This is a genomic window from Halorubrum sp. C191 (genome assembly GCF_002727095.1).
Lineage (GTDB): Archaea > Halobacteriota > Halobacteria > Halobacteriales > Haloferacaceae > Halorubrum > Halorubrum ezzemoulense.
Window position 1 is genome coordinate 1 of record NZ_NHNZ01000124.1, and the last position, 55564, is coordinate 55564.

General features: G+C 69.1%; 53 protein-coding genes and 3 tRNA genes (1 of these 56 cut by a window edge). 23 read left to right on the top strand and 33 right to left on the bottom strand.

Annotated features, from left to right (window positions below):
- The 7 genes from Z052_RS12070 to rnz form a co-directional block, all read right to left on the bottom strand.
- Positions 1–272, bottom strand: a 272-nt coding sequence (locus Z052_RS12070; protein WP_303646229.1) for a biotin/lipoyl-containing protein, incomplete at its 3' end; no start/stop codon positions are given.
- An 87-nt stretch (positions 273–359) separates the two neighbouring features.
- A complete protein-coding gene (locus Z052_RS12075; RefSeq protein WP_007345778.1) occupies positions 360–1346 on the bottom strand; it encodes an alpha-ketoacid dehydrogenase subunit beta in 987 nt (328 codons plus the stop codon).
- Complete coding sequence (pdhA, locus tag Z052_RS12080; RefSeq protein WP_049932323.1) at positions 1347–2450, bottom strand: pyruvate dehydrogenase (acetyl-transferring) E1 component subunit alpha; 1104 nt, start codon at positions 2448–2450, stop codon at positions 1347–1349.
- 350 nt (positions 2451–2800) lie between these two features.
- The gene (locus Z052_RS12085; protein WP_049932250.1) at positions 2801–3205 is read right to left on the bottom strand and encodes a CopG family transcriptional regulator; all 405 of its coding nucleotides are present in this window, start codon (positions 3203–3205) and stop codon (positions 2801–2803) included.
- 124 nt (positions 3206–3329) lie between these two features.
- A complete protein-coding gene (locus Z052_RS12090) occupies positions 3330–3962 on the bottom strand; it encodes an RPA family protein (protein WP_086219920.1) in 633 nt (210 codons plus the stop codon).
- Position 3963: 1 nt separating this feature from the next.
- Complete coding sequence (locus Z052_RS12095; protein WP_049932247.1) at positions 3964–4890, bottom strand: replication factor A; 927 nt, start codon at positions 4888–4890, stop codon at positions 3964–3966.
- Between the two features lie 304 nt (positions 4891–5194).
- Positions 5195–6127, bottom strand: coding sequence for a ribonuclease Z (gene rnz, locus Z052_RS12100; RefSeq protein WP_094520565.1), 933 nt, complete (start codon positions 6125–6127; stop codon positions 5195–5197).
- A 117-nt stretch (positions 6128–6244) separates the two neighbouring features.
- Between rnz and Z052_RS12105 the strand changes: the two genes are divergently transcribed.
- Both Z052_RS12105 and Z052_RS12110 read left to right on the top strand, forming a co-directional pair.
- Positions 6245–6523, top strand: a complete 279-nt coding sequence (locus Z052_RS12105) for a hypothetical protein (protein WP_049932243.1) — start codon at positions 6245–6247, stop codon at positions 6521–6523.
- Positions 6524–6719: 196 nt separating this feature from the next.
- Entirely contained in the window at positions 6720–8666 is a 1947-nt protein-coding gene (locus tag Z052_RS12110) for an ABC transporter ATP-binding protein (protein WP_094495602.1), read from the top strand.
- Between the two features lie 46 nt (positions 8667–8712).
- Here Z052_RS12110 and Z052_RS12115 read toward each other — a convergent pair whose 3' ends face one another.
- The gene (locus Z052_RS12115) at positions 8713–9024 is read right to left on the bottom strand and encodes a hypothetical protein (protein ID WP_094520566.1); all 312 of its coding nucleotides are present in this window, start codon (positions 9022–9024) and stop codon (positions 8713–8715) included.
- A 176-nt stretch (positions 9025–9200) separates the two neighbouring features.
- Between Z052_RS12115 and Z052_RS12120 the strand changes: the two genes are divergently transcribed.
- On the top strand, positions 9201–9980 hold the full coding sequence (locus Z052_RS12120) for a creatininase family protein (protein WP_086215299.1): 780 nt from the start codon (positions 9201–9203) through the stop codon (positions 9978–9980).
- A 20-nt stretch (positions 9981–10000) separates the two neighbouring features.
- On the opposite strand, the gene Z052_RS12125 is transcribed toward Z052_RS12120, so the two are convergent.
- The 3 genes from Z052_RS12125 to Z052_RS12135 form a co-directional block, all read right to left on the bottom strand.
- Entirely contained in the window at positions 10001–10399 is a 399-nt protein-coding gene (locus tag Z052_RS12125) for a DUF5790 family protein (RefSeq protein WP_049932236.1), read from the bottom strand.
- A gap of 124 nt (positions 10400–10523) precedes the next feature.
- On the bottom strand, positions 10524–10751 hold the full coding sequence (locus Z052_RS12130; RefSeq protein ID WP_086215298.1) for a hypothetical protein: 228 nt from the start codon (positions 10749–10751) through the stop codon (positions 10524–10526).
- A 64-nt stretch (positions 10752–10815) separates the two neighbouring features.
- Positions 10816–11631, bottom strand: coding sequence for an aldo/keto reductase (locus Z052_RS12135; RefSeq protein WP_094495605.1), 816 nt, complete (start codon positions 11629–11631; stop codon positions 10816–10818).
- A gap of 198 nt (positions 11632–11829) precedes the next feature.
- On the opposite strand from Z052_RS12135, the gene Z052_RS12140 reads away from it, so the two are divergent.
- Together Z052_RS12140 and Z052_RS12145 are read left to right on the top strand one after the other, a co-directional pair.
- Positions 11830–13506 (top strand): methyl-accepting chemotaxis protein, encoded by a 1677-nt coding sequence (locus tag Z052_RS12140; RefSeq protein WP_094520568.1) that lies wholly within the window; start codon positions 11830–11832, stop codon positions 13504–13506.
- A gap of 1 nt (position 13507) precedes the next feature.
- Positions 13508–14257 carry a bacteriorhodopsin gene (locus Z052_RS12145; protein ID WP_049932230.1) on the top strand — a complete coding sequence of 250 codons (750 nt, stop codon included), beginning with the start codon at positions 13508–13510 and terminating at the stop codon, positions 14255–14257.
- A 19-nt stretch (positions 14258–14276) separates the two neighbouring features.
- Here the strand turns inward: Z052_RS12145 and Z052_RS12150 are convergent, their stop codons facing one another.
- On the bottom strand, positions 14277–15335 hold the full coding sequence (locus tag Z052_RS12150) for an Lrp/AsnC family transcriptional regulator (protein WP_094520569.1): 1059 nt from the start codon (positions 15333–15335) through the stop codon (positions 14277–14279).
- 90 nt (positions 15336–15425) lie between these two features.
- On the opposite strand from Z052_RS12150, the gene Z052_RS20550 reads away from it, so the two are divergent.
- Together Z052_RS20550 and Z052_RS12160 are read left to right on the top strand one after the other, a co-directional pair.
- A complete protein-coding gene (locus tag Z052_RS20550; protein WP_199058274.1) occupies positions 15426–15608 on the top strand; it encodes a hypothetical protein in 183 nt (60 codons plus the stop codon).
- Positions 15609–15893: 285 nt separating this feature from the next.
- Complete coding sequence (locus Z052_RS12160; protein ID WP_094520570.1) at positions 15894–16985, top strand: anthranilate phosphoribosyltransferase; 1092 nt, start codon at positions 15894–15896, stop codon at positions 16983–16985.
- An 18-nt stretch (positions 16986–17003) separates the two neighbouring features.
- Here Z052_RS12160 and Z052_RS12165 read toward each other — a convergent pair whose 3' ends face one another.
- From Z052_RS12165 to Z052_RS12175, 3 genes are all read right to left on the bottom strand, one after another.
- Entirely contained in the window at positions 17004–17843 is an 840-nt protein-coding gene (locus tag Z052_RS12165) for an NAD+ synthase (RefSeq protein ID WP_049932225.1), read from the bottom strand.
- A gap of 104 nt (positions 17844–17947) precedes the next feature.
- Positions 17948–18595, bottom strand: a complete 648-nt coding sequence (locus tag Z052_RS12170) for an NUDIX hydrolase (protein WP_094495609.1) — start codon at positions 18593–18595, stop codon at positions 17948–17950.
- A complete protein-coding gene (locus Z052_RS12175; protein WP_094520571.1) occupies positions 18592–18975 on the bottom strand; it encodes a hypothetical protein in 384 nt (127 codons plus the stop codon). Before Z052_RS12175 ends, Z052_RS12170 begins: the two co-directional genes overlap by 4 nt.
- Before the next feature lie 165 nt (positions 18976–19140).
- On the opposite strand from Z052_RS12175, the gene Z052_RS12180 reads away from it, so the two are divergent.
- The 3 genes from Z052_RS12180 to Z052_RS12190 all read left to right on the top strand — a co-directional run bounded on the left by Z052_RS12180 (position 19141) and on the right by Z052_RS12190 (position 22026).
- Positions 19141–20097, top strand: coding sequence for a DUF5787 family protein (locus Z052_RS12180; RefSeq protein ID WP_094520572.1), 957 nt, complete (start codon positions 19141–19143; stop codon positions 20095–20097).
- Positions 20098–20131: 34 nt separating this feature from the next.
- Complete coding sequence (locus Z052_RS12185; RefSeq protein WP_086215291.1) at positions 20132–20539, top strand: cyclic nucleotide-binding/CBS domain-containing protein; 408 nt, start codon at positions 20132–20134, stop codon at positions 20537–20539.
- A gap of 122 nt (positions 20540–20661) precedes the next feature.
- Positions 20662–22026, top strand: coding sequence for an LLM class flavin-dependent oxidoreductase (locus Z052_RS12190; protein ID WP_094520573.1), 1365 nt, complete (start codon positions 20662–20664; stop codon positions 22024–22026).
- A gap of 391 nt (positions 22027–22417) precedes the next feature.
- On the opposite strand, the gene Z052_RS12195 is transcribed toward Z052_RS12190, so the two are convergent.
- A complete protein-coding gene (locus Z052_RS12195; RefSeq protein ID WP_049932211.1) occupies positions 22418–22891 on the bottom strand; it encodes a deoxyuridine 5'-triphosphate nucleotidohydrolase in 474 nt (157 codons plus the stop codon).
- A gap of 275 nt (positions 22892–23166) precedes the next feature.
- Between Z052_RS12195 and Z052_RS12200 the strand changes: the two genes are divergently transcribed.
- Positions 23167–25152, top strand: a complete 1986-nt coding sequence (locus Z052_RS12200; RefSeq protein ID WP_094520574.1) for an aconitate hydratase — start codon at positions 23167–23169, stop codon at positions 25150–25152.
- A gap of 134 nt (positions 25153–25286) precedes the next feature.
- On the opposite strand, the gene Z052_RS12205 is transcribed toward Z052_RS12200, so the two are convergent.
- From Z052_RS12205 to Z052_RS12240, 8 genes are all read right to left on the bottom strand, one after another.
- Positions 25287–25940 carry a 30S ribosomal protein S7 gene (locus tag Z052_RS12205; RefSeq protein WP_049932207.1) on the bottom strand — a complete coding sequence of 218 codons (654 nt, stop codon included), beginning with the start codon at positions 25938–25940 and terminating at the stop codon, positions 25287–25289.
- Positions 25937–26365: a 30S ribosomal protein S12 gene (locus tag Z052_RS12210; protein ID WP_006111505.1), complete on the bottom strand. Its 429-nt coding sequence runs from the start codon at positions 26363–26365 to the stop codon at positions 25937–25939. Before Z052_RS12210 ends, Z052_RS12205 begins: the two co-directional genes overlap by 4 nt.
- 234 nt (positions 26366–26599) lie before the next feature.
- Positions 26600–27019, bottom strand: a complete 420-nt coding sequence (locus tag Z052_RS12215; protein ID WP_049932204.1) for a NusA-like transcription termination signal-binding factor — start codon at positions 27017–27019, stop codon at positions 26600–26602.
- The gene (rpoA2, locus tag Z052_RS12220; protein WP_049932202.1) at positions 27019–28233 is read right to left on the bottom strand and encodes a DNA-directed RNA polymerase subunit A''; all 1215 of its coding nucleotides are present in this window, start codon (positions 28231–28233) and stop codon (positions 27019–27021) included. Before rpoA2 ends, Z052_RS12215 begins: the two co-directional genes overlap by 1 nt.
- Positions 28226–31153, bottom strand: coding sequence for a DNA-directed RNA polymerase subunit A' (locus Z052_RS12225; RefSeq protein WP_094520575.1), 2928 nt, complete (start codon positions 31151–31153; stop codon positions 28226–28228). Before Z052_RS12225 ends, rpoA2 begins: the two co-directional genes overlap by 8 nt.
- A gap of 6 nt (positions 31154–31159) precedes the next feature.
- A complete protein-coding gene (rpoB, locus tag Z052_RS12230) occupies positions 31160–32989 on the bottom strand; it encodes a DNA-directed RNA polymerase subunit B (protein ID WP_004599095.1) in 1830 nt (609 codons plus the stop codon).
- A gap of 2 nt (positions 32990–32991) precedes the next feature.
- Positions 32992–34557, bottom strand: a complete 1566-nt coding sequence (locus Z052_RS12235; RefSeq protein WP_006111499.1) for a DNA-directed RNA polymerase subunit B'' — start codon at positions 34555–34557, stop codon at positions 32992–32994.
- Positions 34554–34784 (bottom strand): DNA-directed RNA polymerase subunit H, encoded by a 231-nt coding sequence (locus Z052_RS12240; RefSeq protein WP_004599097.1) that lies wholly within the window; start codon positions 34782–34784, stop codon positions 34554–34556. Before Z052_RS12240 ends, Z052_RS12235 begins: the two co-directional genes overlap by 4 nt.
- Positions 34785–35023: 239 nt before the next feature.
- Between Z052_RS12240 and Z052_RS12245 the strand changes: the two genes are divergently transcribed.
- Positions 35024–35096: transfer RNA gene (locus Z052_RS12245), tRNA-Asp, on the top strand.
- Positions 35097–35126: 30 nt separating this feature from the next.
- Positions 35127–35199: transfer RNA gene (locus Z052_RS12250), tRNA-Asp, on the top strand.
- A gap of 212 nt (positions 35200–35411) precedes the next feature.
- On the opposite strand, the gene Z052_RS12255 is transcribed toward Z052_RS12250, so the two are convergent.
- The 3 genes from Z052_RS12255 to Z052_RS12265 form a co-directional block, all read right to left on the bottom strand.
- A complete protein-coding gene (locus Z052_RS12255; protein ID WP_099289058.1) occupies positions 35412–36416 on the bottom strand; it encodes a histone deacetylase in 1005 nt (334 codons plus the stop codon).
- Positions 36417–36848, bottom strand: a complete 432-nt coding sequence (locus Z052_RS12260) for a histone family protein (protein WP_049932198.1) — start codon at positions 36846–36848, stop codon at positions 36417–36419.
- A gap of 89 nt (positions 36849–36937) precedes the next feature.
- Entirely contained in the window at positions 36938–38428 is a 1491-nt protein-coding gene (locus Z052_RS12265; RefSeq protein WP_176455048.1) for a single-stranded DNA binding protein, read from the bottom strand.
- 246 nt (positions 38429–38674) lie between these two features.
- Here Z052_RS12265 and Z052_RS12270 point away from each other — a divergent pair.
- A tRNA-Arg gene (locus Z052_RS12270) sits at positions 38675–38747 on the top strand.
- A 336-nt stretch (positions 38748–39083) separates the two neighbouring features.
- On the opposite strand, the gene Z052_RS12275 is transcribed toward Z052_RS12270, so the two are convergent.
- Positions 39084–40919, bottom strand: coding sequence for a cation:proton antiporter (locus Z052_RS12275; protein ID WP_094520578.1), 1836 nt, complete (start codon positions 40917–40919; stop codon positions 39084–39086).
- A 152-nt stretch (positions 40920–41071) separates the two neighbouring features.
- Between Z052_RS12275 and Z052_RS20235 the strand changes: the two genes are divergently transcribed.
- The 3 genes from Z052_RS20235 (at position 41072) to Z052_RS12285 (ending at position 42445) form a co-directional block, all read left to right on the top strand.
- Complete coding sequence (locus Z052_RS20235; protein ID WP_155120041.1) at positions 41072–41215, top strand: hypothetical protein; 144 nt, start codon at positions 41072–41074, stop codon at positions 41213–41215.
- A gap of 193 nt (positions 41216–41408) precedes the next feature.
- Positions 41409–41657, top strand: coding sequence for a hypothetical protein (locus Z052_RS12280; protein ID WP_241897935.1), 249 nt, complete (start codon positions 41409–41411; stop codon positions 41655–41657).
- A 107-nt stretch (positions 41658–41764) separates the two neighbouring features.
- Entirely contained in the window at positions 41765–42445 is a 681-nt protein-coding gene (locus tag Z052_RS12285; RefSeq protein WP_099289059.1) for a hypothetical protein, read from the top strand.
- Positions 42446–42483: 38 nt separating this feature from the next.
- Here the strand turns inward: Z052_RS12285 and azf are convergent, their stop codons facing one another.
- The 4 genes from azf to Z052_RS12305 all read right to left on the bottom strand — a co-directional run bounded on the left by azf (position 42484) and on the right by Z052_RS12305 (position 47367).
- Complete coding sequence (azf, locus tag Z052_RS12290; RefSeq protein WP_049932190.1) at positions 42484–43377, bottom strand: NAD-dependent glucose-6-phosphate dehydrogenase Azf; 894 nt, start codon at positions 43375–43377, stop codon at positions 42484–42486.
- Positions 43378–43497: 120 nt separating this feature from the next.
- A complete protein-coding gene (gene sepF, locus Z052_RS12295) occupies positions 43498–43848 on the bottom strand; it encodes a cell division protein SepF (protein WP_049932189.1) in 351 nt (116 codons plus the stop codon).
- Positions 43849–43917: 69 nt separating this feature from the next.
- The gene (gene mutS, locus Z052_RS12300; RefSeq protein WP_099289060.1) at positions 43918–46728 is read right to left on the bottom strand and encodes a DNA mismatch repair protein MutS; all 2811 of its coding nucleotides are present in this window, start codon (positions 46726–46728) and stop codon (positions 43918–43920) included.
- 84 nt (positions 46729–46812) lie between these two features.
- Positions 46813–47367, bottom strand: coding sequence for a hypothetical protein (locus Z052_RS12305; protein WP_049932185.1), 555 nt, complete (start codon positions 47365–47367; stop codon positions 46813–46815).
- 269 nt (positions 47368–47636) lie between these two features.
- On the opposite strand from Z052_RS12305, the gene Z052_RS12310 reads away from it, so the two are divergent.
- Positions 47637–48500, top strand: coding sequence for a hypothetical protein (locus tag Z052_RS12310; RefSeq protein WP_099289061.1), 864 nt, complete (start codon positions 47637–47639; stop codon positions 48498–48500).
- Between the two features lie 53 nt (positions 48501–48553).
- On the opposite strand, the gene Z052_RS12315 is transcribed toward Z052_RS12310, so the two are convergent.
- Positions 48554–49084 (bottom strand): hypothetical protein, encoded by a 531-nt coding sequence (locus Z052_RS12315; RefSeq protein WP_099289062.1) that lies wholly within the window; start codon positions 49082–49084, stop codon positions 48554–48556.
- A 393-nt stretch (positions 49085–49477) separates the two neighbouring features.
- Here Z052_RS12315 and Z052_RS12320 point away from each other — a divergent pair, with 393 nt between their 5' ends.
- The 5 genes from Z052_RS12320 to Z052_RS12340 all read left to right on the top strand — a co-directional run.
- On the top strand, positions 49478–51139 hold the full coding sequence (locus Z052_RS12320) for a SipW-dependent-type signal peptide and vWA domain-containing protein (RefSeq protein ID WP_099289063.1): 1662 nt from the start codon (positions 49478–49480) through the stop codon (positions 51137–51139).
- Positions 51140–51267: 128 nt separating this feature from the next.
- Positions 51268–52104 (top strand): SipW-dependent-type signal peptide-containing protein, encoded by an 837-nt coding sequence (locus tag Z052_RS12325; protein ID WP_099289064.1) that lies wholly within the window; start codon positions 51268–51270, stop codon positions 52102–52104.
- Between the two features lie 119 nt (positions 52105–52223).
- Positions 52224–53912 carry a VWA domain-containing protein gene (locus tag Z052_RS12330; RefSeq protein ID WP_099289065.1) on the top strand — a complete coding sequence of 563 codons (1689 nt, stop codon included), beginning with the start codon at positions 52224–52226 and terminating at the stop codon, positions 53910–53912.
- Positions 53913–54129: 217 nt separating this feature from the next.
- The gene (locus Z052_RS12335; protein ID WP_099289066.1) at positions 54130–54915 is read left to right on the top strand and encodes a hypothetical protein; all 786 of its coding nucleotides are present in this window, start codon (positions 54130–54132) and stop codon (positions 54913–54915) included.
- Positions 54912–55564 carry the 5' portion of a hypothetical protein gene (locus Z052_RS12340; RefSeq protein WP_099289067.1) on the top strand. Its footprint extends 460 nt past the window's final position, so only the first 653 of its 1113 coding nucleotides appear in the window; the start codon lies at positions 54912–54914; its stop codon lies beyond the right edge, outside the window. The genes Z052_RS12335 and Z052_RS12340 overlap by 4 nt, the downstream gene beginning before the upstream one ends.

The following is a 55564-nucleotide window of genomic DNA, read 5'->3' on the forward strand; positions in this document are numbered from 1 at the left end:
GCGTCGTCGCCGGCGGCCGCCTCGCCGTCCTCGTCGACGCGGAACGAGATGATCACGTCGCCGACGGGGACCATCTCCCCCTCCTCGGCGAACAGCTCCTCGACGACGCCGTCGTAGCTCGACGGCACCTCGACGAGCGCCTTGTCGGTCTCGACCTCGGCGACGGGCTGGTCCTCCTCGACGCGGTCGCCGGGCGCGACCAGCCAGCTGACGAGTTCGCCCTCCGCGACGCCCTCGCCGACGTCGGGCAGTTTGAACTCCTCGACCGTCATTCGTCGCCCCCCTCGGCGGTCGGGCGTCTCCCCTCTGCCGTCGTGCGCCGGTCCTCGGCGTTCATGGGTGTACCTCTGCCGGACATCTTAAAATTCGACCGCCTCCAAGATTCCGTCCTCGATGCGGGCGGCGGACGGGAGGTAGTAGTCCTCCAGCGCGTACAGCGGGTACGGCACGTCGAAGCCGGTGACGCGGCCGATCGGCGCCTCCTGGTACAGCAGCGCCTCCTCCTGAAGGATCGCCGTGATCTCGCCCGCGAGCCCGCCGGTCTTGGGGGCCTCGTGAACGACGACCGCGCGACCGGTCTTCTCGAACGCCTCGACGACCGCCTCGCGGTCGAGCGGGGAAATCGTGCGGAGGTCGACGACCTCGCACTCGATCCCCTCCTCCCCGAGCGTCTCGGCGGCCTCCAGCGTGGGGCGAGTCATCGCGCCGTAGGTGAAGACGGCCACGTCGTCGCCCTCGCGGCGCGTGGCCGCCTCGCCGATGGGGACCGTGTACGGCTCCTCGGGGACCTCCTCGCGGAACGCCCGGTAGATCAGCTTCGGTTCGAGGAATATCACCGGGTCGGGGTCGCGGATCGACGCCGCGAGCAGCCCCTTCGCCTCGTACGGCGTGGAGGGGATGACGACCTTCAGCCCGGCCTCGTGGGCGTAGAACGCCTCCTTCGACTCGGAGTGGTGTTCGGGCGCGCGGATCCCGCCGCCGTAGGGGGCACGTAGCGTCATGGGGAGCGTGAACCGCCCGCGGCTGCGGGTCCGGAACCGCGCCATGTGCGAGACGATCTGGTCGAAGCCGGGGTACATGAACCCGGAGAACTGGATCTCCGGGACCGGTCGCATCCCCATGGCGGCCATCCCGACCGCGGTGCCGACGATGCCCGACTCGGCCAGCGGCGTGTCGATCACCCGGTCGCCGCCGAACTCGTCGAACAGGCCCTCGGTCGCGCGGAAGACGCCGCCGTTCTTCCCGACGTCTTGCCCCATCACGACGACGTCGTCGTCCTCGCGCAGTTCGGTGTGTAGTCCGTCTCGTATCGCCTGTACCAGCGTGAGGTTCTGTGTCTCGGTCATTTACTCCTCCAGGAACGCCGCGTCGCCGCGCTCGTCGCGCAGGGCGGCGAACTCCTCGTACTGCCGCTCCAGCTCGGGCGGAAGCTCCGCGTACGCGTGTTCGAACAGCTCGCGCGGGTCGGGGCGCGCCATCGATTCAGCCTCGTCTATCGCGTCCGCGACCCGGGCCTCGACCGTCGACTCGATCTCCGCGACGCGCTCGTCGTCGAGGACCCCTTCGTCCCGGAGGTACGACTCCAGCCGGTCGATGGGGTCCTTCCGCTTCCAGCGCTCGACCTCGTCGTCGTCGCGGTAGACGGTCGGGTCGTCGGCGGTCGTGTGCGCGCCGAACCGGTACTGGACCGCCTCGATCAGCGTCGGCCGCGGCCGGTCGGTCTCGGGGTCGCGGGCCTTCTCTAAGGCCGCTTCCGTGACGCTGTACACCGCCAGCGGGTCCATGCCGTCGACCTGAACGCCGTCGATCCCGTACGCCTCCGCCTTCTGCGCCAGGGTCGCGCTCCGGGTCTGGCGCTCTCGCGGAACGGAGATCGCCCACTGGTTGTTGTTACAGAAGAAGACGGTCGGCGTGTCGAACACGCCGGCGAAGTTGATTCCCTCGTGGAAGTCGCCCTCGCTCGTCGCGCCGTCGCCGAAGTAGCAGACGAACGCGTCGTCCTCGCCGCGGAGCTTCGAGGCCCACGCGGCGCCCGTCGCGTGGGGGATCTGCGACGCGATGGGGACGGCGACCGGGAAGACGTTGACGTCCGTCGGCGCGTTGTTGCCGTCCTCGTGACCCATCCAGTAGAGCAGGGTCTGTTTCAGCGGGAGCCCGTGGACGAGGGCGGCGCCGTGTTCGCGGTACGACGGGACCATCCAGTCGTCGTCGTCGAGCGCGAACGCCGAGCCGATCTGGGCCCCCTCCTGGCCGGAGAGCGGGGGGTACGTCCCCATCCGCCCCTGTCGCTGGAGGCTCACCGCGCGGCCGTCGAAGTGACGCGCCAGCCGCATGTGCCTGTACATGTCGACGAGCGATTCGTCGTCGAGGTCCGGCACGTCGCCGACGACCTCGCCGTCCTCGTCGAGGACGCGAACCGTATCGTCGTACGCCCTATCGAACACGTTCACGGTCGAACCCACCTTCGCATGTAGGATCCCTTCACCGCCCGGGTAATATCGTTTTCGTAAATAATTTAGTATACTCAGAAATAGCGGCGTCGCTCTGAGAGACCGTCCATCAGACGGGTCGAGAATCGGACGTTTCTGAACAAACTCGGAGCATCACGGCAATATTTTCGCCAACATGGGCGGTTCAGCGGTTAGTAACGGACGAACAGGAAGGTTTTCGTCCGCGCGTCCGACCGTCATCGAAGTACGGTCCGAACGTCGCGGACGGTCGGAGCGGACGGCGCCGTAGCTCAACGGTGGACGGGTCTCTCCCGGATCGACGGAGCGGTGGAAATGGAAGGAATCGGCGGCTACCCGAGGCGGAAAGCGGGTTCGTCCGGCTCGCCGTCGAGGTCTTCGAGCTGGATTACGTCGTCGTCCTCGTCCTCGAGCTGCTCCCGGAGGTGATTGACGTACCGCTTGTGCTCTTCGAGCTGCTCCCGGAGGTGTTCGGCCTCGAGTTCCAGCCGCTCGTGCTCGCGGACGAAGCTCTTCGGAACCTCGACTTTCGGGGGAAACGGCTCGCCGTCGTCGCCCGCGTCGGCCAGTTCCGACTCCGGGACGACCCGGACCTGGCCGTCGTGGGCAACGAGCGCGTCCACGTAGTCTCGGAACACCGCCGACAGCGAGATGTCCCGCTCCTCGGCGATGTCGCGAAGGGCCTCGAACGCGTCCTCGTTGACGCGGAACGAGATGGTCTTGTTCTTGTTGCCCATCGCCCGAAACGTGGGCGCGCGGATCACTTAATGGTTTGTCAGACAGTCGCAAGAAACGGCGAAAAGTGAGTCGTTACGGGGTGACGCGCCCGATCGGTTCGTCGAGGCGGTCGGCCGTCGCCGGTCAGGGCTCGGGCGTCTCGGCCGGGTCCGGCTCGTCGCCGGCGTCGCCGGCGAGCTCGTCGCCGCTCTCGTCGAGGTCCTCTAACGCCGACAGCGCGGCGGCCTTGTACGTCTCGGGGTCGAGGTCGTACTCCTCGCGGGCCATTCGCGCGTACTCGTTGCCCTCGTCGTCGAACGCGGCGACGCGCTCGACGGTACGGCGGGCGGTCTCCGCGACCCAGCGGTCGCGGGTGGCGGCGTCGACCTCGGTGATCGACTCGGGGCGGACGGACACTCGGACCGTGCCGTCGTCGGTCTCGTAGGTCCGGGGTTTCCCCACGACTGCGACGTAGGCCGGGGGCTCCAGGTCCCGGAGTTTGGAAGCGGCCTCGGGCTGGTACTGGCCGGCGTACACGAAGAACGTGCCCGTCGGGTCGACGATGCGACCACGCCAGTACTCGCTGTCCTCGCCGACGTCCTCCTTCTCGGTGAGGGTGCCGACGAAGAACACGCGGTTCGAGGACTCGCCCGTCGGCAGCAGCGCGTAGACGGGGGCCCGCTCGTCGTCGGACTCGGTGAACGTGTAGCCGGCGTCGTTGAACTCGCTCGCGAACACGCGCCGGGCGACCTCTCGGGTGGGGGCTGACTGGCTCATTTCAAATCGACCTCGCTTCGATCAGCGCGCTTTCAACGTCGACGGTGCCGGGGTCCTCCATCTCGTCGACCAGGACGTACCGCCCGAAGGTCGGGCCGGTGACGCGGTAGTAGCGCCCGAGCACGTCCTCGCCCATCTCCTCGGCGACGACGGTAGTGTCGAGCGCGTCCATCGCCATGTCCTTGGCCTCCTCGAGGGTCATGCCGGTGAGATCCTCGGTGGCCTCGCGGTCGAAGATGACCTCGGTGACGGTCTCGCCGTCGTCGAGGACGCCCTTGATCCGCAGGTCGAACTCGCCCTCGACCTGACCGTGCTCGGAGCAGCGCCCGTTCTGGAGGACGCGCGTACAGTCCTCCTCGGGGCAGCGCTTGATCAGCCCGGAGCCGGACTGGATGTCGACCAGCGCGCCCTCGACGGTGTCGGCGTTGTCGCCGACCTCGATCGCTTCGTCGATCTCGGTGATACCGGTCGTCCGGTTGAGCTTCACCGAGTAGCTCCCCTCGTACTCGTCGGTGACGACGTTCGAGAGCTCGTACGCCTGTCCCTCCGTCAGCTCGGGGAGGTCGGAGGTCTCGAAGGCGACAAACTTGATCGTGCCCGACTCGTCGCCGAGGAGCCCGACCTGCGAGATGGAGTCGCTGCGGGGCTCCCACAGGTCGACCAGCTCGACGCGCAGGTCCACCCACTGCTCGTCCTCGTCGATGTCGTTGACGAGGACCTCCTCGCTGCCGCCGCGGCCGAGCTCGTCGCGCTCCATCCCGGCGTCTTCGAGGTAGCTGTTAGTGACGCTCCGGCTCGCCTCGTCGAGCGGCACGCGGTACTCGTCGACCAGCGTCGTCAGGCGCTCCTCGACGTCGTCGGGGTCGACGTCCGTGTGGTCCGAGAACTGTTCCGCTATCGCTTCCGCTTCCTGTCGCAGTTCGCTCATGGGGTGTCTCCGCCTCCGGTCTTGTTTCACTGGGAGGCGTACGGCCGTTGGTTACTCACCGTATTAAAACGCCCGTGACCGCGGTGAAAGTGAACGTTTCCGTCGAGAGCGCGCTTCTCTCCGGATTTCTCCGGATCGGCGCCGGACTGACCGCGGATCAGATGCTCGGAAGACACCGGTGCGGCGGCGGCCGCGTCAGACGCGCGTCAGCCGTGCGCGGGCGCCGTTTCGAGTGGAACCGTCCCACGGTTTGCGGTAGCACGGAGGGGGACGAGCCGAACGGAGGAACGGGTGTTCGGGACCCTCACTCGTCGGCGTCGGGGAACGGCACCTCGATCAGGTCGCCGTCGTCGGGGAGCAGGCACTCGCCGTCGAACGCCTCGCGGGCGTCGCGGTGGATCGGGCGCGGGTCGGCGGCGTAGCGCGAGGAGATGTGGACCAAGGCGAGCCGCTTCGCGTCCGCGCGGTCGGCGATCGACCCCGCCTCGCCGCCGGTCGAGTGGGCCGTGTCGCGGGCGCGGTCGGCCATGTCGTCGGCGAAGGTGGCGTCGTGGATGAGCAGGTCGGCGTCCGCGGCCGCTTCGACCGTCGACTCGCGCGGGCGCGTGTCCGCGGTGTAGACAAGCTTCCGGCCCGGACGCGGCGGGCCGACGACCTGCTCCGGCTCGACGACCGTGCTGTCCTCGGCCTCGACCGGCTCGCCCCCGTGGAGGCGGCCGAACTTCGGCCCGACGGGGACGCCGAGCTCCTCCGCCTTCGGGCGGTCGAACCGGCCGGGGCGATCGTCCTCCGCTAGGACGTACCCCTGCGAGACGGTGCGGTGTTCCGTCTCGAACGCGCGGATCTCGTACTCGTCGGTCTCGTGGGCGACCTCGCCGGGAGCGACCGGCTCGATCCGGATCGGGAAGGCGGGGTCGTGGCCGGCCGCGTGGACCAGGTCGTGGAGGTGCCCGCCGGTCCCCGGCGGGCAGTGGATCGCCAGCGGGTCGGTGCGGTCGTTGAATCCGAGCGTCTGGACGAGGCCGGGGATGCCGAGGACGTGGTCGCCGTGGAGGTGCGAGACGAACACGCGGTCGACGGCGAACCCGGTGCCGCTGCGCATCATCTCGCGCTGCGTGCCCTCGCCGCAGTCGAAGAGGAAGCGGTCGCCCTCGCGGTTGACGAAGACGGCGCTGGCCGCGCGCTCGACGGTGGGAACGGCGCCGCCCGTCCCGAGGAACGTGACGCGAAGAGACATGGCGACTCATCGGGTCGGCGGTTGTAAACCGGTGTCGATGCGGGGGAGGAGGGCGCCGGATCGGGCGGGCGGCCGATCGGTCGACACCCACATGAGTCCGGCCACCCGAGAGCGACCATGCGAGAGCCGATCGCCGCCTTGGTCAGACAGGAGGGGTGGCGCGCGGAGGGCGCGGCCGCCCGCGTCCACTACGAGGGGGGCCGGGACCGGTACGCGGTGGAGTTTTACGCCGAGACGGGCCACGTCCTCTACTGGTCCGTCCCGACCGACGAAGACGAGGAGGGAACGGCGACGCCGGTCCCGCGGGACGGGGTGCCGGACCCGCTCCGGCGACGTGTGCGCGACGACCTCGACGAGGCCGGGATCGACACCGCCGTCGAGCGGCGCGAGCTCTGAGCCCGGCGCGCGGTCGGCGTGACCGAGGTCGCCGCGCGCGCCGGACTGACCGTCGGGTCGACCGCTGCGCCGACGCCGGTGACCGCGGTGGTTCCGGGAGAGATCACCCGATCGAACGGGTGTTACCGGCGTTTTCTGCCGACGTATTTCGGTTCGAAGGAAACCTATTTGCCCGCCTACCTGATACGAACTCGTGATGAGTGGCGTCGAATGGGAGGACGACGATCCCTTCGAGGAGCAGCGGGACAAGATAGAGAATCCGATGAAGCGGCTGTTCGTCGAGTACGGCCGCGACTACGTCCCGCAGGTGACCGTTGGGGTGTTCGCGAGCGTCTTCGCGCGGCTGCTCGACCTGCTCCCGCCGCTGATGCTCGGGATCGCCATCGACGCCGTGTTCTACGAGGACGCCCTGTTCAGCGAGCAGATCCCGCTCGTCGTCCTCCCCGACGCGTGGCTGCCGACGGGACAGACCGCGCAGTTCTGGTTCACCATCGCCGTCATCGGGGGCGCGTTCGGGATCGGGGCCGGGTTCCACTGGATCCGGAACTGGGGGTTCAACGCCTTCGCCCAGAACATCCAGCACGACGTCCGGACGGACACCTACGACAAGATGCAGCGGCTCAACATGGAGTTCTTCTCCGACAAGCAGACCGGGGAGATGATGTCGATCCTCTCGAACGACGTGAACCGGCTCGAACGGTTCCTCAACGACGGAATGAACTCCCTGTTCCGCCTGTCGGTGATGGTCGTCGGCATCGGCGTCCTCCTCTTCTGGATCAACTGGCAGCTCGCCTTAGTCGCGCTGCTGCCGGTGCCGATCATCGGCGGGTTCACCTACCTGTTCATCAGGATCATCCAGCCGAAGTACGCCGAGGTCCGCTCGTCGGTCGGGAAGATGAACTCCCGGCTGGAGAACAACCTCGGCGGCATCCAGGTGATCAAGTCGTCGAACACGGAGCCGTACGAGTCCGACCGCGTCGACGACGTGTCGATGGACTACTTCGACGCCAACTGGGACGCGATCACGACCCGGATCAAGTTCTTCCCGGGGCTCCGCGTGCTCGCCGGAGTCGGCTTCGTGGTGACGTTCATCATCGGCGGCCTCTGGGTGTTCCAGGAGACGCCGCCGGGACCGTTCACCGGCGAGCTCTCGGTGGGGATGTTCGTCGTCTTCATCCTCTACACCCAGCGGTTCATTTGGCCGATGGCGCAGTTCGGGCAGATCATCAACATGTACCAGCGCGCCCGCGCCTCCTCCGCGCGGATCTTCGGGCTGATGGACGAGCCGTCGCGGCTCGCCGAGGACCCGGGCGCGGAGGACCTGACGGTCGGCGACGGCGACGTGGTGTACGACGACGTCTCCTTCGGCTACGACGACGAGACGATCGTCGAGGACGTCGACTTCGCCGTCGAGGGCGGCGAGACGCTCGCGCTGGTCGGCCCGACCGGCGCGGGGAAGTCGACCGTGCTCAAGCTGCTCCTCCGGATGTACGACGTCGACGAGGGGTCGATCGAGATCGACGGACAGGACGTCCGCGACGTGACGCTCAAGTCGCTCCGTCGCTCGATCGGCTACGTCGGGCAGTCCTCGTACCTGTTCTACGGGACGGTCCGCGAGAACATCACCTACGGTACCTTCGACGCCACCGACGAGGAGGTCCGCGAGGCCGCCGAGGCCGCCGAGGCGCACGAGTTCATCCAGAACCTCCCCGACGGCTACGACACCATGGTCGGCGAGCGCGGCGTGAAGCTCTCCGGCGGGCAGCGCCAGCGCGTCACCATCGCGCGGGCGGTGCTCAAGGACCCGGACATCCTCATCCTCGACGAGGCGACCTCGGACGTCGACACGGAGACGGAGATGCTGATCCAGCGCTCGCTCGACCGGCTCACCGAGGAGCGGACGACGTTCGCGATCGCCCACCGGCTCTCGACGATCAAGGACGCAGACACGATCCTCGTGTTGGAGGGCGGGCAGATCGCCGAGCGGGGGACGCACGACGAGCTGCTCGACAACGACGGGCTGTACGCGCACCTCTGGGGCGTTCAGGCGGGCGAGATCGACGAGCTCCCGCAGGAGTTCATCGACCGCGCGCAGGAGCGCACGGCGCGGATAGTCGAAGAGGCCGATACCGACGACGACTGATCGGGGCCGCGCGCCGAGCGGAACGGGGCGGGGCTCGACCGAAGAGTCACCGCGGAAGCCGCGTCCACTCGTCGGCGGCCGCCTCCGGGGACGCGTCGGCGTGCCCGAGCGCATCGAGAACGGCCTCGCGGACCTCCGACGGATCCCGAAACTGCGTCTCCTCGCGCCCTTCGAGCAGCCCGTCGAGCCGCGCCGTCCTCGCCGGCGTCTCCAACGTCGCGGCGCCGTACTGCTCTATCAGCTCCGCCGCGGTCACCGGATAGCGGTGTTCGCGGAGCGCCCGCTTCAGCGGGCCGAACGTCACGGCCGGAGCCGAGTCGTGTGCCCCCGTATCGTGATCCGCGTTGTCACCGCTCATGGAGCCGCGATCCGCGGGAAGCGTCATAATACCCCGGGAGCGGCCGCGGGGCGAGCGCCCATGTCTCGCGAGCGGTCGACCGCCCCTGCGCCGCGGCGACCACCAGACGCCGACGGTGACCACTCGGCATCGGCGATGACCGCCGGCTATACGACGCCGGCCACCGAGGCGTCGGTATGCGCCTCAGCGAGGTCACGTGGACCGACGTTCGCGACGCCGACGTCGACGTCGCGTTCCTCCCGGTCGGCAGCACGGAACAGCACGGGCCGCACGCCCCGCTCGGCACCGACGCGCTGAACGCCGTCGCGGTCGCAGAGGCGAGCGCGGACGCCTACGAGGAGACGGGAACGGACGACGAGGGGTCGGGCGGCGAGCCGGGAGCGGACCGCGGGGAGGTCGCGGTCGCGCCGCCGATCCCGGTCGGCGTCGCGGAGGAGCACCGCGCCTTCGACGGGACGATGTGGGTTTCCCCGGAGACGTTCCGGGCGTACGTCCGGGAGTCCGCGGAGTCGCTGGTCTCGCACGGGGTCGACCGCGTCGTGTTCGTCAACGGGCACGGGGGGAACGTCGAGGCGCTGGCGGAGGTCGCCCGCCGCTTCTCGCGCGACGACGCCCACGCGGGGTACGGGGTGGCGTTCACGTGGTTCGAGTCGGTCGGCGACCACGCGAGCGACATGGGTCACGCTGGCCCGCTGGAGACGGCGCTGCTGCGCGCGACGAATCCGGACTTGGTCCGCGAGGAGCGGGTCGACGATGCGAGCGCGGGCGCCGCCGACCGGTGGGGCGAGTGGGTGTCTGGGGTGAACCTCGCGCACGACTCTGCTGAGTTCACCGACAACGGCGTCGTCGGCGACCCGCGGGAGGGCGACGCCGAGCGGGGCGCGGTCCTGCTCGACCGCGCGAGCGCGGCGCTCGCGGCGCTGGCGGAAGCGGTCGCTGACCGGAAGTCGACGTAGGGCGCGGCCGGAGCGGAGGGTTACTCCTCGTCCGCCGCGTCCTGAAGCGCCCCGCGGATCGCGGGGACGGTGCCGGTGAGGGAGGCGACCTCGTCGGCGGCGCTCTCGATGTCGCCGACGAGCGATTCGAGCTCCTCGATCTCCGCTTTCAGGTCGGCGGCGTCCTCGAAGGCGTCGGCGCGCTCGCCGAGGACGTACGCCTTCTTCGCCGAGCGGACGCTGTCGACGGCGTCGCCGGCGTCGAGCGCGGATTTCAGTCCGTTGAGCGCGCCGAGGACGTTGTCCGCGTCCGTCTCCCACACCGCGTCCGGGTCCGGGAGTTCCTCGCGCGCCGCGGCGAGGTGATCTTCGACCTCCGCGCGGGTCTCCGCGGCCGCCTCGCCGAACAAGTCGTCGTCATCGAACGTGGACTGGCCCATACCGGACCCGTCTCGCCCGCGCCTTTTAAAAACGCGCCCGAAAGCGGAAGTGAAACCGACGGAGAGGACGGGTCGGGTGCCGGATCGGGCGGGTCTCGCGTTCAGTTTCGGTCGGCCGGCGGGCTCAGATGCGAACGAGCAGCTCGACGGCGATCAGCGTCACGAGGAGGGCGAGAAGGCCAGCGAGGACCGCGAGCGTCCGGAGCTGATCGAGCACCGCGTCCGTCCCGGGCGTCGCCGCGAGGAGGGCGGGACGGTCGCGGAGACCGGACTCGCCGTCCGGGTCCGAGTCGGCGCTCGGGGAGCCGCCGGCGGGCGGGCCGGCGTCGGTCCGCGAGTTCGGGTCCGGCACGGGCGGGGGTTCGATCCGGATCCTCGTTAAACCGACTATGAGGCCACAATACCGGTATTGAGCGTTACGGAGATCGGTCTCGGTTCCACGACGCCTCCTCGAAGTCGACGATCCGCTCGCGGCGGTCGAGCGCGTCGATCCGGGCGAGTTCCTCGTCCGTCAGGTCGATCTCGCGGGCCGCCCAGTTGTCCTCGACGTGGCCGAAGTCGGCCGCCTTCGGGATCGGCGCGACGCGCTCCTTCGAGAGCAGCCACGCGAGGCTCACCTGGGCCGGGGTCGCGTCGTGGGCCGCGGCTATCTCTCGGAGGGCGTCGACCTCGGCGACGCGGTTGCGCGCGATCGGCGAGTAGGCGACGAGCCAGTGGTCGTGTTCGACGGCGTACTCGCGGAGCCGCTCCTGTTGAAGCAGGGGGTGACACTCCACCTGGTGGGCGAACACGTCGTGGTCGAGGCGGTCGAGCGCCTCGTCGAGTTCGTCGGGCTCGAAGTTCGAGAGCCCGATCCGATCTATCACCCCGTCGTCGACGAGGTCGTCGAGCGCGGGCAGCGTCTCCGCGGGCTCGTAGGTGTTGATCGGCCAGTGGACGTACAGCAGGTCGATCGAGTCGACACCAAGCCGGTCGCGGCTGGCGCGGGCGGTCTCGACCGCGTCGTCGTACGAGAGGTTGTCCGTCGAGAGCTTCGTCGCGACGAACAGGTCCTCGCGGTCGCGGTCGCTCCGGTCGATCCCGTCGCCGACCGAGGCCTCGTTGTCGTACCCCTGGGCGGTGTCGACGTGGCGGTAGCCGGTCTCGATCGCGTGGGCGACGCCGGCCGCGCACTCCTCGCCGGCGGCCAGCTTGTACGTCCCGTATCCGAGTCTGTCGAAGGCGGTCACCATGCGCGTCCGTGCGGGCGGCGACGCCCTCAACGTACCGGTCCCGGCGGATCGGGGTGTCAGGCCCGGCGGCCTCGCGTACGTGCTCGCTTTCTGCTCGCCGAGCCGCCGGTACCGCCCGACTCGACCGCGAGCAGAGTATCACTGGTAATATTCGGGGAGGAGTTATTATGACGATAGGATCTCTGCCGTTCGGTATACATGCAAGAGGGATCGGCCTCGGGCGTCCGATCGAGCTACGGTGCGAAGCTCGCTCTGTCGCTGATCGGGGTCATGGCGGTCTCAGTTTCGTACGGAGTCATCGTCTATCTACGCGCGGAGGGGACCGGCACCGCGGGCGCCGAAGTGCGCTCCGGACTGATCGGGATGACGCTGTTGACGGTGATCGGGCTCGCGCTCATCGGCGTCACCGTCGGCTCGAACACGGTCATCTCCCTGCGGCAACTGACTGACAAGGCCGAGCGGATGGCCGAGGGAGAGCTCGACGTGCGGCTCGACACCGGGCGAACCGACGAGATCGGGCGGCTGTTCCACGCGTTCGACGAGATGCGCGGTTCGCTGCGCTCGGAGATCTCCGACGCCGAAGCGGCCCGCGAGGAGGCGGAACGAGCGCGACGGGAGGCCGACACGCGCGCCGAGACGGTCGAACACAAGGCGACCGAGTACGAGTCCGCCATGCGCGCGCTCGCCGACGGCGACCTGACGCGCCGGGTCGACCCCGAGAGCGACAACGAGGCGATGGCGCGGGTGGGCGCCGCGTTCAACGAGATGGCCGACGAGCTGGAGGGGACGGTCGCGTCCGTCGCGACCGTCGCCGAGGACACCGCCGACGTGGCCGGGACCGTCGACGACCGCACGGAGGACCTGCGGGCGACGACAGGGACCGTGAGCGAGGCGGTTGAGGAGATCGCCGAGGGCGCGCGCACCCAGCGCGACGACCTGCGGGCGGCGACCGACGAGGCCGAGAACCTCGCGTCCTCGGCCGAGGAGGTCGCCTCCACCGTCACCGACGTGGCGGAGACCGCGGAACACGCGGCGGAGGTCGGCGACGAGGGTCGCGAGGCCGCCGAGGAGGCGCTCGCGGAGATGGACGCGGTCGAGGAGACGACCGCGGAGACGACCGCGGAGGTCGAGGCGCTCGCCGCGGAGGTCGAGGAGATCGGCGAGGTGGTCGACACCATCTCGGAGATCGCCGAGCAGACGAACCTGCTCGCGCTGAACGCCTCCATCGAGGCGGCCCGCTCCGGGGCCGACGGCGCCGGCTTCGCGGTCGTCGCCGAGGAGGTGAAGGCGCTGGCCGAGGAGACCCAGGAGTCGGCGAGCGAGATCGAGGCCCGGATCCGCTCCGTCCAGGAGCGCGCGGAGACGGGCGCCGACGCGATGGCGCGCACGGAACAGCGGATCTCGGCCGGCGTCGACACGGTCGAGACCTCGATCGACGCCCTCGAACGCCTCGCGGAGGCCTCCGAGCGCACCGACGCGAGCATGACCGAGATCACCCGGACGACGGAGACGCAGGCCGACTCCGTCGACGCGGTGGTCGGCCACGTCGAGGACGTCTCCGCGATCAGCGCGCAGACGGCCAGCGCGGCCGGCGACGTCACCGGTGCGGTCGACGAGCAGGAGCGGACTCTCGGGGCGGTCGAGACCGCGGCCGGGTCGCTCTCCGACCGGGCGCTCGCGCTGCGCGACGCGGTCGACGACTTCGAGTTCGCGGCCGGCGACGGTCTCGGCGCCGCGGGCGACGGGACGGGCCGCGGCGCGGCGGCCGACGGCGCCACCGCCGTCCCCGACGGGGGAGGCGACGGCGACGGGAGCGAGTTTGACTTCTCGCGCGGCGGGGGCGACGACGCGCCCGCCGGGGAGGGGGTGAACTGAGATGCTCGTCGACACCACCGTCTGGGCGTGGATCGGCGCGCTCGCGATGGGCGCCGGAACGGTTCCCCCGCTGTGGGCGTGGCTCTCCGGATCGTCGGCGACCGACGAGTCGCACGGCGTCTACTACGGGACCCTCGCCGGCGTCACCGGCGTCGCGGCGCTCGCGTACCTCGCGATGGCGCTCGGCGTCGGCACGCTGTCGACGGCGGCCGGCGAGCTGGAGGTCGTCCGGTACGTCGACTGGCTCGTGACCACGCCGCTCATACTCCTCTACCTCGGGCTGCTCGCCCGCCCGTCCCGACGGGTGCTCACCGGGCTGATCGGCGTCGACGTGGTGGTCATCGCCGGCGGGGTCACCGCCGCCGCCACCGGCGGAGCGGTGTCGTGGGCCGCCTTCGCCGTCGGCGGAGCCGCGTACCTCGCGCTCGTCTACGGGCTGCTCGTCGCGCTCCCGCGGTCGGCATCGGCGGAGGGCGACCGGGTCCGCGCCGTCTTCGGCACGCTGCGGAACATCACCGTGGTGCTGTGGACGCTGTACCCGGTCGTGTGGCTGCTCGCGCCCACCGGTTTCGGCCTGCTGACGCCCGCGACGGAGATGCTCGTGTTCGTCTACCTCGACATCGTCTCGAAGGTCGGCTTCGTCGTCATCGCGGTCGCGGGCGCGGACGCGCTCGACCGCCTCGGCGCCGGTGAGTTCGCCGCCGCCGACTCGGCGGCAGAAGAGCGGACGGCCGCCCTCGGCGACGACTGAGCCGCGGAGATTTTTTGCGTTACCCGTCGTCCGCGACGAGGTCCTCGTAGCGCGCGCCGGTCTGTTTCAGCGTCTCGGTCGAGTAGAGTCGCTCGTGGTCGAACGGGAGGTGGTCGGTCGCCAGCTCGTCGATCTTCGCGTCGACCGCCTCCGCCTCCCGACCGTGGATCATCGTGAACAGGTTGTACTCCCACTCCTGGTCGGGGCGACGCGGGCGGTGGTAACAGAGCGTGACGTACGGAAGGCTGCCGACCGCCTCGCCGCGCTCGTCGAGCTCCTCGTCCGGCACGTCCCAGACCACCATACAGTTGTTCGTGAAGCCGGTGACGACGTGGTTGACGACGCAACCGATCCGCTTGATACAGCCGTCGGCGAGGAGGCGCTCGACCGCCACGAGCACGTCGTCGACGGGCGCGTCGATCTCGTTCGCCACGTCGGCATAGGGGGTCGCGGACAGCGGGAAGCCGTCCTGGATCGCCAAGAGGAGGTCCGCTTCGAGCGGGCTCAGGTCGCCGCGCGCGTCCTCGGAGATGCGGGTGGCGGAGACGTCGGTGTGGTCGAGCGACTCCCGCGCGAACCGGTCGGCGTTGACTACGGGGAACTCAAGGTCGATGTAGTAGTCCGTGAGCATCGGGAGCGCGAGCACCTCGCAGCCGGTTTGCTCCTCGATCTCCGCGAGGATCTCGTCGCGCTTCTCGCGGGAGCCCGCGGTGACGACGAACCACTGGTTCCACTCGTGGTCGCGGCGGTAGTTGTGGTTCACCTGCCGGTACCCGTTGATCACCTCGGCGACCTCGTCGAACCGGTCGTCCGGCGCGCGCACCGCCGCGAGCGTCGACGAGCCGATGACCGGTGGGTTGAGGACCGCGCCGAACCGGCGGAACACGCCGCGCTCGCGGAGGTCGCGGACGCGGTCGAGGAGGTCGTCGGCGTCGACCGCGACGCCCGTCTCGGCCGCGATCTCGCGGGCGACCCGCTCGAACGGACGGCGTTCGACGGGGAAGCCGCTCTGGTACTCGTCGATGAGGGCCGCGTCGACCGCGTCGAGGTCGGCCCGCCAGTCGGCGTCCAAACTCATTGGAAACGCTTAGGGCGGAGTGTACGTACGGGTTTCGGAGGGCGCCGATCGTCAGGGCGACACCACGTTCGGGGCGGAGCGTCGGTCGGGGTGGAGCGTCGGTCGTCGGCGGGGGCCTCGCCGGGCGTCGGCGCGAACGCCCGGGCGCTCTTCTCCAACTGCGCCGTCGAGCAGCCGCCGACGGTCGCGGCCTGTTCGAGCGTCAGCGTGCGGGACCGATACAGCGTGAGCGCGGTGGCGACGGATTTGGACGTCATCGGGTACGATCGCTAACTATCTGGACAATCATATAACTCTAACGCTATTTTGACTCTGATACGGCATACTTACAGAGCAAGTTTAGCGCTTATTCACATATATTCTTACAGAACAAGACATTCGTTCATTTGTACTGTGTGGGTGAGTACCACAGATCGGGCGAGAGCGGTCGCGCCGTCCCGGCTCATCGCTCGCGCGCGGTGTTGCCGCGTCGAGTCGGAGGGCGGAGGCGGTCCCTCTCGTTCCCGCGGTGCGGGAGTCGAACGGGGGACTTTTCGTGCGAGAAGCCTAACGGAGCGTATGGCTCAGGCGACTCAGGAGTTCGGCGACTGGCCCCTCAAGCGGCTGATGACCGAGGTCTGCGGCTCCGGCCACAAGTCGGCCGACGACCTGACGCGCGCGCAGGCGACCGAGGCGTTCGAGCGCATCCTCGCGGGCGAGCCCGACCCGACGACGCTCGGGGCGTTCTGGCTCTCGAACCGCTGGAAGCGGAACACGGCCGAGGAGCTCGGCGCGTACGTCGACGTGATGTGCGACCGCGTCGAGTACGCCGAACCCGACGCCGACCCCGTCGACTGCGGCGCGAACTACGACGGGAAGGGACGGACGGCGATCCTCGGCGTCGCGGCGGGCGCGGTCGCGGCCGCCGCGGGCACTCCCGTCGTCGTCCACTCGGGCGACCGCGTGCCCACGCAGAAGCAGGACGCGTACAAACACGTCCTCGACGAGCTCGGCGTCCACACGGAGCTGACCCCCGCTGACTCAGCCGACATGGTCGACGAGACCGGCTTCGGCTTCTACTACCAGCCCGCGTTCAACCCCGCCATCGACGACCTGTTCGACCGGCGCGACCAGATGGGCGTCCGGTCGTTCGTCAACACCGTCGAGACGCTGGCGAACCCCGCCGGCGCGTCCGTCCACCTCGGCTCCTTCTACCACCTCGCGTTCGCGAAGAAGGTGGTCGACACGTTCGTCGAAAGCGAGTTCCACGACCTCGACCGCGTCCTGATGTTCCAGGGCATGGAGGGGTACGACGACGTACGCCCCGGCTACACCAAGGTCGCCGAGTGGGACGCGTCGGGCGACGACGGCGAGGGCAGCGAGGGCGCGTCCTTCGACGACTTCGAGATCGAGACCGCGGAGTACGGGATGGACCTCGAGGAAGACGACCTCGCGGTCGACGACGTCGCGGCCGACTCCGCCGCGATCACCGAGGAGGTGCTGGCGGGCGAGCGAGACGGCGCCTTCGCGGACGCGGTCGCGGTCAACGCCGCGCTTCGGATCTACGCCGGCGGCGACGCCGACTCCATCGAGGAGGGTCTCGACGCCGCCCGCGAGGCCATCGACGACGGCTCCGCGCACGACGTGCTCGAAGCGATGCGGGAGTTCTGAAGGGGCGCGACGCGGGCGTTACAGTTCGCGGGCGGGCGCCGGGGGCATCGCCCGCTTGTGGGCGCTGCGCTCGTGGAGGTCGACCACGCGGTCGACGGCCTCTTCGGGCACGTCGAGTTCGCTGACCGTCGCCGACCGCGAGAGTCCGCCGTCGACGTGGACCGCGAGGATGGCGTCGACGGTGTCGTAGTCGAGCCCCATCTCCTCGGCGTCGGTCTGGCCCTCCCACATCCCCGCGGTCGGCTCCTGCATCACGAGGTCGCGGGGGACGCCGACGTGGGCGGCCAGCTGGCGCACCTGCTGTTTGTAGAGGTTGCCGATGGGGTTACAGTCGACCGCCTGGTCGCCGTACTTCGTGTAGTAGCCGGTCATCGCCTCGGCGCGGTTCCCGGTGCCGAGGACGACCCGGTTCTCGGCGTTAGCGACGAAGTAGTTCAACACGGCGCGGGTGCGGACGTAGACGTTCCCGGCCGCCATCTGGTCCGTCGCGGCCTCCGGGACTGCGTCGAAGAAGGCCTCCGCGATCGGCTGGATCTCGATCACGTCGTACTCGACGCCGAGGTCGTGGGCGACGCGCTCCGCGTCGCTCATCACGTCCGCGTCGTTCACCGCCGAGGGCATCGTGAGGCCGTGGAGGCCGTCCTCGCCGAGCGCCTCGACCGCGAGGTGGGCGGTGAGCGTCGAGTCGATACCGCCCGAGAGGCCGAGGACCGCACCCTCGGCGCCCGCGTCGTCGACGACGTCGCGGATGAACGAGACGATGCGCTCGCGGGTCGCCGCAAGTTCGTCGTCCGAGAGGCGGAGGTCGAGCGGGGGGTCGTCCGACAGCAACACCGACTGCTCCGATGCGTGGCTCATACGTCTATTGAGGGGCCGCAGCGATTAATACCTCCGCGTTGGCCCCGTGAACTGGACGCGTGTCGGGTTCTGTCCGGTCGCCGGCGGACGCCCGGAGGGGTCGCCTACAACAGCCCCTCGCGCTCGGCGAGCAGGAGCCCTTCGAGCGTCGCGTCGTTCGTCGGGGGCTCCCGGGCGATGTCCAGCGCCTCGTCGACCGGGACCGCTCGCGGCGCGAGGAACTCGTTGCTGTCGTGGTCGACGTCGACCGGCTCCAACCCTTCGGCGAACACGTAGCCGCGCGTGTGGCGCAACACGCCCGTCGAACACCACACCTCCTGGAGCAGCGACGTCGAGGACGGCGCAAAGCCGGTCTCCTCGGCGAGTTCGCGCGCACCGGCCTCGGTGTAGGACTCGCCGGACTCGACGATTCCGGCCGGGAGCTCCAGCTGCGTGTTCCGCACGGTGGGCCGGTACTGCTCGACGAACAGCACCCGGTCGTCGGCGACCGCGACGATCACCGTCGCGGGCGACAGCTCCGCCCAGTAGTACTTCTTCGCCGTGCCGTCGGGCTGCTCGACGCGGTCGTAACCGCCGACGAACCACCCCTCGTCGTACTCGACGACGACCTCCTCCACCGGCCACTCGGGCTCGCCCGGCAGCGAGTGGTTGCGCCCGTCGGAGAACGCGGGGAGCTCGCGGAGGTCGGCGGCCGGCGCGTCGGCGCCGGCGGGTCCCTCGTCCGCGCCGGGCGCCCCGTCTTCGTCCGTCACGGGCGGACCACCTCGGCGTGGTACACCTCGCCGCCGCGGCGCACCCGCACGCCGGTCTCGGTCGAGGCGTTCGGCACCTGTTGGGTGAGCGCGTCGACCTCGTCGAACGGGGTGTGGGTGAACCACTCCTTCATCCCGTACGGCCCGGCCTGGTAGCCGTCGGAGCGCCCGTCAGGGCTCTCTATCGCACCGATCAGGTACGGGTACCGGCGGTCGGAGACGTTGTTCACGTCGGCGGCGGTGCCGTTCGTCTCGATCGGCTCGACGCTGAGGTAGTAGGGGTCGCCGCTCCCGAGGTAGCTCGGGAGCGCGCCGAGCGCGAGCAGCGCGACGACGACGAGAACGATGGCGATGAGGAGGTTCCGGGTGACCCGGCGCATGGTCGCCGTAGGGTCCCGCGGGGAATACCGGTTTCGGCCGACCGGACCGCGGTCGGCGGGACGCGACCGCGTGGGTGACGACTCGCGGTGACGCGACCGCGACGGCGGCGACTCACGGCGAGAGGGCGGCGACGCGTTTTAGCCCGAGGCCGCCTTGTTCGCGGTATGGAGTACCGGTTCGAGCTGGCGTTGTGCGCCGCGCTCGAATCGCCTGACCGGGTCGTCGCCCGCCAGCTCGGGGCGGGCGTCGAGACGCCCGGCGCGCGCATCGTCGATGTCTGTCTGCTGTCGCCGGGACCCGGCTTCGACGACCGCGCCGCGATCAGCGCCGAGCGGATCCCCGGTCCGGCCGTCGAGGCCGCGGTCGGCCCGGGCGAGGCCGTCCCCGTCGCCGACGCCTTTGACCTCCCGCCGGACCGGGCCGCAGCCGTCGTCGACCGCGCGGTCGAGGTCGGCTACCTCGAACGCGAGCGGCGGAACGGCCGGGAGGTCGTCCGCGCGACCGCGCGCTACCCGGACGACTGGGTGGGCGAGCTCGTCGCCGTCGAGAACAAGCCCGACCTCGGGACGCCGGGCGACCTGGAGGCGCAGCTCCGGTACGACGCCGCGCTCGGACTCTTCGACGAGGTGGTCCTCGCCACCGCCTCGTACGTCACCCGCGCGCACCTCAATCGGATCCCGGACGCGGTCGGCGTCTGGCGGTTCGACCCGGAGACGGGCGAGCGCGAGGTCGTCCGCGAGCCGACGCCGCTCGACCCGGCGGCGCCGGGCGTCGAGATCCGCGACGAGCGGCCCTCCCGCACGGACGTGGCGCTCGTCGGCCCCGAGGCGAAGGCCCGCAAGCGGCGGCGGGTCGCCGAGCGCGCCTACGGGAAGGGGTGGCGCCCCGACCCGCCGGCGTGCGCGCACGGCGAGACGACCGCCGACGGGCGACCGCGCTGCGCGCACTTCGACCGCGTCGTCGACCCCGGCCGCGAGTGCGGAGGCGGGTGTCCCGCGTTCGAGGCGGCCGACCGGCCGGCGGCCGAGCGCGACGGCCTCCGCGACGAACGGACGGCGTGGGTCGCGGCTCCCGAGGGGGACGGCCCGCGCCGTCAGTCCGGGCTCTCACGGTATCTGTGAGAACGCTTATACGGCGAGGGCGGGTCTCTCCGGTATGGACGAGATCGAAGACGTCTTCGTCGCGCGACTGATGTCGACGGACCTCCACACGGTGACGCCGGACACGTTGGTCGAGGACGCGGCCGCGGTGCTGCTCGAAAACGACATCAGCTCCGTGCTGGTCGTCGACGACGACGGCGACCTCGTCGGGATCCTCACCTCGACGGACTTCGTCGACATCGTCGCCAAGAGCCAACCGAAAGCCGAGACGACCGTCGAGCGGTACATGACGCGCGACCCGATCACCACCGGCGCGCAAGACGACGTGTCGGCGGTCGCCGCGACGATGCTGGAACGCGGGTTCCACCACGTCCCGGTCGTCGACGGGAAGACCCCCATCGGCATCATCACCACCTCCGACTTCGCCGCGTACGTCTCCTCGCCGGAGTCGGTCTCCGCGTAGGGCCCGCGGGTCGGCGTCCGGTCGGCGGTCGCTCCGCGCGTCTCCGTCGCGAGGCGTCCGCGACCGCGACAAGTGACGCCACTTCCTGTGGCCGTATTACCCCGGAACGCGTACGGTGGTCCGTGTCCGATCACCTACACCTCAACCTCTTCACCATGACCTCGGTGGAGCACGTCTCGCCCGGGTCGTGGCGGTACCCCGGCGACCGGTCGGCGGACTACGCCGACCGCGAGTACTGGACCGAGGTCGCGCGCACCGCCGAGCGCGGCGGCTTCGACGCGGTGTTCTTCGCCGACGTGCGCGGAATCTACGACGTGTACGGCGACGACCGCGAGACGGCCGTCGAGCGGGCGGTCCAGACGCCAGCGAACGACCCGCAGCTGGTCGTGCCCGCGATGGCGGAGGTCACGGACGACCTCGGCTTCGCGGTGACGCGCTCGACGACGTACACCCACCCCTACCAGCTGGCGCGGGAGTTCTCGACGCTCGATCACCTCACCGACGGCCGGGTGGCGATCAACGTCGTCACCTCGTACCTGGAGTCGGCCGCGGCGAACCTCGGCCTCGACGATCGGATGGACAAGGAGACGCGCTACGACCGCGCCGACGAGTTCCTCGACGTCTGCTACGAGCTGTGGGAGGAGTCGTGGGAAGACGACGCGGTCGAGGCCGACCGCGAGGCCGGGCGGTACAGCGACCCGGAGAAGGTCCACGCGATCGATTACGAGGGCGATCACTTCTCTGTGCCGGGGCCGCACGGCTGCGAGCCGTCGCCTCAGCGCACCCCCGTCGTCTACCAGGCCGGTTCCTCCGACTACGGCCGGTCGTTCGCCGCGCGCAACGCCGAGGCCGTCTTCGCCAGCCAGCCGACCGAGGAGGGCGCCGTCGAGTACATGTCGGACGTGAAGTCGCGCGCGGCCGACGCCGGGCGCGACCCCGAGAGCCTCCGCTTTTTCATCGGCGTGGTGCCGATCGTCGGCGAGACGCAGGCGCTCGCGGAGGCGAAGCACGCGGAGTACAAGCGGCACGTCGACGTCGAGGCGACGCTCGCGCTGCTGTCCGGCTTCCTCGACATGGACCTATCCGAACTCGACCCCGACCAGAAGGTCGAACACATCGAGACGGACGCGATCCAAGGGACGATGAACGCGTTCACGAAGGCGCAGCCGGACCGCGAGTGGACGGTCCGCGAAGTCGCGGAGTTCTGCGGGCTCGGCACCACCTCGCCGAAGATCGTCGGCACCCCGGAGGTGATCGCCGACGAGCTCCAGCGCTGGCACGAAGAGGTCGGCGTCCACGGGTTCAACGTCAAGGAGGTCGTCCGCCCGGACTCGCTCGTCGACTTCGTCGACCTCGTCGTCCCGGAGCTCCGCGAGCGCGGGCTCGTCCCCCCGGCCGACGCCGAGCCGCCGGGTGAGACGCTCCGCGAGCGACTCCTCGGCGAAGGACAGACGCGGCTCCGCGCCGACCACCCCACCCGCCAGTAGCGGGAGAGAGTCCGCCGCCGAGTCGACGGGACCGGACTGCAGTCGGGCTGTTTCGGTTCCTGTTGGTCACGTGTTGTGAACATCTTGCCGCTAGCTAATACGATAACGCTGCCGCCCCCGGCACGCTTAAGTATCTACCTCCGCTTGTTTCAGGTGACGCTTCGCTTGGAGGGCCGAAGCGTCAGCGGGGACCTACTGAACGACACGCTCGTGCCACCTTTTCCCGGCACGGGCGTGCCGTTCGTTCCTTTGACTCCCGAGCTACGGGTGTTCCGTCCGTTTGCGACGACGGCGTGGTAGTGGTGGAAGCGCTCGTCACCGACCGGTGCGCCCAGCGGCGTCGCACTCGCGCGCGGCGGTGGATGTGGCCGACGGGCGCCAACCGATCGTTTCAGAGGTTCTCTTGCTGGTACGCGCCGTCGTACGTCCCGTCGTGATCGGCCTCTGCGAGCACCAGCTGCGCGATCCGCGCGCCCGGCTCGATCTCGATCGGGTGTCCCACGTCGAGGCGCCCCTCGCCGACCCCCTCGTAGCCCGCGTCCCACACCGCGGTGTCGAGGGTACAGGCGTTCCGCAGCAGCGTCGAGCGCGGGAGGACGAAGCCGATCCGCTCGTCCGGGATCCGCACCGGCTCGCCGTACCGGACGACGTAGCTCCCGCGTTCGAGCCGGTAACAGTCGCCCCGCGGCTCCAGTTCCCGGCGCTCGCCCACGCGCTTCCCGTCGCGCCCGAGCCGGCCCGGTTCCGCCTGTTCGAACAGCGCGTCGACGGTGAGGTCGACGCCGTTCGGCTGTCGCTGCGCGTCGTCGAGGTCGGCGCCGGCCGCGGAGAGCGCCGCCGCGACCGCGGCTCCCGAATCGAACATGCGCGTCCGGAACCGCGGCCGAGCCTAAACGGTGTCGACCGCGCCGCGGGTCGCTCGCGCGGAAAGCGGCAGCTCTCGCCGGAGGCGCGGAGACGGTGGTTTTCGGCCGTTTCAGGCGTTTAATGACCTAAAATACTCGGCACGGCTACGTATTTCACGGTGTATGGTACCACTGTGAGTTCACAGCGAACGTTGCCGCATCGGACGATCTAACACGGTCGATCTTCGGGAAACTCGCGGGTTTTATATCCACGGGAGAGCCAACTGCGGATGATATGGGACAAACGATTACAGAGAAGATCCTCGATGAGCATCTCGTCGAGGGCGAGCTGACGCCCGGCGAGGAGATCGGCATCGAGATAGACCAAGTGCTGACGCAGGACACCACGGGGACGATGGTGTGGCTCCAGTTCGAGGCCCTCGAAATGGACGAGGTCCAGACGGAGCTGGCCGCGCAGTACTGCGACCACCAGACGTACCAGTTCGACTTCAAGAACACTGACGACCACCGCTTCCTCCGCTCCGCGGCCGGCACGTACGGCGCGTACTTCTCGCGGCCCGGCAACGGTATCTGCCACCAAGTCCACAAGGAGAACTTCGCGGCGCCCGGCAAGACGCTGCTCGGCTCCGACTCGCACACGCCGACCCCCGGCGGGCTCGGCCAGCTCGCGATCGGCGCCGGCGGGCTCGACATCGCCGTCGCGATGGGCGGCGGCCCCTACTACGTCGAGATGCCGGAGGTCGTCAACGTCCACCTCGAGGGCGAGCTCCCCGAGTGGGCGACCGCGAAGGACATCGCGCTCCACCTGCTCGGCGAGCTGACCGTCAAGGGCGGCGTCGGCAAGATCTTCGAGTACACCGGCCCCGGCGCCGAGAAGCTCACGATCCCCGAGCGCACCACGATCACGAACCTCGGCACCGAGCTCGGCGCCACCTCCTCGATCTTCGCGACCGACGAGAAGACGAAGGACTGGCTCGCGCGCCAGGACCGCGAGGACGAGTTCGTCGACCTCCAGCCCGACGAGGACGCGGAGTACGCGGAGACGATCGAGATCGACCTGACCGAGCTCGAGCCGCTCGTGGCCGCCCCCTCGATGCCCGACAACGTCGCCCCCGTCAGCGAGTACGAGGGCACCGACGTCGAGCAGGTCATCGTCGGCTCCTGTACCAACGGCGCCTACGAGGACATCCTCCCCAGCGCGAAGATGCTGGAGGACCGCGAGGTCGCCAAGCAGACCGAGATGATCGTCGCGCCCGGCTCGAAGCAGGCCTCCGAGATGCTGGCACGCGAGGGCTGGACCGCGGAGATGATGGCGGCCGGCGTCAACTTCTCCGAGGCGACCTGCGGCGCGTGTATCGGCATCGGTCACGTGCCCGCCTCCGACTCCGTCTCGCTGCGCACCTTCAACCGCAACTTCGAGGGCCGCTCGGGCATCGAGGACGACTCCGTCTTCCTCTGCTCGCCCGAGGTCGCCACCGCGGCGGCCATCACCGGCGAGATCGTCGACCCGCGTGACCTCGCGGACGAGCTCGGCGACCTCGAAGCGCCCGGTCTCGAAATGGGTACGAAGTACGGCCCCGGCATGGGAGAGGACGACTCCGACATCATCTCGCCCGACGAGGCGATCGACGACGGGCTCGTCAAGGGTCCGAACATCGGCGACGTGCCGCTGAAGGACGACATCGACGTGGACGGCGGCGAAGCCCTCCTCAAGATGGAGGACAACATCACCACCGACCACATCATCCCGGCGACGGCGGACATCCTGAAGTTCCGCTCGAACATCGAGAAGCTCTCCGAGTTCACGCTCTCGCGCGTCGACGACACGTTCGCCGACCGCGCGCTCGACGCCGACGGCGGCGTCCTCGTGGCCGGCGAGAACTACGGCCAGGGCTCCTCGCGCGAACACGCCGCGCTCTGTCCGATGTACCTCGGCATCGAGGCCGTCTTCGCGCAGAGCTTCGCCCGCATCCACAAGGCGAACCTGTTCAACTTCGGGATCGTCCCGCTGGCGATCGACGAGGAGACGTACGAGGAGATCGACCAGGGCGACGACCTCGAAATCGTCGACGACGTGCCCGCGGGCGTCCGCTCCGGGCAGGAGGAGTTCACCGTGAGCGTCAACGGCGAGTGGGAGTTCACCGCCGACCTCGACGCCTCCGAGCGCGAGCGCGACATCCTCGCGGCCGGCGGCAAGCTCTCGTGGGTCAAACAGCAGCACGCCGACGGCGGCTCCGGCGCAACGCCGGCCGACGACTGACGCCGCGACCGCGCGGCCGAACCCGACTTTCTTTTTTCGCTCCTCACCAGCGGCGGCGACGCGCCCGACGCGGCGAGATCGAGGCGGACCCGTCGGTGGGCGGTCGGAAAGAGATGTAGAAAACGCCGGCGGCGTCAGCGGGCCGCGGCGGCGACGCGTTCGCGCTCCTCCTTCTGCGAGATGGAGTAGGAGCCCTCGACGTCGTAGTCGGCGGCGGCGACGAGTTCGTTCGCGAGCGCCTCGGCGGCGGCGGTCGTCGACTTGTACGTCGCGCTCGCGACGGCGTCGGAGATGAAGAGCAACGCCTGATCGACGCGGCGCTGGGGCGCGACGTCGACCGCCTTCGGGACGGAGATGCCGCCGTACTTCAGGCGGACGGTCTCCTCGCGGGGCGCGGCGTTCTCGACGGCGCTCACGAGGATCTGGACCGGGTTCTCCTCGGTCCGGTCGTGAACGATGTCGAAGGCGTCGCGGACGATCCGCGTCGCCTGCTGTTTCTTCCCGGTGTTCTCCTCGGTCTGCATCAGGCGGTTGATCAGCCGCTCGACCAGGGAGATCTCCGACTTCTTGAACTGCTTCGACGCGTGGCGGCCCATCGTGTGCGCGATGGGCGTCACCGTCATGTACCGCTTCGTCGAGGGATCCTCGTAGGCGATCTCGGTGACGTCCCAGACGCCGAACAGCTTGGCGTTCTCGTTGGCGGCCTCGCTCGACGCGGGCGCGTCCGGGTCCGGCTCCTCGGCGGCGACGTCCTCCTCGGACGGCGCCTCGGTTTCCTCGCCGCTCATCTGACCGGCTTCTCCGCGTTGCCGCGAACCAGTTCGATCATCGACACGCCGTTGACCTTCTCGACTTTGTAGTTGACGCCGGAGAGGTCGCCCATCGCGCGACCCTTCGCGCCGCCGATCCCGGCGATCGTGACCTCGTCGTGCTCGTCGATGAACGAGATCGCGCCGTCACCGGGGCAGAACGCGGTGACCTGCTTCCCGTTTTTGATGAGCTGAACCCGGACGCACTTTCGGATCGCCGAGTTCGGCTGCTTTGCCTCGATGCCGACCTTTTCGAGGACGATGCCGCGCGCCTGCGGGGCACCCTCCAGGGGGTCGGACTTCGTCTTGAGCCCGCGCTCGCGCCGAGCGTACTCGGAGTCGGACCAGCGTCGCTTCTGCCGGTCCTTTTTGAGCTTACGGGCCGCGTACTTGCCGTTCGCCATCGTACGTCTACTTCCGAACGGAGCTACTTAAGCGTCGTCTTTCGCCGCCGCGAAACGCCCTCAGNNCTGAGGGCGTTTCGCGGCGGAACGACGGGCGCAAAACAACGTTGAGGCGATAAGCCGCCGAGAGACGCGTTCGTTCTCCGGTCAAAGCCGGCGGAAGAGTGCGCGGGTTCGGGCGCCCTCGGCGCGCGAACCGGGGGACCCGGGACGACCGGCGGAGCGTCGCTCCCCTCAGGTCAGCTGTACGTCGTCGACGTCGTAGTGACGCTCGGCGAGCCGGCGGGCGGTCTCGATGTTCGCACCCTCCGCGCCGATGGCGACGCCGCGGTCCGCCTCCGGAACCTCGACGTACGCCACGCGGTCGTTCTGCTCCGAGATGGTGACCGCGTTGACGGCCGCCGGCGCGAGCGTGCTCGCGACGAACGCCTCGGCGGTGTCGGCGTCCTCGACTAGTTCGATCGACTTGTCGAGCCGCCGCTCCGCCTCCGTGACGGTCTCGCCGGCCTGCCCGATCGCGGCCGCCATCTCGCCCGCGGGTACCACGAACACGAGCCGGTCGCCCTCCACGAGGCAGTCGGTCGGCGTGACGCCGGTCAGCTCGTCGAACCGACCGATGTAGCGCCGCGCCTCGTCGGAGAGCTCGACGCGCATTAGTCGTCGCTCACGACGCGCGACCCCATCCGGAGGTCGACGTCGCCGGTCCCCATCGAGATGGGCTTGCCGGCGATGACGTTCTCGATGACCCCGTCGAGGTCGTCGTACTCGCCGTGGATCGCGGCGTCGAGCAGGTGGTTCACCGTCACCTCGAACGCCGCGCGCGCGAGCACCGAGTCCTTGTTGCCGGAGATGCCGTGCCGGCCGATGGACTCGATCTCGCCGTTGTTCGTCATGATGTCGGCGACGAGCATGAGGTGGCGGACGTTCACGTCGTCGAGCCCCTGCTCTTCGAGCGTGTTCTTCGTCTCGTCGATGATCGTCTCGCGGGCCGCCTCGACGCCGAGGTTGCGGTAGATCTCGTGGATGTTGTTACACGTCGTCCGCGAGGCGTCGACGCCCTCGATGTCGAGGGTGTCGCCGAACGCCGACCCCTCGGTGTAGAGGACGAACTCCTCGTCGCCGTCGATCTCCTCTTTGCGGATGACGACGCGCTCGATCTCTTCGATCCCCTTGAAGACGATCTCCCGGAGCCGCTCGACGAGTTGGAGCAGCTCGCGGTAGCTCGGCTCGTTGGGGCCGAACTCGATCACGGTGCCGGCCTGCCGGGCGTCGACGCCTAACGCGTCCTCGATCGTCTCGGCGATGATCCCCGCGATCTCCGTCGGGTCGGAGTGGGTGGGCCACCGCTCCAAGAGGGTGTCGTCGTTTAAGTCGATCCGGACCAGCATGTCCGCGACGTTGGTCGATACGTCGCCGAGCGCGAGGATGCGCGTCGCCTCGATCGACCAGACGACCTCGTGGGCCTTCTCGCGGTCCGTCGCGTACTCCCCGTCGAGGTGGACCGTCATCATCGGCGTGTCCGGCGTCTTCCGGGCGTCCACCAGCTCGATGAGTCGGGGGAGCCCCTGCGTGACGTCGATTTCTGCGACGCCAGCGTAGTGAAAAGTATTCATTGTCATCTGAGTACCGGGTTCACCAATCGATTGGGCAGAAACAGTGCCCACAGGGTCCAAGGGATCAACCCGCGTCTGCTCGTAGCGGTTCTCGACGCCCTCGGCGATGTCGGTCGCCTGCTCGATGGTGACCTCGCCGGCCTCCTCGGCCTTCCGGTCTATCGCCTCGTACACCTTCGTCCTGAGTCGGCGGGGGAGCTCGGTCGCCTCCACGACCGCCTCCATGTCGTCGGTGACGTTGTCGTACTCAGTCATCGGACTCCACCCCCGGCCCGCCGGCCTTGTTGAGCCCCGGCCCGGCGTGCTCCGAGAGGTTCGTCGGCGGCTCGCGCTCGCCGAGGAACCGCTCCTTCTCCTCGTCGGAGGCGAACTCCGCGTCGACCACGCGGTCAACGATCCCCTCGACGTCGATGCCGTCCTCCTCGCCGGAGGAGACCTTCACGGGCGAGGTGCCGTCCTCGCCGAACTCGAACTGGACGATCCGGCCCGAGGTGTCCCGGACCGTGCCGTCGTACTGCGCCTCCAGCTCGGAGAGCGCGTTGATGAGCCGACGCTGGAGGTAACCGGACTTGGAGGTCCGGACCGCCGTGTCGACGAGCCCCTCGCGGCCGCCCATCGCGTGGAAGAAGAACTCCTGCGGGGTGAGCCCGCCGCGGTAGGAGTTTTCCACGAAGCCGTGCGCCTCAGAGGAGAGGTCGTTCGGTCGGTAGTGCGAGAGCGTCCGGTCCTCGTAGCCGCGGTTGATCCGCTCGCCGCGGACCGCCTGCTGGCCGACCGACCCGGCCATCTGCGTCAGGTTCAGCATCGAACCGCGGGCGCCCGAGCGCGCCATCACGACCGCCGGGTTGTCGTCGCCGAAGTGCTGGTCGGCGATCTCCCCGGCCGAGTCGCGGGCCTTCCCGAGCGTCTGCATGATCTTCATCTCGAGCGTCTCGTCGACGCCGCGGCCCGGCAGCGACTCCAGCTCGTCGGCCTCGTACGTCGCGATGAGCTCCTGAACGCGGTCGTAGGCGCTCTCGATCGCTTCGTCGACCTGCTCTTCGGCCTCCGGCGGGATCGACTCGTCGTCGATCCCGATCGAGAACCCGAAGTTCATGATCGCGCGCATCGCCAGCGACGCGATCTCGTTGATGAACACGCGGGCGCGGGTCTCGCCGTACTCCTTCGTGAGCATGTCGACGACCTCGCCGCCGAACGCGCCGACCGCGTCCTCGTCGATGGTCCCCTCTATCAGCTGTCCGTCCTCGATGACGACGCTGTCGCCGGCCGAGGAGGTAAAGGAGAGGTCGAGGTCGTCCGGGAGCAGCTCCGAGAACAGCGTCCGGCCGGTCCAGAACTCGCGGCCGTCGTCGTCGACGCCGTCCGCCTCGGGCAGTTCGTCCACGCGCGTGGCGCGGAGCAGGTCCAGCGCCTGCGTCTCCGTGAACTCGGGGTTCGAGTGGGTGAGCAGGTAGGTGCCGGAGATGTGGTCCTGGATCGCGCCGATGATGTTCCCGCCGAACCGGGGCGAGAGGATCTGCTCTTGGACGCGCATGAGGACGCGGGCCTCGGCGCGGGCCTCCTCGTTTTGGAGCGCGTGCATGTTCATCTCGTCGCCGTCGAAGTCGGCGTTGTACGGCGGGCAGACGACAGTGTTGAGCCGGAACGTCTTGTACGGCATCACCACGACCTCGTGGGCCATGATGGACATCCGGTGGAGCGACGGCTGTCGGTTGAAGATCACGATGTCGCCGTCCACGAGGTGGCGGTTCACCTCCCAGTCGGCCTCGACCTTCTCGGCGAGCTCCTCGCAGTTCTTCTCGGTCACCTTCAGCCGGCGGCCGTCGGGACGGCGCACGTAGTTCGCGCCGGGGTGGGCCTCGGGCCCGTTGCGTACGTACTGCCGCGCCTCCTCGACGTTGCGCTCGGTGACGTTGAGCGTCTGGGTCATCTCCTTGGCGACCCGGTCCGGAACGCCGACCTCGTTCAGCGAGAGGGTCGGGTCCGGCGAGATGACGGTCCGGGCGGAGAAGTTGACGCGCTTCCCGGAGAGCGAGCCGCGGAAGCGGCCCTCCTTCCCTTTCAGCCGCTGACTGAGGGTCTTGAGGGGACGGCCGGAGCGGTGTCGCGCCGGCGGTGTCCCGCTGATCTCGTTGTCGACGAAGGTTGTGACGTGGTACTGGAGCAGCTCCCAGAGGTCCTCGATGATCAGCTGCGGGGCGCCGGCCTCGCGGTTCTCCATGAACCGCTGGTTGATCCGAATGATGTCGACCAGCTTGTGGGTGAGGTCGTCCTCGGAGCGCTGGCCGTTGTCGAGCGTGATCGAGGGACGAGTGGTCACCGGCGGGACCGGGAGCACCGTCAGGATCATCCACTCGGGGCGGGAGTGCTCGGAGTCGATGCCGAGGACCTCGAGGTCCTCGTCCGGGATGTCCTCGAACCAGTCGCGGATGTCCGAGGGCATCAGCTTGTTCATGTCCTCCTCAGTGAGGTCGACGTCCAGCGCCTTCTCGATGGCGCGGCGGTCCTCCTTGCGCGGGCGGAACTCGCCGGCCATGATCTCGTTGATCCGGTCGACGGCGATGTCCGTCTTCTCGGCGAGCTCCTGCGGCGAGGTGCCCGGGTCGTCCTCCTCCTCATCGGGCTGCATCGCGGCCGCGATTCGCTCGGAGTAGTCTCCGGAGAGCACGTCCTGAACCTCGTAGTAGGTGGTCGGCTTCTCGTGTTTGATGTCCGCCTGCGGCTCGCCGCAGAACGGACACGTCGACGCCTTGCGGGCCTGCCGGACGGCGGCCTTCAGCACGTCGTGTTCGTCGTCGCCGAGCTCCTTCGCCCGCTCGTAGCGGTCGCGGAACTCGTCGCGCTGGGCGTCGTCCAAGGCGAGCCGACCGCACTCGCGGCACGTCGAGCGCAGCAGCCGCCGGATGAGCTTCGTGAAGCCCACGTGGATGACCGGCGCGGCCAGCTCGATGTGGCCGAAGTGGCCGTTACAGGAGCCGGAGTGGGAGCCGCAGGTCCGGCACTCCAGGCCGGGGTCGATGACCCCCAGTCGCGGGTCCATCAGCCCCATGTCGATCGGATAGCCGTCGTCGTCGTACGTGTCGGCCGTGATCACCTTCGTCGCGGACATGTCCCGGTACGTCTCCGGGTCCATGAGGCCGAAGTCGATCCCGCCGAGCACTTTCGGTGTTTGCATTGACATCTAAATCGCGTCCTCCAGTTCGAGTTTCGGTCGGATGCCGAGGGCGATCATCTCGTCGAGCAGCAGCTTGAACGCGTAGCTGACCTCCAGCTCGTGGATGTCGTCCTCGTCGCCCGTGACCGGGTCGTACACGCGGCGCTGCTCGCGGTCCTCGACGGCGACGAGCCCGGTCTCCGCTGAGACGTGGACCGTTTCGGCGTCAGAGGACTCCAGCAGCCGCTCGTTGAGCACCATCGACGCGCCGTGGCCGATGATCGTGTCGCGCTCCATCTCCCCGACGCGCAGCCCGCCCTCGCGGGCGCGCCCCTCGGTCGGCTGGCGCGTGAGCACCTGGACCGGCCCGCGCGAGCGGGCGTGGAGCTTGTTCGACACCATGTGGTACAGCTTGTGGTAGAAGATCGTCCCGACGAAGATCTCGGCGTCGATCTTCTCGCCGGTGACGCCGGAGTACATGACCTCCTTGCCGGAGGACTCGAAGCCGTACTCCTCCAGCTGACCGCGGAGCTCCTCCTCGTCTTCCCCCTGGAACGGCGTCCCGTCGACGCGCGAGCCGCGGAGCGAGCCGACCTTCCCGCCGAGCATCTCCAGCACGTGGCCGACCGTCATCCGCGACGGCAGCGCGTGCGGATTCATCACGAGGTCCGGGACGACCCCCTCCTCGGTGAACGGCATGTCCTCCTGGGGCGCGAGGTGGCCGACGACGCCCTTCTGTCCGTGTCGGGACGCGAACTTGTCGCCCAGTTCGGGGACGCGCTGGTCGCGCACCTTCACCTTCGAGAGCTTGGAGCCGTCCTCGCCTTCCATCAGCGTCACCGTGTCGACGACGCCCGATTCGCCCGAGCGCATCGTCACGGAGGTCTCGCGGCGCTTCTGCGGTGAGAGCCCGCCCATGTCGTCCGGCTCTTCGAGGAAGCGCGGCGGACTGGTCTTCCCGAGCAGGACGGACGACTCGTCGACCTTCGTCTCGGGGTTGACGAGGCCGTCCTCGTCGAGGTGGGTGTACGCGTCCTCGCCGCGCGCGCCGCGAACGTCCTGGTCCGGAATCTCGAAGCGGTCCTCCTGGCCGCCGGGGTACCGGCGCTCCTCGCCCTCGTAGGTCCGGAAGAAGTGCGATCGGGTGAGCGCGCGGTCGACGGAGCCCTGGTTCATCACCAGCGCGTCCTCGATGTTGAAGCCCTCGTAGGACATCACGGCGACGACGAAGTTCTGCGCCGCCGGCCGCTTGTCGAAGCTGATCTGGTCGGACGTCTGCGTCTTCACCATCGCCAGCTGCGGGTAGTGTAGGAGGTGCTGACGCGTGTCCGGCCGGATGCGGTAGTTGGCCGAGGGGAGCCCGAGCGACTGCTTCATCATCCCCGCGCCCATGGTGATCCGCGGGCTCGCGTTGTGCTCGGGGTACGGGATCATCCCCGCGCCGATGCCGAAGACGAGCTGCGGGTCGATCTCGAGGTGCGTGTGGTCCTCGGTCACGTCCTCCTCGTCGACCGCGACGAGGATGTCCTCCTCCTCCTCCGCGTCGATGAACTCGACGTAGCCGCGCTCGACGAGGTCCTCGAACTCGACGTCGCCGCGTTCGAGGGCCTCGATCTCCTCGTCGCCGAGGAGCGGCTCGCCGTTCTCGACGACGATGAGCGGGCGTCGCGCCCGCCCCGCGTCGGCGTTGACGATGACCTCGCGGGTCCGGTCTTTCACCGAGACGTTCACCATCTCCGAGACGTCGCCGCGGCGGCGCGCCTCGCGTATCTGTTCGGCGAGCTCGTCCGGGTTCTCGTGGGTGCCGACGAGGCTCCCGTTGACGTACACCTTCGCTTCGCGTTCTGCTTGTGCCATGATCAGTCGTCCGCCGTCTGTCGTTCGACGCCCTCGATGCCGGGGATCCCCTCGACACCCATCGACGCCAGTTCTCGTTTCAGCCCCTGTTCGTCCTCAACCGTCTGCGAGAGCTCCATCGCCTGCGCGAAGTTCTTCACGAGCCCGCAGTTCGGCCCCTCCGGCGTCTCGGAGGGACAGATGCGACCCCACTGGGTCGCGTGGAGGTCCCGCGCCTCGAAGTGCGGCTGCGACCGCGACAGCGGCGAGCGCAGGCGCCGCAGGTGCGAGAGCACGCCCATGTAGTCGGTCCGGTCGACGAGCTGGGAGACGCCCGAGCGGCCGCCGACCCAGTTCCCCGTCGCGATCGGGTGTTCGAGGCGCTCGGTCAGCACGTCGGAGCGGACCACCGTGTTGACGGTGAGCTGCCGGTTCCGCATGTTCGCGCGCTCCAGCTGGTACTTCACGTCGCGCGCCAGCTTGTTGAGAGCGGTCCGGAACAGGTCGCGCATCAGGTCGCCGGAGACCTTCAGGCGCTTGTTCGCGTAGTGGTCCTTGTCGTCGGCCTCGCGGCGGTCGAGAGCGAGCTCGAAGCACGCCTCGGCCATCCGGCAGAGGTAGTACGCCTTGTTGATCCGCACGTCCTCCTCGTCGACGCCCTCCTCGTGGAGGTGCGGGAGGAGGTAGCGGTCGATGACGTAGTTCGCCCGCTTGAGCTGGTAGTTCTTCCCCTGACCGCTCGCGACGCGCTCGCCGAGGGTCTCGATTGCCTCCTCGGTCGTCTGGACCGAGGCCTCCTCTAAGTTCTCCAGCATGAACTTCACGATCTCGGGGTCGTCCGAGACGCGGTGGACGATCTCCTCGTCGGATTCGAGCCCGAGCGCGCGGACGAGCGTCACGAAGTCGATGGATCCGGAGACGGAGGGGAACGACACTTCGAGCAGCCCCTCGCGGTTGCGTTCACAGAGCACTAAGGCGCGGTAGCCCCGGCGCTGGGAGAACGTCTTCGCGACCTGGATCTCGTCGCCGTACTTCGAGTCGTACTCGGCGAGGATCTTGTTCGGCGCCAGGTCCTCCGAGGTCATCAGCACGCGTTCGGAGCCGTTGACGATGAAGTAGCCGCCGGGGTCGACGGGGTCCTCGCCGATGTCGATGAGCTCCTCGTCGGAGAAGCCCGCCATGTTACACTTGTCCGAGCCGACCATGATCGGCATCCGACCGACCTTCGTCTCGGTCGTGTCGACGACCTGCTCCGGTTCGTCCTCGCCGCCGCGGACGATGGACATCTCCATGAACACGGGCGCCGAGTAGGTGATGTTGCGGAGGCGCGCCTCCTGGGGATAGAGCAGCTCCTCGGAGCCGTCGGCCTCGCGGACGCGCGGGGTGACCATCCGCACGTCGCCGAGCTCGACGTAGACGGGCTCCTGGCCCTCCTTGTCGCCGATGTCCGTCTCGATCGTCTCCTTCTCGTCGACGACTTCCTGCATGCCGCGGTCCAGGAAGTTGTTGAACGAGCGGAAGTGGTGTTCGGCGAGCCGTTCGTCGGAGAAGTATTCGCGTGAAACCACGCGTCGGTCTTGCCTGTTCATGAGACGACCAGTCGATACACGACTGCCTCGTCGGTCGTGCGGGAGTCGCGGACGATCTTCACCACGTCCCCGACCTCGGCCTCGTCGGGGAGCGCGGGATCCGTGCGTTTGATCTTCGGTAAGTTCGTTTTCTTCACGTCGTACTCCGCCAGGACCTCTTCGACCTCCTCGGGGTCGTCGAGGAGGACGTGGTCCGGGACGAGTTCGTGTTGGCTTACGTCTACCATGGGTGCTGGTGGTGGGGAGAAGCTATCACGAGATACTACAGGTAGGTATATGCGCCAGCGTCATAAGACTTACCAAGCGCCGCCGCGCGCGGCTCACGGGTCGCGGGGCGTTCGACACTCCCACACACGCGAGGTTGACACAAAAGGATATCGGAGGCAACCCCCCTGTCACCGGACCCCATCCTCGTCGGCGATGACAAGCCTTATTTGCCAGACAGGGATACGAACTGGTACGACAAGCCCGGATGGTGTAGTGGCCCATCATACGACCCTGTCACGGTCGTGACGCGGGTTCAAATCCCGCTCCGGGCGTCCCCGGTTTCGGGGCGCTGTCGCTTGGTTGCCCGGATGGTGTAGTGGCCCATCATACGACCCTGTCACGGTCGTGACGCGGGTTCAAATCCCGCTCCGGGCGTTTCTGCTGTCGCAATTGCGAGCGAGGAGCGGTAGCGACGAGCGAGTACCGCGACAGCAGAAACCGTCGAAGGGATTTGAGTCAGGGAGTGAAGCGAGCGTAGCGAGCGGAACGACCGGGGTTCAAATCCCGCTCCGGGCGTTTCTGTCGACGCCGACTACGAGCGAGGAGCGATAGCGACGAGCGAGTCCGGCGTCGACCCATCTTCCGGGCTACAGGTCCAGTTCCGCCCGCAGGTCGTCGACGAGGGACTCGGTCTTCGCGTCCGGGTCCTCGTCGGTGTCGACCGGGGGGCGCCCGTCGTACGTCTCGTGGACCATCGAGACCCCCTCGGCGAGCGTGTCGAGGCCGTATCCGCCCTCCAGCACGTACGCGTGGGCGGCGCCGGCGTCATCGGCGAGCGTCCGGATCCGGTCGGTCAACAGCGCGTACCCCTCCGAGGAGACGCGCATCCGCGAGATGGGGTCGTGGCGGTGCGCGTCGAACCCCGCCGAGACGATCAGCAGGTCGGGGTCGAACCGATCGATCGCAGGCCCGATCCCCTCGTCGACGGCGTAGAGGTAGTCGGCGTCGCCGGCACCGGCCGCCAGCGGGAGGTTCACGGTCGTCCCGTCGCCGTCTCCCTCGCCGGTCTCGTCGAGGTCCCCCGTGTCCGGGTAGAGGCCGTCCTCGTGGATCGACGCGTAGAGGACGTCGCCGCGGTCGTAGAAGATGTCCTGCGTGCCGTTCCCGTGGTGCACGTCCCAGTCGAAGATCGCGACGCGGTCAGCGAGGTCCTCGTCAAGGGCGGTCTGGGCCGCGACGGCGGCGTTGTTGAAGAAGCAGAACCCCATCGCGTCGTCGGTGACGGCGTGGTGGCCCGGCGGGCGGCCGATCGCGAACGGGGTCTGCCGCGCGGTCGAGCCGTCGAGCGCCGCGCGGGCGGCCCACTGGGCGAGCCCGGCCGAGGTGAGCGCCTCGTCCCACGTCCCGTCGCTGGCAACGGTGTCGGGGTCCCAGCTGCCGCCGCCGTCTGCGACGAACGACTCCAGTTCGTCGACGTAATCGGGGTCGTGAACGGCCGAGACGGCCGCCTTCGCCGCGGGATCGGCCTCGACGTACTCGACGCCGTGCCGCTTCGCGAGACCGCGGCGGATCGCGCGGAGTCGGTCCGGGTTCTCCGGGTGTCGCTCGCCGGTGTCGTGGTCGAGACACCGCTCGCTGTAGCCAAACTGCATCTACTCGAACAACGCGAAGTACGTCTCGATGTCCTCGGCCTGTACGGTCCGTCGGTCCGCGTGCCGGGCCAGCGTCGCGGCCGCGCTCGCGACGTTGTCGGCGTAGTCTTCCAAAATGTCGGCCAGCGCGACGCGCGCGTCGACGCCGACCCGATAGCGGTCGTCGATCCGGAGTCGAGCGATCCGGTCGATGGGCGCGACCGGGAGCGTGAGATCCTCCCGGCCGACGACCTGCTCGACGCCGAAGTCCGCGGCCATCAGCGTCTTCCGGCCGTCCGCGGTCGCCTGCTCGGCCGCGTCGACGGCGAGCTCGGCGCCGTGCGATTGGATCCGTCGCGCGAGCTCCTCGGCGGCGTCCGCGCTGACGCGGAGTTCCCCCGCGTTCCGCCGGATGATCCCGTCGACCGGCGCGAACGGTAACTCGACACTCATACACACAGTCGCGTCCGTGTGTCGTATAACGCTTTCCGTTACCCGCTTTGCCGCCGGATCCGGACGGGCCGCCGCGGCGGTCGGGCGCGTCAGAAGACGTCGTCGGCGTCGATGGTCCCGTCGCGCTCCGGGCCGCGGACGGTTATCTCCTCGCCGAGCCGGAGGCTCGCGTCGGTGTCGACCGATTTCGTCTGCTGTCCGTCGTCGAGCACGACCGGGTCCCCGGTCTGGACGACCGTGCCGGTGAACTCGACGGCGCCGTCCGATCGCTCCGCCGCCGCGGTCGCCGCGCCGCCGCTCGCACCGCTCCCTTCCTCGTCGCCGGCCTCACCGGCGACGGCCTCGGCCGCCGCCTTCTTTCCGTCATCGGAGAAGGCACCGAGGCCGGTTTCGTTCGACCCGCCGCCGTCTCCGTCGCCCCCGGTGCTTCCGGCCCCGGACGCGCCGCCCGCGACGCCGGCCGCCGCGTCGCTCCCCTCGTCGAGGACGGAGACGGTCGAGCGCCAGTTCGCGGACGCCTCGAGGTCGTCCTGCCAGCCGTCCTGGATCTCGACGTCGGTGAAGACGACCCGGTCGGCCAGTTCGATCTCGCGGTCGGCCTTGTCGCCCCACAGCGCGACGCGGACCTCGCCGGTCTCGTCTTTGATCCGGACGTTGCGGACCTGTCCCTCGCTGCCGTCGTCGCGGTCGAACGTCCGCTTCGGGTCGGTCTCGATGACGCCGCCCCCGATGTCGACGGTCTGGCCGATCTCGAGGTCGGCGATGTCGGTGGTCTCCGGGACGTACTCGACGTCCTCGTCGACGCGCTCGACCGTGCCGCGGTCGCCGACGTGGAGCTCCAGGTCGCCGTCGCGCTCGCGGACGTAGCCGTCGCCGACCTCGACGACCTCGCCCGCCGCGAACTCCTCGGCGAGGTCGGCCTTCCCGTCCCAGAGCGTGACGCGCACGCGCCCCGTCTCGTCGCCGAGCGTGAGGTTGGCGACGCGTCCCTCGCTGCCGTCGTCGCGGTCGAACGTCCGGATCGAGTCGGTGTCTAACACCTGCCCCACGAGGTCCACGTCGGACGCCCCGAGCGTCAGGTCCTCGACGCGGTAGGTGTCGAGCACTTGGACGTCGACCTCGGCGTCCTCGTCCGGCTCGACCTTGTCCGCGCTCACTTCGAGGCCGCTGTACCCCTCCTTGGGACGGCCCATGACGCGGAGGACCTGCCCGACTTCGAGCTCCTCCTCGGCCGCCGCGGCCATGTCGTCCCACAGTGCGACCCGGACGGAGCCGGAGGCGTCGGCGACATCGACGTTACACACGCGACCCTCCTCCGCGTCCTCGTCGTCGCGCTCGAAGGTCCGGATCTCGCCGATGGCTGTCACCTTGCCGAGGAACTTCACTTCGTTCATCCCCGGTTCGATGTCGGCGATGGTGTCGGCCTCCTCGTCGCGCAGTTCGTGTGCGATGAGCATCGCGGCGGTCTCCTCGTCCGCGAGCCCGCCCATCTGCTCGACCTTGTCCTCGACGGCGGCCTCGAACTCCTCGAACTCGACGTCGGTGTCGAGGTCCTCGTACACCTCCTCTATGGCGCCCATACTCGTCCCTCCGTGGTCGACGGGTTCGCGCATAAGCGTTGCCGTTGGCCGGGGGTCGCGCCGGACACCCCCCGGTCGGCACGGGGACCGGAGCGGGTCGCGGTCGCGGCTCGAAAGCGTCTCATGGGCGTTCATGGGTCCCGTCGATACAAAAGGTGTTCATCCGGCACGGGGAGTATGCGGACCGCAGGCACGCGGCCGCCGGACCGTAACCGTCTTAAGTTCCACCGCGATACGTAGAGATGAGTCCTGGTAGGGTAGTGGACTATCCTCTTGGCTTGCGGAGCCAGGGACCGGAGTTCAAATCTCCGTCAGGACGTTTTCGGACAAACCAAACGGCGAGCGTAGCGAGCCGTGCGTGTGTCCGAAAACTCCGCGAAGATTTGAGCAGGAAAGTCGCAGCGGCCGAGCGAAGCGAGGCCGAACGGCTTTCCGAGTTCAAATCTCCGTCAGGACGCTCACTTTGCGGCTGCCTCACTTCGTTCGGCAGCGGCTGCGTTCGGTCCCGACGTGCCCGACGCTTGTTTCACTCGCGTCGGACTCCGTCGAGACGTTTCGGCCACACCAAACGACGGGCGCAGTGGAGAGTATGTCGCCCCCGCGACTGGGGCTCAGAACCGGTCACCCTCACTCCACGGGCGATCTGACCGAGCTGTTAATCGTGCGGGTGGAACCGCTCCATCGCTCGGCGGACCCCGTCGGTGGCGCCGATGAACGTCACGCTGTCGCCCATTTCGAGGACGCTGTCGGCCGAGGGAACGCGGTTCTCGCCGTCGCGGCTGATCACGGCGACGAAGGTGTCGTCCGGGATCCGCGCGTTGAGGTCGCGGATGCTCTTCCCCGCCAATTCGCGAGAGGTCACCTCAACCTCCTGAACGTCGTGGCTGTCGCCGAGCTCGTTCATCCAGTGGGTGAGCGCGGGGCGTTCTATCTCGTCGTCGATGGCCGCCGCGGTCGCCGTCGTGGCGTCGATGCCGGTGACGCCGATGCTGTCGAAGGCGTCGACGTTGTCCGGGTCGTTCACCCGTGAGTAGACGGACTCAACGTCGAACTTGGTGATGGCGAGCTGGCACGCGAGGAGATTGATGTCGTCGTCGGCCGTCGTCGTGATGAACCGCTTCGCGTCGTCGATGTCGGCGGCGCGAAGCGCCTCCGTGTCACTGCCGTCCCCCTCGTAGACGGTGAACCCCTCTGCGCGCGCCCGTTCGGCGACGTCCGGGTCCGTCTCGACGACGACGACGTACTCGCCCCTGTTCTCCAGTCGCGTGGCGAGCGCCTGACCGACCCGGCCCCCGCCGATGATTATCGTGCGCATTGGTGACACTCCGAGAAACTCTCCGATCTGCCGCGCGAACCCCGCCTCGACGAGGACCGTCGCGAAGATGACCGCGAACACCGTGCCGACGAGCAGTTCGCCGGCGGCGATGCTGCCAGCGAGCTCCAACTCGATGGCGAACAGCGTCGCCACGCTCGCCGGGATGATCCCCCGCGGCCCGACGGTCGCGATGAACAGGCGCTCCGGGCGGGTGAACCGCTCGACGCCGAACGTCGCGAGGAACGCACCGAGGGGTCGCAAGACGAGCATGATGACGGCGACGATCGCGATCACGCCGACCCCGAGGCCGGCGATCGCCTCGACGTCGATCAGCGCGGCGAGCGAGATGAAGACGAAGGATAAGACGATCGTGGTGGTGTTCTCCGCGAACGTCTCTATCTCCTCGCGGTTGTCGATCCCGAGGTTCCCGAGGAGGGTCCCGCTCGTCGCCGCCGCCGCGATGCCCGCCTCCGCGGCGACGGCCTCGGCGGCCGCGAACGAGCCGATCGCGGCCGACAGCACGAGGAACTGCGACGCCTGTACGTCGCGTTCGGGGACGATGTCGCTGTCCAGTAACAGGTAGATGATCCCCGTGGCGAGCAGCCCCGCGGCGACCCCGACGCCGAACCGCTGGAGGAACGAGAGCACCGTCGCGGGGACGCCGAGGTCATCGAGCAGCAGCGTCTCGAAGATGACGACCGCGACGATCGCGGCCGTCACGTCGTTGACGATCCCCTCCGTCTCCAGCGCGGTCGCGACGTGGTCCCGCACCCGGACCACGTTGAGGATCGGCGTGATGACGGTCGGGCCGGTCGCCACCAGCAGCGCGCCGATCAGCAGCGCGATCTCCCACGTGCCGTCCGTGAACGCGCGGACCGCCGCCGCGGTGCCGAGGAACATCACGACCGCGCTGATCGTCACCAGCCGGAGCGACACCGTCGACGCGCGGCGGATCCGGTCGATCCGGAGCGCGAACGCCCCCTCGAAGACGATGATCGCGACACTGAGTCCGACGATGATCTCCAGCCCCTCACCGAACGTCTCCAGCGTGACGAGGCCGAGCAGCTCGGGTCCGAGCACCACGCCGATTGCGAGGTAGAAGATGACGCTCGGCACCCGGAGCCGGTGAGCGAGCAGCTGGACCGCGAGCCCCGAGACGAGAATCACCGCGATCACTGGGAGTAGACTACTGGACACGTCGATCGACAGTACGACCCCCCACGTGGTTAGTGTACTGGTGGATCCGCCGACGCCGAGCGGAGTGGCGGAGACCGGCCACGACATTGGTTTCCACACACGGGAAACTATTAATCCGGTTCCGTCACACGGTGAACGTACGCCCGGTCGGTCCCCACCGCCGGGTCGAATCCATGACCGTCCGCGACCCCATTCCGACGTTCGCCCCCCGCTGGAGCGTCCGGAAACGGGTCCGCGGGCCGGTCGCCGCTCTCCTCGGTGCCGTCGCCGCGTGACCCCGACGCGGGGGCGGCCCGCTCGCTGCCGACGCGAGCGACCGCTTCTACCGGACTGCTCTCGACACCGATCCGTCGCCCTCCGACCGCGCGGTGCGGTCTCCGGCGGCCGAACTGACGCCGACCGCGAGGCGCACGCCTCGCACCACACCCCAATCCGACGATGACAGCAGATCGACCCCCCTCCAGACGCATGGTTCGCCCCGACCTGTACGCGTGCCCGCACCCGACCGAGTCCCTCCCGTCGCTCGGCGCGACGATCGCCTTGGCGGCGCTGCCGGCCGTGGTGGTCGGGGTCCTCGCGTTTCCGATCGCGGCCGCGGTCGCGCTGGCGGCCCTCGCCGGCGCGGTCGTCGGCGCGGCGCTCCACCGACGGTATCCGAGCGCGGTCGGCCGGACGCTCCGCCTCCCGGCCGACGACGCGAGCATCCGAGAGACCTGACCGACCCCACTGACGCACGAACCCTCCGCCTCCCGCTGACGCTCCGCCCTCCCCCGAGCCGTTCGCGGAACTCGACATTTATCACTCGCCGCCACCGACCGCGACGCGTGAGCGACCGCGACTCGGAGGCACGGAGCGACCGCGGGGACGCCGTCCATCGCGATCGCGTCGTCGCCGGCGCCGCGCTGTTCAACGAGGGGCATCCCCTCGCGGCGCGTCACGTCTGGGAAGCGGCGGGGGCGTCGATCGATGACGGCGGCGGGGAAGACGCAGAGCGACCGGAGGACGCCGAGCGACTGCTTCGGGGGCTGACCGCGACCGCGACGGCGACGCACCGCGCGACCGACGGCGACGAGCCGGGCGCTTCCGAGCGCGCGGCGGACGCCGTCACGGCGCTGACGGCGGACTCCGACTCGCTGGGGGTCGCGATGGCCCCCGTCCGGGAGTGGGCTGAGCGGCTCGCCGAGGCGCCAGAGGCGACGGGGCCGGCGACGCCGCCGCGGATCCGCGTCGACGGCGAGACGCCGACGTTCGGCGATCTGTCGCTCGGGGCGGTGGGTCTCGCGGTGCCGGCGCTCGCGGCGACGGGCGAGCCGGGCGACGCGGCGACGCTCGCGACCGCGGCCGAGTTCGCGTCCGCGGAGCGCGGGACCGGGCGGACCAAGTTCGCCGAACTGCTGCTCGCGTACCTGCGGACGCCGGACGCGCGGCCGCAGGTGGCCGCGCGACTGGGCGACCACGTGGAGCGAGAAGAGCGGAAGCGGCGGGACGTGGAGGACCTGTTCTAGCGGCGCGGTCCGGCGCGAGGGCGGCCGGCGGCGGCCGCTCAGGCGTCGTCGCTCGGCGCGTCCGGGTCAGCCGGGAAGTTGGGCTCAGCGGGCGCGTCGGCGGCGTCCGCGCCGGCGGCGTAGCGGCCGCCGTTCGTCTCGGTGTCGCGGTCCGGCTTGGGTTCGCCCTCGAAGGTATAGTCGCCCGAGTTGTCCGCGGGGTCGTAGCCCAGCGCCTCGCGGGCTCGCTCGATGGAGTAGTAGCGCCGGTCGTTGTCCGAGATGCCGTACACGACCTCGTAGCCGTACGTCGCCCGGAGACAGCGGTCGAACAGGTGCGCGCAGTCACGGTGCGAGAGCCACATCGCCTGCCCCCGCTCGTACTCGCGGGGCGGGTGGTCCTTGGTGAGGTTCCCGATGCGGACGCAGACGACGCTCATGTCGAACTCGTCGTGGTAGAAGCGGCCGAGCGACTCGCCGGCCGCCTTCGAGACGCCGTAGAGGTTGCCGGGGCGCGGGAGTTCGCTCCCGTCGAGCCGGTACTCGTCTTCGGGGCGGTACAGGTCGGGCGTCCGCTCGTCGGTCTCGTAGCCGCCGACGGCGTGGTTCGAGGAGGCGAACGCGAACTTCTCGACGCCGGCCTCGGCGGCGGCGCGCATCACGACCTGCGTCCCGTCGATGTTGTTCCGGAGGACGGAGTCCCACGGCGCCGTCTTCCGCGGGTCGCCGGCGAGGTGGATCACCGCGCCGACGTCGGCGATCGCCTCGCGGACGGCGCGCTCGTCGGTGATGTCGGCGACGTACCGGTCGGCGTCGGTGACCCCGTCGGGCACCTTCGCCGCCGGGAGCGGCTCGCGGTCGAGGAGCCGCCAGTCGTAGTCGTCGCCGATACCGCGGAGGATGGCCTGTCCCACCCGTCCGCCGGCGCCCGTCAGCAGTACCGGCTCGTCCATTCGACTCTACGTGGGCGGGAGAACGGCATATATGACACGGTTCGACCGGTACGCCCGAATGCCGGCCGCGAGGCCGGGGTCACGAGAGGAAAACGGGGACGAGCGGTCGGGAGGGCGCGCCTATAGCTTCTGCCGCGAGACCTTGACGCCGGTGGGGGTGACGATGATCTGGTCGTCGCCCTTCTGGACGATGTCGCCGTCGACCTCCTGGACGACCTGCCGGAGCTCGTCGTAGACGTGTTCTATCGTCCGGTCCGACGTGGAGTGGCGGGTGATGTCGGCGATGACGAAGTCGCCGTCGTACACCGCGTCCTTGATCGGGATGACGTCGCTCTGGTCGGCGATCTCCGCGAAGTGTACCTGCGTGTCCGTTTCCGCGTGCGCGTCGGCGAAGTCGTCCGCGTCGAGTTCGACGTAGTCGTCGACGGAGCGGCTCCCACCCCCGCCGAGGATCTTGCTCATGATGCCCATACACACCACACGACGAGGTCGGACATTAGTTCTTACGTCAGACGCACCCCCCGGCGAGCGGACGCGGCCTCAGTCGAGTCGCTCCTGCCACTCTTGGACCTGCGAGAGCAGCTCCACCGGGGGCGTCTCCGCGACGTCGACGTCGCTCAGCTCCTCGATCACGGCGCGGGTCTCGGCGTCGAGCCGCTCGGCCGCCTCGGCGTCGGATCCGGTCGCTGCGGTCTTCGCAGCGCCGCCGGAGCCGCCGGATTCGACCGACGTGTCCGCGGAATTGCCTCCGTTCCGACGCGCGTTCGAGGGCTGGGCGTCCGCTCCCGTTTCCCCGTCGGCGTCGGACGCGTCCGAGAACGACCCGGACGAGAGGTCGAACACGACCTGCTGGGTGCCGCCTTCGCCGTCGCCGCCGGCGCCCCTGCGGCTCCCGTTTCTCCCGGTCCGCGAGCCGCGGGCCTCGATCGCCTTCTCCTCGCGGAGCCGGTCGAGGACCTCGTCCGAGCGGGAGACGACGGGGTCCGGGACGCCGGCGAGGTCGGCGACGTGGACGCCGTACGAGCGGTTGGTCGGGCCGTCCCGGACGGTGCGGAGGAACGTCACCTCGCCGTCGCGCTCGTCGACGGCGACGTGGACGTTCTCGACGCGCGGAAGGTGGTCGGCGAGCGTCGTCAGCTCGTGGTAGTGGGTGGCGAAAAGGGTGCGCGCGCGGACCTCGTTGTGGAGGTACTCGGTCGCGGCCCACGCGATGGAGATGCCGTCGTAGGTGGCGGTGCCGCGGCCGACCTCGTCGAGGATGACCAGCGAGTCCTCGGTGGCCGAGTGGAGGATGTTCGACAGCTCCTGCATCTCCACCATGAACGTCGATCGACCCTGCGCCAGCTCGTCGAGCGCGCCGACGCGCGTGTAGATGCCGTCGACGAGCCCCACCTCGGCGGCTCGCGCGGGGACGAACGAGCCCGCCTGCGCGAGCAGCTGGATCAGCGCAGCCTGCCGCATGTACGTCGACTTGCCGCTCATGTTCGGGCCAGTGACGATGAGGAAGCCGCGGTCGGCGTCGAGCCGCAGGTCGTTCGGGACGAAGTCGGTCGTCCCCTCGACGACGGGGTGGCGGCCGGCCTCCACGTCGAGCCGGCGCTCCGTCGTCAGCTCCGGGCGCGTCCAGTCGCGACGCGCGGCATGGGTCGCAAGCGAGGCGAGCGCGTCGAGTTCGGCGACGGCGCGCCCGGCGTCCTGAAGCAGTTCCGCGCGCTCGGCGACGCGCTCGCGGAGCTCCTCGAACAGCTCGTACTCCAGCTCGCCGCGGGCCTCCTCCAGGCGGAGGACCTCCCGCTCCTTCTCCGCGAGCTCGTCGGTGACGAACCGCTTCGAGTTCTTCAGCGTCTTGATCTCGCGGTAGTGCTCGGGCACCTGATCGGCGACCGACTTGCCGACCTGAATGTAGTAGCCGTCCGTCTTGTTGCGGTCGACGGTGACGTGGCTGAGCCCGTGCTCTCGCTTCTCGCGCTCCGCGAGCCCGTCGAGCCACGAGTTCACGCCCTCGTGGCGGTCGATCAGGTCGTCGAGTTCGTCGTCGTAGCCGCGCTTCAGGAGTCCGCCGCTCGTCTTCGCCTTGGGCGGATCCTCGGCGAGGGCGTCGGCGAGCTCTTCCCGGAGCGCGGCCGCGCGGTCGCGGTCGACCCTACCGAGCACGGCGGCCGCGGGCGAGTCGGCGAGGGCGGTGTCGTCGAGCGCGTCCGCGAGGGCGGGCAGCAGCGCGAGCGTGTCGCGGATCGAGAGCAGTTCGCGCGCGCCCGCGCTCCCGCTCGTCGTGCGCGCCGCGAGCCGTTCGAGGTCGTACGCGTCGCCGAGCACCTCGCGGAGCCGGTCGCGCGTGAGCGCCGCGGACGCCAGCGCCTCGACCGCGTCGAGCCGGTCGTCGAGCGTCTCGCGGTCACGTCGCGGCCGGGTGAGCCACTCGCGGAGTAGCCGCCCGCCGGCGGCCGTGAGTGTGTGGTCCACCGTGTCGAACAGCGAGCCGTCGGCGTCGCCCCGCATCGTCTCCGTGATCTCGAGGTTGCGCTGCGTGGTCGCGTCCACGTCGACGCGGTCGTCCGCGCCGTACGCCGTCAGGCGGGTCATCGAGGCCAACACGCCCGCCCCCGTCTCCTCGACGTACGAAAGGACCGCGCCCGCGGCGCGGACGGCGAGCGTCGAGTCGAGCCCGACGCTGTCGGTCGTCTCGCGGCCGAACTGCTCGCGCACCGCGTGTTCCGCGCGCCCGGCCGCGAACGCCTCCGCGTCGAAGGCGGTGACGCGTCCCGAGAGGTCCTCGCGGACCGCCCCGAGCAGGCCGTCGTCGTTCCGGACCTGCGGACCGGGCAGCACCTCGGCCGGGTCGAACCGGTACAGCTCCGCGCGCAGGTCGCCCCCGTCGTCGACGGTCGTGGCGAGGAACCGCCCCGTGGTCACGTCGGCGAACGCGAGCCCGTAGGGGCCGTCGGCATCGGCGTCCGCGGTCGCGCCGCGCCCGTCCTCCTCGCGGACGACCGCCGCGAGGTAGCGCGCGTCGTCGTCGCTCGTCTCCAACACCGTGCCCGGCGTGACGACGCGGACGATCTCGCGGGCGTGGTCGCCGCCCTCGGTCTCGTACTGGTCCGCGACCGCGACCCGGTAGCCGCGCTCGACCAAGGCGTTCACGTACGGCGTCAGCTCCGAGAGGGGCACGCCCGCCATCGGGTACGACGAGCCGTGGGAGGACTTCTGCGAGATCGACAGATCGAGCTCGTCGGCGACCAACTCCGCGTCGTCCGCAAAGAACTCGTAGAAGTCGCCGCACTGCATCGCGAGGACGTCCGCGTCCGTCTCCGCCTTGAGATCGAGGAACTCCCCGACGATCCCCGTTGCCATATGTCTCTACTCCCGCCGTGCGCGGCTAAAACCCTGCGGGTGTCCGTCCGGTCGGCCCGAGCCCCGCCGCGCGCCGGCGCGCCGTCATCCCAGCCGGTTCCGCTTCGTCGACGCCCGGTGAGCGATCCCGGACGCCCCGAACACGAGCGTGAAGAGCGCCGCGTACGCGTACCCGGAGACTGCGCCGAACGGGGCGGTCCCGGTCCACCCCGCCGTCGCCAGCAGTCCGCAGACGACCGCGAGCCCCGCGTAGTACTCGGCCCAGAGGATCTCGTTCTCCGAGACGATCTCCAGGTACACCTCCAGCTGTCGGCTCTCCTCGGTGAGCGACACCAGCCCCCGGTCCGACTCGTAGTCGATGAACCCGCTCGCCGCCAGCTTCGGCAGGTGCGACTGGTGGAGCGCGGTGTACACGCGCTTGCGCTGCTTGTACGTCACCGCCGGAATCTCGACGTCGTTCTCCCACGCGGCCAGCTGCTCGGCGATATCCCTGACGCGCGCCTCGGTGCCGTTGGTCTTCAGGTACTTGATCACGTTGCGACGCCGCCGATTGCTCAGCGCGGTGAACACCTCGTCGCGCGAGGGGCCCTCACCGTCGGTGTCCGACGACGCCGCTTGCTTGGCGAGTTGTGGTGTCATAGCTCATACATGCCGAATGAGAGTACGGATATCATGGGAGGATATATCACTTCGCATTGTACCCACTAGAGCCGGTCCCCGGAAGATTCGCCCGAACAGAAGCGTACACACTCGCCGTACTTCGGGCGTTCTTGGCGTCTCCGACACAGTTCATCACATCGATACAAGTGGATTTGTCCGGGCGCTGTAACGATGTTGTGGGCCGGAGAGCCCGCGTCGGATGCGGTAGGCGGCGCATACATAGGTCGGTGCGTCGCGTTCGGATCAGCATGAACGTGTCACGAGACTCGGTCGTCGGTCGCCTCCGGCAGCCGGAGTACACCGGTGCGAACCGGTGTCTCCCCTGTACGGCCGTCAACGTCGGCATCGCGGCGGCCGGGGCGGGAGCGGTGGCCGCGGTGGGCGCGCCGCTACTCGGGGCGGTCGGGTTCGGCGGCGCGCTCGGAGCCATCTGGCTCCGCGGGTACCTCGTTCCCGGGACGCCGGAACTCACGAAGCGCTACCTCCCGGAGCGGGCGCTCGCGCTGTTCGGCAAGGCGCCCGGCAACGCCGAGCCCCGCGGGCTGGGCGTCGGTGAGGTAGACCCCGAAACGTACCTCCTCGACGCGGGCGTCCTCGTCGAGACGCCCGCGGGCGACGACTTCGCGTTCGCCCCCGACTTCGCCGCGTCGTGGCGGGCGGCGGCCGAGGACGGGGCGGGAGCGACGCCCGACGAGGGGAGACGGACCGACCGCGACGACCTCGCGGCGCTCGCGGCGCTCACCGGACTCGACCGGCACGAACTCTCAATCGACTGGCGGGGCGGCGCGGGGTTCGCGTACGCCGGCGAGGAGCGGATCGGTCACTGGGAGTCGCGGCCGGCGTTCCGGGCCGACGCCGCGGCCGACCGCGTGCTGACGGGGCTCGACGGCGACTGGGCGGATCGCCCGCTCGCCGAGCGGAGCGCGGTCCTCGGCGCCCTCCGGCTGTTCGTCGCGGAGTGTCCGTCGTGCGCCGGGGACGTGGCGCTCGAAGAGCGCGTCGTCGAGTCCTGCTGTTCCAGCTACGACGCCGTCGCCGGACGGTGTGCGGGCTGTGACGCGCGGCTGTTCGAGCTTCGGCTGCCGCCGTCGCTCGCGGCCGCCGACGGGTAGAATATAAAACGGACGGCGATCGAAAACCGAGAGGGCCTGTTTTTCGAGCCCGGTCACCGGAGCCGAAGCTGCCGCAGCACCGAGAAGCGGTTGACCCACAGCTGGACGGCGCTGGCGGCGGCGAAGGCGCCGAGCGCGAGGCTGGTCCACAGCACTGGGTCGACGGCCGACACGAGCGGGAGGTCGAGGAGCGCCGCGAGCACGACGAGCAGCGAGCCCACGGCGAGCGCGCGGTACAGCTCCGACCACGTCGCGCCGCCGGGCGCGAGGATCTCCGTGTAGAGCCGCACGTCTCGCGCGCGTCGCGAGAGCTCGATTGTCTGCGACTCGCGGTCGTACGTTATCACGCCCGCGTCCGCCAGCTTCGGGAGGTGCGTCTGGACCAGCGACGTGTACACGCTCTCGCGGCAGCGCTTCGGCGGGGGGCTCTCACCGGTCTCGCGACCGGCGACGAGCGTCGACAGCTCGTTGACCGAGACCGTCCCGCCGACGGAGCTGAGCTGTTCGATCGCGCGCCGTCGGCGCTCGTTCGCGAGGATGGCGTACACCTGTTCGGCCGGAAGCACGTCGTTGCGAAGTTTCATGAGGTAGGGATCCGAAGGCCGCGCTCGGCGGCGTCCGAGTTCTGTCCCTACTGCGTCAGATGAGTGTATATGTATGCGCTCGCTACCCGTGGGAGCCGCCGATCGAGGGGCGAAAGTACGGCGTCCCTGTCGGATCCGACCCGACAAGTACGGTCTCCGTGCCGCGTTCGGCGGCGGCGGTACGGGAGACCTACCGGCAATATCCTCCGGAGTAGGGGCGCCGGACCGCCGGTCGAACGGATCCTTTGACCCGCGGCGTGAGACGTTCTATCGGTTGGAATCGGACGTTCGACGGTGACATGGGAGCGCGTAACTAGGTGGGTGTCCCTCGGAGGGGGAAGTAACCGATTCGGTCAGCCCAGCGCGGACGGGGGGCGAGTCGGGGGAGAAACCATGAGCCAAGACACAAACGACAGAATCGGACTCTCGCGGCGCAAGGTGCTCGCGGGCCTCGGCGCGGTCGGCGTCGCGTCCGCGGGCGCGGGACTCGGTACCACGGCGTACTTCAACGACAGCGAGACGTTCGAGGACAACACGCTCACCGCCGGGCAGTTCGACCTCCTGCTCGACTGGCAGCAGACGTACACGGGCCCGAACGGGCTCGAACAGATCAACGCATACCCGGACTCCAACGGTGACAACGACCAAGACATAATCCCGGACTTCGGCGAGTACCTCTCGGACTGGGTCATCGACAACGATGAGTACGACCTCCGCGCGGCCACGGACGAGTACAAGAACGACTACTTCGCGGACCTGCCGGACGACTTCGCGGGCCCGCTGATCGAGCTCGACGACGTCAAGCCCGGCGACCACGGCGAGGTGACGTTCAGCGCGCACCTGTTCGACAACCCCGGCTACCTCAGGGTCGGCGGCGACCTGATCGCGGATGACGAGAACACCGTCTCCGAGCCCGAGGCGGGCGCGGACGGCGAGGACAACGGCCTCGAAGACAACGGCGAGGAGCCGATCGTCGGCGGGGGCGAGCTCGCCGAGTCTATCGACGTGAAGTTCTGGTACGACGACGGCGACAACGCCTTCGAGGGGCTGATGGGCGACCACGACACCGTCATCGTCTTCGACCGCTCGTACTCGATGGTCGAGACCGACCCGTCGCTCCAGGGCTCGACTGATCAGTACGACCCGCAGAAGCTCCAAGACGCGGTCGACGGGGCCGTCAGCCTCGTGGACCAGCTGGAGGCCGCGAGCGTGAACGCCGTAGACCCGATCAACATCTCGGTAGTCACGTTCGGCGGGAACGGTCGGGTCGACGTCCCGCTGGGGACCGACTACGACGGTGCCCGGACTTTCCTCGAAGGGCTCCCGAACAGCCCGAATTTCGACGAGGATTCGTCGAATCGGGAAGGGACGAACATGACCGACGGTATCAGCGAGGCCCGCAGCGTTCTCGACGGCGGCGACGCCGAGGGCAAGTGTATGGTGATCCTCGGCGATGGCGTCGCGGACGACTCCGCCGCCGCCGAGAGCGAGGCACAGGCAGCGAAAGACGAGGGCGTGACGGTGTACACCGTCCAGTACGACCTCGTGCCGATTCCGGGCGACGCCACGAGCGAGAGTACGATCCTCGAAGCGAGGGAGCTGCTCCGCGAGATGGCCTCCGACGCGAACGGCACCGCAGGCCCGCGCGAGAAGCTCAGCTTCGGCACCGTCCCGAACAACGTGGCCGGCGCGTTCCAGCACATCGCCCTCCACAAGGCGGGCGAGGTCTGCCTGTTCGAGGGGACGCTCAGCGAGTTCCTCGGCTCCGACGGACTGCTGCTCGACGCCGAGCCGCTCTTGACGCTTAACGAGCCGGACGCCGCAGAACAGGGCGGAACCCCGACGGACGAGACTCGACCGACGGTCAGTTGTCCCGACGTGAACGCGACGCCGTTCAGCGCGTGCTCCACGTACTACTTCGGCTTCGAGTGGTCGATCGACCCCGAGGAAGTGGGTAACGAGATCCAGACCGACTCGATCGTGTTCGATATCGGCTTCGGCGCCGAGCAGGCCCGCCACAACGAGAGCCCGTTCGGCGTCTGTGAGGCCGAGTAGGTGCTCGAATAGCCCACTGAACGACCCCCGGACGAGCCTCGCTCGTCCATCCCAGTTCGGCGCCTTCGGGCGGCCGACACGGCGGTTCGCGACCGCCGCCGGGAGTTCCCGATAAGGGATACACAACCATGAAAGACGACACAATCGGACTCTCGCGGCGCAAGATGCTGGTCGGACTCGGAGCGGTCGGCGTGGCCTCCGCTGGCGCGGGCCTCGGCACCACGGCGTACTTCAACGACACGGAGACGTTCGAGAACAACACGCTCACTGCGGGCGAGCTCAACCTCATCGTCGACTGGGCCACCTACGTCGACCAGGGGAGCTACGGTTCGAGCGCGACCGCGGGTGAGATGGACGGTAACACGGAGAGCTACGACTTCAGCGTCGGCGACGTGAAGCCCGGCGACAGCGGGACGTTGGCGTTCTGTCCGAAGATCGTCGACAATCCCGGATACCTCTGGATCGGGAGCGAGAACGGCGTCACGGATTACGAGAACGGCCAGCCCGAGCCCGAGATGGCGCCGGTTGACAATTCTTCGGGCGGGAGCATCGGCGGTTCGAACGACGGAGCGGGAGCGGGTGAGCTGAGCGAAAATATCCTGGTCACCGTCTCGTACGCGAGCGGCATCGCTGTCGACGAACAGACCGGTGAGATCACCTGCACCGACGAGACGGTCCTCAACAACCCGTCGGACTACACGTTTGCCGACCTCGCCGCGGAGCTCGAGGCCGGCTTCCTGATCGACCCGATCCGGGACGCGAACGTGGACCCGTACCCCGCGTCCGAGGACGCGAGCGAGCAGGCCGGCCCCTGCCTCTGCATCCACTGGGAGGTCCCGACCGAGGTCGGCAACTGGATCCAGACCGACGCCCTCGAGATGGACTTCGGGTTCGTCGCCATGCAGGCGCGGCACAACGGCGACGCCGGGAACAGCACCGCCAACCCGTTCAACACCTCCTCGTAGTACAGTCGGTCGAATACCGGCCCGGACAGCCTCCGGGATGCATCGGCCCGCGCTGGCGCGCGCACGACGGTTCGATTCCGTCGGCGGGTCCTCCCTTCTCGGGAAGGTGACACGACATCATGAAAGACGACACAATCGGACTCTCGCGGCGTAAGATCCTCGGTGGCCTCGGTGCCGTCGGCCTCGCCTCCGCGGGTGCCGGCCTGGGTACGACCGCGTACTTCAACGACACCGAATCGTTCGACAACAACACGCTCACTGCGGGCGCTCTCGACCTCAAGGTCGACTGGGAAGAACACTACTCCTTCCCGCAGTACTACGGTTTCCCGGACCCGACAGACGGGCTGACGGTAAGGTGGTCGATGCCGGAAGAGGACGACACGACATCGTACACACCACTTCCGGATCCGGCGAACCCGCTCGTCTGGGTCGCGACGGCGGACCTCGACGCGTACATGGACAACACCGCGATCGAGTCGTACCCTGACACGGACGGCGACGGGAGTCAGGACCTGTTCGACGCTACCACGAACGAGGTCACGGTCGGCGATGTCTGTACCGATGGGGCGGACCTCTCGGCGGACCTCGACCCGACGGCGGCCGGTTCGCTGCGGACGGACAACGCGGACACGTACAGTGACGGGTCAGCGCTCCCGCTCGTCAACCTTCAGGACGTCAAACCGGGGGACTTCGGTGAACTCACGCTGAGTTTCCACCTCTGTGACAATCCCGGCTACGTGTGGTTCCAAGGTCAGCCCACCACGGCTGCGGAAGGCGGACACACGGAGCCCGAAGCGAACGACGTTGACGAGTCCGGGGCACCGGACGAGTCGTACGATATCACTGACGGCGACACGGTTTCGGACATCCTCGACTCTGACGTGGAACTGCTGAGCGAAATTCAGACCGTCTTGTGGTATGACGACGGCGACAACGTGCTCGGCAGCGACGGGGAGACCAGTTCCGGGAAAGTCGACATCGCGTTCCTACACGACCGGTCCGGGAGCATGGGAAACGAGGCGGCGTTCCTCGAGAACAACATCGGGAACGTCGCAACCCAACTCGATAACTCGAACCTCGACGCGGCGTTCGGCCTGATCGCGTACGAGGACAACGGTGACGGTGATTCGACACCGACCATCGTAACGACAGACATCACGACGGATTCCAGTCAGCTGGATTTCAACTTCAGTATCGAGGGCGGGACGGAGAACGCTTCGGAAGCGATCGAGTTCGCGCTGGACAACTTGACGTGGCGACAGGGTGCGAAGAAAATTCTCGTCGTCATCACCGACGAGGACGACGACGGGTCGGCCGCGGAACGCACCAGCGCACTCAACCGTATCGACAACGAGAACGCTTGCTTGCTCGCGGTTTCGCCGAATACCACGGGAGCGGACGAACTCAAGACGATGTCGGAGCAGGTCCAGTGCGGTGACTGGATCAATATCACCGACGGACTCTCTACCCAGATCCTCAACGACCTCGTTGGCTTCATCACCACGGTCGGCGGCGAGGAAGTCATCTTCCGTGGCTCGTTGCTGGACACGCTGACGAATCTTAGCTCGGGCAACGGGATTCCGCTCGACGGCGACGAATCGACCCCCTTCGACGAGCTCAACGATCCGGAGACCAGCAGCGCCCGTGAATGCTACCAGCCGCTCACGACAAACTACATCGGGTTCGCGTGGTGGCTTCCGCCGTCGGTTGACAACGAGGTCCAATCCGATTCCATCGGCTTCGACCTCGGATTCTACACCGAGCAGTGCCGGCACAACGAGGGCGCCGGCCCCGAGCAGACGGCCTGATCGTCCGGATCGCCCCGAGCAGTCGAGCAGACGGGACGAGTCGGGACAGCTGTCAAACCGGACGACCAGAGGCGGGTACGGCGCCCGTACCGTCGGGTACGATCACCGGACCGGCCGGGTAGGGCGCGCATACATACGGTCGCGGTCGGCGTGGTGAGGGGTATCGAAGGGCGGGGCGCATCGACGACACGGCCGTTCGGAGCCGCGACGATACACAATGACACAGAAAGAATCGGGACTCACGCGGCGGGAGGCACTCGCGGGCGCCGGAGCCGTCGGCTTCGCGGCCCTCGGGGCCGCCTCCGGACGGCGGACGGGGACGGGGACGGACAACTGGGACGAGTACACGGACTACACGTACGCCCAGACGGACACGCGGTTTAATCTCCTCGTCGGCTGGCGGCGCACGGAGAACGGGACGGTCGTCGATTCGAGCCCGGTCGGCGCGGTCGATGACGTCGAAGCGGCCGGCATCCGGCTCGTCGACGTCGCGAACGCGCTACCGCACGACTACGGGACGGCGAGCGTCGGCCTCCGGCTGGAAGACCCCGAGGACACCGCCCGCGTGTGGCTGAAGATCGACCCCGACCTCGACGACCTCGACGACCGCGACGACGCGAGCGTCGCGCTCGCGGAACGCATCACGCTCACGGTCCGGCAGGACACCGGGATCTTCGGGATCGGCAGCTGCGGCGGCGCTGAGGGCGAGTTCGCGAGCGCCGGCGAGCTGATCGCCGACGAGACGCTCGCTGAGATCGACGGGTCCGCGCTTGCGGACGGGGTCGAACTGCGTCCGGGCCTGCTCGGCGACGGCTGCCTCGGCCCCGGCGAACAGCGCTGTCTGACCTTCGAGTGGGAGTTTACCGGCGAGGGCGGCAACGCCGGGCAGGGCGGCGCAGTGGGCTTCCTCGTACAGTTCGCCGTCGACGAGTGCGGCTCCGAGGGGAACCCCTTCGAAATGAACGCCGCGACGGAGACCGACGCCACCGAGGTGGGACAATGACTCCCGGAGGCGACGCCGGACGGCGTCCGAGCGGGCTGAGCCGCCGCCGGCTGCTCGCCGGGATCGGCGGTGTCGGCGCGGTCGGAATGGCGAGCGGCGTCGGCACGGGCGCGTACCTCGCGGACCGGGAGACGTTCGCGAACAACGTCTTCGGCGCCGGCGAGGTCGGGCTGACGGTGGACGGCAACCCCACGGACGGGACCGTCACCGTCGGTCCGTTCGCGGTCGACCGGACGACGTTCGGCGGACGCCCCGAGCCCGAGCGGTTCGAGATCGGTGCGTCGGCGAACCCGGTCCGGGTGTGGCTCGCGACGGAGTGCCCGGACGGCGACCGGCTCGGGAACGCCCTCGAAGTCGAGGTCGTCGTCGACGGCGAGTCGCTGACGGGCGGCTACCGCCCCCTCGCCGAGGTCGAGCGCGACCTCGCGACCGGGGTGCGGATCGACGCCCGGTGTCTCGGGCCCGACGACGACCCGGTCGCCGTCGAGGTGTTCCCGTACCTCCCGGCGGACTCGCCCGACGTGGGCGGCGCGGCGACCGACCTGACGTTCCGGGTGTACGCGGAGCAGTGCCGCCACGTCGCCGAGGCGGACGCGGCGAGGTCGAACCCCTTCGTAGAGACCGAGTGCGCGTCCGCGTGCGTCCCCTG

What these genes read in the sequence shown, in the direction of transcription:
- Z052_RS12115 (WP_094520566.1), bottom strand. Translation starts at nt 9,024, where the DNA reads ATGAGCGGTGACAACGCGGATCACGATACGGGGGCACACGACTCGGCT.
- Z052_RS12075 (WP_007345778.1), bottom strand. Translation starts at nt 1,346, where the DNA reads ATGACCGAGACACAGAACCTCACGCTGGTACAGGCGATACGAGACGGA.
- rpoB (WP_004599095.1), bottom strand. Translation starts at nt 32,989, where the DNA reads ATGGCACAAGCAGAACGCGAAGCGAAGGTGTACGTCAACGGGAGCCTC.
- Z052_RS12090 (WP_086219920.1), bottom strand. Translation starts at nt 3,962, where the DNA reads ATGAGCCAGTCAGCCCCCACCCGAGAGGTCGCCCGGCGCGTGTTCGCG.
- Z052_RS12260 (WP_049932198.1), bottom strand. Translation starts at nt 36,848, where the DNA reads ATGAGTGTCGAGTTACCGTTCGCGCCGGTCGACGGGATCATCCGGCGG.
- Z052_RS12335 (WP_099289066.1), top strand. Translation starts at nt 54,130, where the DNA reads ATGACACAGAAAGAATCGGGACTCACGCGGCGGGAGGCACTCGCGGGC.
- azf (WP_049932190.1), bottom strand. Translation starts at nt 43,377, where the DNA reads ATGGACGAGCCGGTACTGCTGACGGGCGCCGGCGGACGGGTGGGACAG.
- Z052_RS12110 (WP_094495602.1), top strand. Translation starts at nt 6,720, where the DNA reads ATGAGTGGCGTCGAATGGGAGGACGACGATCCCTTCGAGGAGCAGCGG.
- Z052_RS12310 (WP_099289061.1), top strand. Translation starts at nt 47,637, where the DNA reads ATGAACGTGTCACGAGACTCGGTCGTCGGTCGCCTCCGGCAGCCGGAG.
- Z052_RS12150 (WP_094520569.1), bottom strand. Translation starts at nt 15,335, where the DNA reads ATGAGTTTGGACGCCGACTGGCGGGCCGACCTCGACGCGGTCGACGCG.
- Z052_RS12140 (WP_094520568.1), top strand. Translation starts at nt 11,830, where the DNA reads ATGCAAGAGGGATCGGCCTCGGGCGTCCGATCGAGCTACGGTGCGAAG.
- Z052_RS12305 (WP_049932185.1), bottom strand. Translation starts at nt 47,367, where the DNA reads ATGACACCACAACTCGCCAAGCAAGCGGCGTCGTCGGACACCGACGGT.
- Z052_RS12180 (WP_094520572.1), top strand. Translation starts at nt 19,141, where the DNA reads ATGGAGTACCGGTTCGAGCTGGCGTTGTGCGCCGCGCTCGAATCGCCT.
- sepF (WP_049932189.1), bottom strand. Translation starts at nt 43,848, where the DNA reads ATGGGCATCATGAGCAAGATCCTCGGCGGGGGTGGGAGCCGCTCCGTC.
- Z052_RS12175 (WP_094520571.1), bottom strand. Translation starts at nt 18,975, where the DNA reads ATGCGCCGGGTCACCCGGAACCTCCTCATCGCCATCGTTCTCGTCGTC.
- Z052_RS12120 (WP_086215299.1), top strand. Translation starts at nt 9,201, where the DNA reads ATGCGCCTCAGCGAGGTCACGTGGACCGACGTTCGCGACGCCGACGTC.
- Z052_RS12105 (WP_049932243.1), top strand. Translation starts at nt 6,245, where the DNA reads ATGCGAGAGCCGATCGCCGCCTTGGTCAGACAGGAGGGGTGGCGCGCG.
- Z052_RS12240 (WP_004599097.1), bottom strand. Translation starts at nt 34,784, where the DNA reads ATGGTAGACGTAAGCCAACACGAACTCGTCCCGGACCACGTCCTCCTC.
- Z052_RS12125 (WP_049932236.1), bottom strand. Translation starts at nt 10,399, where the DNA reads ATGGGCCAGTCCACGTTCGATGACGACGACTTGTTCGGCGAGGCGGCC.
- mutS (WP_099289060.1), bottom strand. Translation starts at nt 46,728, where the DNA reads ATGGCAACGGGGATCGTCGGGGAGTTCCTCGATCTCAAGGCGGAGACG.
- Z052_RS12165 (WP_049932225.1), bottom strand. Translation starts at nt 17,843, where the DNA reads ATGAGCCACGCATCGGAGCAGTCGGTGTTGCTGTCGGACGACCCCCCG.
- Z052_RS12320 (WP_099289063.1), top strand. Translation starts at nt 49,478, where the DNA reads ATGAGCCAAGACACAAACGACAGAATCGGACTCTCGCGGCGCAAGGTG.
- Z052_RS12085 (WP_049932250.1), bottom strand. Translation starts at nt 3,205, where the DNA reads ATGGGCAACAAGAACAAGACCATCTCGTTCCGCGTCAACGAGGACGCG.
- Z052_RS12225 (WP_094520575.1), bottom strand. Translation starts at nt 31,153, where the DNA reads ATGCAAACACCGAAAGTGCTCGGCGGGATCGACTTCGGCCTCATGGAC.
- Z052_RS12255 (WP_099289058.1), bottom strand. Translation starts at nt 36,416, where the DNA reads ATGCAGTTTGGCTACAGCGAGCGGTGTCTCGACCACGACACCGGCGAG.
- Z052_RS12325 (WP_099289064.1), top strand. Translation starts at nt 51,268, where the DNA reads ATGAAAGACGACACAATCGGACTCTCGCGGCGCAAGATGCTGGTCGGA.
- rnz (WP_094520565.1), bottom strand. Translation starts at nt 6,127, where the DNA reads ATGTCTCTTCGCGTCACGTTCCTCGGGACGGGCGGCGCCGTTCCCACC.
- Z052_RS12235 (WP_006111499.1), bottom strand. Translation starts at nt 34,557, where the DNA reads ATGAACAGGCAAGACCGACGCGTGGTTTCACGCGAATACTTCTCCGAC.
- Z052_RS12200 (WP_094520574.1), top strand. Translation starts at nt 23,167, where the DNA reads ATGGGACAAACGATTACAGAGAAGATCCTCGATGAGCATCTCGTCGAG.
- Z052_RS12330 (WP_099289065.1), top strand. Translation starts at nt 52,224, where the DNA reads ATGAAAGACGACACAATCGGACTCTCGCGGCGTAAGATCCTCGGTGGC.
- Z052_RS12210 (WP_006111505.1), bottom strand. Translation starts at nt 26,365, where the DNA reads ATGGCGAACGGCAAGTACGCGGCCCGTAAGCTCAAAAAGGACCGGCAG.
- Z052_RS12185 (WP_086215291.1), top strand. Translation starts at nt 20,132, where the DNA reads ATGGACGAGATCGAAGACGTCTTCGTCGCGCGACTGATGTCGACGGAC.
- Z052_RS12160 (WP_094520570.1), top strand. Translation starts at nt 15,894, where the DNA reads ATGGCTCAGGCGACTCAGGAGTTCGGCGACTGGCCCCTCAAGCGGCTG.
- Z052_RS12135 (WP_094495605.1), bottom strand. Translation starts at nt 11,631, where the DNA reads ATGGTGACCGCCTTCGACAGACTCGGATACGGGACGTACAAGCTGGCC.
- Z052_RS12265 (WP_176455048.1), bottom strand. Translation starts at nt 38,428, where the DNA reads ATGGGCGCCATAGAGGAGGTGTACGAGGACCTCGACACCGACGTCGAG.
- Z052_RS12315 (WP_099289062.1), bottom strand. Translation starts at nt 49,084, where the DNA reads ATGAAACTTCGCAACGACGTGCTTCCGGCCGAACAGGTGTACGCCATC.
- Z052_RS12145 (WP_049932230.1), top strand. Translation starts at nt 13,508, where the DNA reads ATGCTCGTCGACACCACCGTCTGGGCGTGGATCGGCGCGCTCGCGATG.
- Z052_RS12215 (WP_049932204.1), bottom strand. Translation starts at nt 27,019, where the DNA reads ATGCGCGTCGAGCTCTCCGACGAGGCGCGGCGCTACATCGGTCGGTTC.
- Z052_RS12205 (WP_049932207.1), bottom strand. Translation starts at nt 25,940, where the DNA reads ATGAGCGGCGAGGAAACCGAGGCGCCGTCCGAGGAGGACGTCGCCGCC.
- rpoA2 (WP_049932202.1), bottom strand. Translation starts at nt 28,233, where the DNA reads ATGACTGAGTACGACAACGTCACCGACGACATGGAGGCGGTCGTGGAG.
- Z052_RS12195 (WP_049932211.1), bottom strand. Translation starts at nt 22,891, where the DNA reads ATGTTCGATTCGGGAGCCGCGGTCGCGGCGGCGCTCTCCGCGGCCGGC.
- Z052_RS12280 (WP_241897935.1), top strand. Translation starts at nt 41,409, where the DNA reads ATGGTTCGCCCCGACCTGTACGCGTGCCCGCACCCGACCGAGTCCCTC.
- Z052_RS12095 (WP_049932247.1), bottom strand. Translation starts at nt 4,890, where the DNA reads ATGAGCGAACTGCGACAGGAAGCGGAAGCGATAGCGGAACAGTTCTCG.